General features: G+C 34.6%; 37 protein-coding genes and 2 tRNA genes. 36 read left to right on the top strand and 3 right to left on the bottom strand.

The window, feature by feature from the left end:
* Positions 1-177: 177 nt before the first annotated feature.
* From HMPREF1495_RS08535 to HMPREF1495_RS08465, 16 genes are all read left to right on the top strand, one after another.
* Positions 178-690, top strand: coding sequence for an adenylate kinase (locus HMPREF1495_RS08535; RefSeq protein WP_034213804.1), 513 nt, complete (start codon positions 178-180; stop codon positions 688-690).
* A 125-nt stretch (positions 691-815) separates the two neighbouring features.
* Complete coding sequence (locus tag HMPREF1495_RS08530; protein WP_034213801.1) at positions 816-3,758, top strand: TOTE conflict system archaeo-eukaryotic primase domain-containing protein; 2,943 nt, start codon at positions 816-818, stop codon at positions 3,756-3,758.
* Positions 3,759-4,038: 280 nt separating this feature from the next.
* Complete coding sequence (locus HMPREF1495_RS08525; RefSeq protein ID WP_034213799.1) at positions 4,039-4,254, top strand: hypothetical protein; 216 nt, start codon at positions 4,039-4,041, stop codon at positions 4,252-4,254.
* A gap of 32 nt (positions 4,255-4,286) precedes the next feature.
* A complete protein-coding gene (locus HMPREF1495_RS08520; protein ID WP_034213797.1) occupies positions 4,287-5,339 on the top strand; it encodes a HigA family addiction module antitoxin in 1,053 nt (350 codons plus the stop codon).
* A 203-nt stretch (positions 5,340-5,542) separates the two neighbouring features.
* Positions 5,543-6,886 (top strand): SWIM zinc finger family protein, encoded by a 1,344-nt coding sequence (locus tag HMPREF1495_RS08515; protein WP_034213795.1) that lies wholly within the window; start codon positions 5,543-5,545, stop codon positions 6,884-6,886.
* A 1-nt stretch (position 6,887) separates the two neighbouring features.
* On the top strand, positions 6,888-10,259 hold the full coding sequence (locus HMPREF1495_RS08510; protein WP_034213793.1) for a hypothetical protein: 3,372 nt from the start codon (positions 6,888-6,890) through the stop codon (positions 10,257-10,259).
* 7 nt (positions 10,260-10,266) lie between these two features.
* Positions 10,267-12,126 carry a DNA helicase RecQ gene (gene recQ, locus HMPREF1495_RS08505; protein ID WP_034213790.1) on the top strand — a complete coding sequence of 620 codons (1,860 nt, stop codon included), beginning with the start codon at positions 10,267-10,269 and terminating at the stop codon, positions 12,124-12,126.
* Positions 12,127-12,319: 193 nt separating this feature from the next.
* Positions 12,320-12,946, top strand: a complete 627-nt coding sequence (locus tag HMPREF1495_RS08500; protein WP_034213787.1) for an alpha/beta hydrolase — start codon at positions 12,320-12,322, stop codon at positions 12,944-12,946.
* Positions 12,939-13,367, top strand: coding sequence for an AAA family ATPase (locus tag HMPREF1495_RS14090; protein WP_242832883.1), 429 nt, complete (start codon positions 12,939-12,941; stop codon positions 13,365-13,367). Before HMPREF1495_RS08500 ends, HMPREF1495_RS14090 begins: the two co-directional genes overlap by 8 nt.
* Before the next feature lie 18 nt (positions 13,368-13,385).
* Positions 13,386-14,207, top strand: coding sequence for a hypothetical protein (locus tag HMPREF1495_RS14085; protein WP_242832882.1), 822 nt, complete (start codon positions 13,386-13,388; stop codon positions 14,205-14,207).
* Positions 14,208-14,285: 78 nt separating this feature from the next.
* Positions 14,286-16,106, top strand: coding sequence for a DUF262 domain-containing protein (locus tag HMPREF1495_RS08490; protein ID WP_034213785.1), 1,821 nt, complete (start codon positions 14,286-14,288; stop codon positions 16,104-16,106).
* Between the two features lie 29 nt (positions 16,107-16,135).
* Positions 16,136-17,137 (top strand): helix-turn-helix transcriptional regulator, encoded by a 1,002-nt coding sequence (locus tag HMPREF1495_RS08485; RefSeq protein ID WP_034213784.1) that lies wholly within the window; start codon positions 16,136-16,138, stop codon positions 17,135-17,137.
* Between the two features lie 112 nt (positions 17,138-17,249).
* Positions 17,250-18,134 (top strand): hypothetical protein, encoded by an 885-nt coding sequence (locus tag HMPREF1495_RS08480; protein WP_034213783.1) that lies wholly within the window; start codon positions 17,250-17,252, stop codon positions 18,132-18,134.
* A complete protein-coding gene (locus HMPREF1495_RS08475) occupies positions 18,118-18,330 on the top strand; it encodes a YdbC family protein (RefSeq protein WP_034213782.1) in 213 nt (70 codons plus the stop codon). The genes HMPREF1495_RS08480 and HMPREF1495_RS08475 overlap by 17 nt, the downstream gene beginning before the upstream one ends.
* A gap of 334 nt (positions 18,331-18,664) precedes the next feature.
* Complete coding sequence (locus tag HMPREF1495_RS08470) at positions 18,665-20,086, top strand: AAA family ATPase (RefSeq protein WP_034213780.1); 1,422 nt, start codon at positions 18,665-18,667, stop codon at positions 20,084-20,086.
* Positions 20,049-20,726, top strand: a complete 678-nt coding sequence (locus tag HMPREF1495_RS08465) for a hypothetical protein (protein WP_034213779.1) — start codon at positions 20,049-20,051, stop codon at positions 20,724-20,726. Before HMPREF1495_RS08470 ends, HMPREF1495_RS08465 begins: the two co-directional genes overlap by 38 nt.
* Positions 20,727-20,853: 127 nt before the next feature.
* On the opposite strand, the gene HMPREF1495_RS08460 is transcribed toward HMPREF1495_RS08465, so the two are convergent.
* Together HMPREF1495_RS08460 and HMPREF1495_RS08455 are read right to left on the bottom strand one after the other, a co-directional pair.
* On the bottom strand, positions 20,854-22,365 hold the full coding sequence (locus HMPREF1495_RS08460) for an ABC transporter permease (protein WP_034213776.1): 1,512 nt from the start codon (positions 22,363-22,365) through the stop codon (positions 20,854-20,856).
* Positions 22,362-23,090 (bottom strand): ABC transporter ATP-binding protein, encoded by a 729-nt coding sequence (locus HMPREF1495_RS08455; protein WP_034213772.1) that lies wholly within the window; start codon positions 23,088-23,090, stop codon positions 22,362-22,364. The genes HMPREF1495_RS08460 and HMPREF1495_RS08455 overlap by 4 nt, the downstream gene beginning before the upstream one ends.
* 228 nt (positions 23,091-23,318) lie before the next feature.
* On the opposite strand from HMPREF1495_RS08455, the gene HMPREF1495_RS08450 reads away from it, so the two are divergent.
* Together HMPREF1495_RS08450 and HMPREF1495_RS08445 are read left to right on the top strand one after the other, a co-directional pair.
* Complete coding sequence (locus HMPREF1495_RS08450; RefSeq protein ID WP_034213769.1) at positions 23,319-24,023, top strand: response regulator transcription factor; 705 nt, start codon at positions 23,319-23,321, stop codon at positions 24,021-24,023.
* Positions 24,020-25,240, top strand: a complete 1,221-nt coding sequence (locus HMPREF1495_RS08445) for a sensor histidine kinase (protein WP_034213766.1) — start codon at positions 24,020-24,022, stop codon at positions 25,238-25,240. Before HMPREF1495_RS08450 ends, HMPREF1495_RS08445 begins: the two co-directional genes overlap by 4 nt.
* A gap of 36 nt (positions 25,241-25,276) precedes the next feature.
* Here HMPREF1495_RS08445 and HMPREF1495_RS08440 read toward each other — a convergent pair whose 3' ends face one another.
* Positions 25,277-26,179, bottom strand: a complete 903-nt coding sequence (locus HMPREF1495_RS08440) for a helix-turn-helix domain-containing protein (protein WP_034213764.1) — start codon at positions 26,177-26,179, stop codon at positions 25,277-25,279.
* Positions 26,180-26,308: 129 nt separating this feature from the next.
* Between HMPREF1495_RS08440 and HMPREF1495_RS08435 the strand changes: the two genes are divergently transcribed.
* The 18 genes from HMPREF1495_RS08435 (at position 26,309) to HMPREF1495_RS08350 (ending at position 40,896) form a co-directional block, all read left to right on the top strand.
* Positions 26,309-27,478: an MFS transporter gene (locus tag HMPREF1495_RS08435; RefSeq protein WP_034213761.1), complete on the top strand. Its 1,170-nt coding sequence runs from the start codon at positions 26,309-26,311 to the stop codon at positions 27,476-27,478.
* Between the two features lie 31 nt (positions 27,479-27,509).
* Positions 27,510-27,797, top strand: a complete 288-nt coding sequence (locus HMPREF1495_RS08430) for an HIRAN domain-containing protein (RefSeq protein ID WP_007593891.1) — start codon at positions 27,510-27,512, stop codon at positions 27,795-27,797.
* Positions 27,798-27,931: 134 nt separating this feature from the next.
* Positions 27,932-28,354: a hypothetical protein gene (locus HMPREF1495_RS08425; protein ID WP_034213759.1), complete on the top strand. Its 423-nt coding sequence runs from the start codon at positions 27,932-27,934 to the stop codon at positions 28,352-28,354.
* Positions 28,355-28,419: 65 nt separating this feature from the next.
* The gene (gene recQ / locus HMPREF1495_RS08420; RefSeq protein ID WP_242832880.1) at positions 28,420-30,393 is read left to right on the top strand and encodes a DNA helicase RecQ; all 1,974 of its coding nucleotides are present in this window, start codon (positions 28,420-28,422) and stop codon (positions 30,391-30,393) included.
* 117 nt (positions 30,394-30,510) lie between these two features.
* The gene (locus tag HMPREF1495_RS08415) at positions 30,511-30,783 is read left to right on the top strand and encodes a TIGR04076 family protein (protein ID WP_007593883.1); all 273 of its coding nucleotides are present in this window, start codon (positions 30,511-30,513) and stop codon (positions 30,781-30,783) included.
* 77 nt (positions 30,784-30,860) lie between these two features.
* A tRNA-Arg gene (locus HMPREF1495_RS08410) sits at positions 30,861-30,932 on the top strand.
* Between the two features lie 60 nt (positions 30,933-30,992).
* Positions 30,993-31,076: transfer RNA gene (locus HMPREF1495_RS08405), tRNA-Tyr, on the top strand.
* A gap of 192 nt (positions 31,077-31,268) precedes the next feature.
* The gene (locus tag HMPREF1495_RS08400) at positions 31,269-32,123 is read left to right on the top strand and encodes a TIGR02452 family protein (protein WP_034213757.1); all 855 of its coding nucleotides are present in this window, start codon (positions 31,269-31,271) and stop codon (positions 32,121-32,123) included.
* A gap of 180 nt (positions 32,124-32,303) precedes the next feature.
* A complete protein-coding gene (locus tag HMPREF1495_RS08395; RefSeq protein WP_007593879.1) occupies positions 32,304-32,579 on the top strand; it encodes a metal-sensing transcriptional repressor in 276 nt (91 codons plus the stop codon).
* A gap of 187 nt (positions 32,580-32,766) precedes the next feature.
* Complete coding sequence (locus HMPREF1495_RS08390; protein WP_330368698.1) at positions 32,767-34,632, top strand: heavy metal translocating P-type ATPase; 1,866 nt, start codon at positions 32,767-32,769, stop codon at positions 34,630-34,632.
* Between the two features lie 102 nt (positions 34,633-34,734).
* Positions 34,735-35,349 carry a sugar O-acetyltransferase gene (locus HMPREF1495_RS08385; RefSeq protein ID WP_034213752.1) on the top strand — a complete coding sequence of 205 codons (615 nt, stop codon included), beginning with the start codon at positions 34,735-34,737 and terminating at the stop codon, positions 35,347-35,349.
* A gap of 19 nt (positions 35,350-35,368) precedes the next feature.
* Complete coding sequence (locus HMPREF1495_RS08380) at positions 35,369-36,226, top strand: YitT family protein (RefSeq protein ID WP_034213750.1); 858 nt, start codon at positions 35,369-35,371, stop codon at positions 36,224-36,226.
* 9 nt (positions 36,227-36,235) lie between these two features.
* Positions 36,236-37,081, top strand: coding sequence for a Cof-type HAD-IIB family hydrolase (locus HMPREF1495_RS08375; protein ID WP_034213748.1), 846 nt, complete (start codon positions 36,236-36,238; stop codon positions 37,079-37,081).
* 18 nt (positions 37,082-37,099) lie between these two features.
* Entirely contained in the window at positions 37,100-37,369 is a 270-nt protein-coding gene (locus HMPREF1495_RS08370) for a TIGR04076 family protein (RefSeq protein ID WP_007593869.1), read from the top strand.
* Positions 37,370-37,380: 11 nt separating this feature from the next.
* Entirely contained in the window at positions 37,381-38,376 is a 996-nt protein-coding gene (locus HMPREF1495_RS08365) for a hypothetical protein (RefSeq protein WP_034213746.1), read from the top strand.
* 17 nt (positions 38,377-38,393) lie between these two features.
* Positions 38,394-39,032 (top strand): metal-dependent hydrolase, encoded by a 639-nt coding sequence (locus HMPREF1495_RS08360; protein ID WP_034213744.1) that lies wholly within the window; start codon positions 38,394-38,396, stop codon positions 39,030-39,032.
* A 114-nt stretch (positions 39,033-39,146) separates the two neighbouring features.
* On the top strand, positions 39,147-39,932 hold the full coding sequence (locus HMPREF1495_RS08355; RefSeq protein WP_034213742.1) for an ATP-grasp domain-containing protein: 786 nt from the start codon (positions 39,147-39,149) through the stop codon (positions 39,930-39,932).
* A gap of 25 nt (positions 39,933-39,957) precedes the next feature.
* Positions 39,958-40,896: an ADP-ribosylglycohydrolase family protein gene (locus tag HMPREF1495_RS08350; RefSeq protein ID WP_034213740.1), complete on the top strand. Its 939-nt coding sequence runs from the start codon at positions 39,958-39,960 to the stop codon at positions 40,894-40,896.
* The last annotated feature ends 165 nt before the right edge of the window (positions 40,897-41,061 follow it).

Below are 41,061 nucleotides of genomic sequence, written 5' to 3'. Positions count from 1 at the left end.
TTGCTTGCGTGTTTTTAGAGAAGATACTACACTGTATTTAAAGAAATGTTGGTTCAGGCAATAATATTAAAGTGGATTGTTACAGAATTTATTATGCTCTAAGATAGTGAAAAGTTTAATTTTATAAAATTCTGTATGAAGGAAACAGATAAAAATATGTTTAGAATGGAGAAAATAATGATTGTTTTAATAACAGGTGCATCACATACAGGTAAGACTGTGCTTGCTCAAAAATTACTTGAAAAGTATAAATATCCTTATTTATCGATAGACCATTTGAAGATGGGTTTAATTCGTAGCGGATATACTAAACTTACTGTTAAAGATGATGATATGCTCACAGAGTATCTTTGGCCTATTGTTCGTGAAATGATTAAAACCGCCATAGAAAATAGACAAAATCTTATTGTTGAAGGATGCTATATACCCTTTGATTGGGTTAATGATTTTGAAAAAGAATATCTTGATAATATAAAATACTACTGTCTTGTTATGAGCAAAAAATATATTGAGAACAACTTTGATAATATAAAAAAATATGCAAATACCGTAGAAAGTCGCATAGAAGATGAATGGTGTACTATGGAAAGTGTATTGGAAGAAAATGCTCGATTTTTTAAAAGTGCAAAAAAACATAATGTAAATATCATATTTATTGATGATAGTTATAAAGTAGATATTGATTTGTGAGGAGAGGGGTAAATTTAGTGGTTAAAAAAAATATTATTGAAAGCATCAATATAGATATTATTAATGTATAGTTGATGTATAAGGTGCAGTACAGACTTATTATTAAAAAGTTGAGGTGGTAAGAGATGAGTATTGAAGCGGAAAACCTTGACTCACTTCGTAAACTGGTAAGAGAGTTGCAAGCAGAAAATACTTTGTTAAAGAAAAAATTAAAGAAAGCTAATATAACATATCCGGAAAGTTGTATATTTGAGGAAAAGATAGAAAATACATCTGAGTTTGATCCGGATCAAGGCGGAAGAATTATCAGAAAGTATATTACTGAAGAAATGGCAAATAGGTACTTTGCAATGTTCTGGGGAAGAACAGATGTGTATGCCAAGAGAGGGAAAAAGGGTGGATATTTTCCTCAATGTGATAATCGCTGGAATGATAGACTTTGTCCCAAACAGCAAGGGGAGAAAATACATTGTGAAGATTGTAAGAACACAAGCTGGACTAAACTTACTGCTAAAAAAATAGTGGAGCACTTGTTAGGATATAAAGATGACGGTTCGGATGTTATAGGCGTATATCCATTATTACCGGATGGTACATGCAGGTTTATAGTATTTGACTTTGATAATCATGAAAAGGGTGCAGAAGAAACAGATTTTGCAAATGTGACTAAAGACTGGCATAAAGAGGTGGAAGCTTTGCGTCTTATTTGTGAAAAAAATGGAATCACTCCGCTGGTAGAACGCTCAAGGTCCGGACAAGGAGCACATGTGTGGATTTTTTTTAAAAAGCCTATTCCTGCTTCCTTGGCACGCAACTTCGGTTACCTTTTGTTGGATAGAGGTCAATCTTTAATTAATCTGAAGTCGTTCCAATATTATGACAGAATGTATCCATGTCAGGATAATGCAAACAGTATAGGAAATCTTATTGCTCTGCCATTGCAGGGAGGGGCATTAAAAAATGGAAATAGTGCCTTTATTGATAGTAATTGGAATGCCTATCCCGATCAGTGGGATATCTTATTAAATCATACAATGAAGTTGTCTATAGAAGAAATAGATGCTTTTATGAAAAAATGGAATGCTGAAATCGCTGAAACGACAGGTGCTGTGCCTGATGTTATGGAATGTAGACCTAAACCATGGAAAAAGAAACAAGTATTTAATAAATCTGATGTTGTAGGTAAAATGCATATTGTTCTTGGCGATGGGGTATATGTAGATGCATTGAATCTTATGCCAAGGATACAGAATCAAATAAGAAGCTTGGCTGCATTTGACAACCCTATCTTTTATAAGAATAGGCGCTTAGGATATTCAAATTATTATAATTTTAGTGCTGTTTATATGGGAAAGGATATTGACGGATATATTCGTATTCCCAGAGGACTTAGAGAGCAACTTATAAATAATTGTAAAGAAGCCTGTATTGAGTACGATATTAGTGATCAAAGAGAAATGGGAAGACCTATAAGAGTATTTTTTAATGGAGATTTGCGTACAGAGCAGGATTTGGCGGCGAACAAAATGTTACAGCATGATCATGGAGTGCTTAGTGCAACTACTGCATTTGGAAAAACGGTGGTCTGTAGTTATTTGATATCACAAAGAAAAGTCAGTACATTGATTCTTCTTCATAGCAAAGATTTGATTGAACAGTGGGTAGAAGAATTAAATAGGTTTTTAATTATAAAAGAGAAACTACCAATTTATAAAACAAAGACAGGTAGAGAAAAACGAAGAGATAGTGTCATAGGAGTATTAACAGGTAATAAGAATACACTTACAGGGATTATTGATGTAGTTATGATCGGGTCAATGTATAGTAAGGGGAATTTCAACGATTTTATTAATTCCTATGGGCTGGTCATTATGGACGAATGTCACCATTGTGGTTCTAATACATCGATAGAAGTAATGCAGAGAGTAAATTCAAGATATGTTTATGGAGTTTCAGCAACACCAAAGCGTAGGGATAATCTTGAAAAAATAGTATATATGTTGTTAGGTCCGATAAGACATAGCTATACTGCAAAAGAGCGTGCGAAAGAACAGGGGATTGGACATTATGTATATCCAAGATTTACAAGGGTTATTGATACAAATGAAACTATGAACGATATTAATGCCGCTTATAAATTAATAAGTAGCAATAAAATAAGAAATGAAATGATTGTAAATGATACAAGACAGGCAATTGCCGATGGGAGAACACCACTTATCCTTACAAGATATAAGGAACATGCAAAGAATTTACTTGATATTCTGTCAAGTGCAGCAGACTATGTGTTCTTGCTTTATGGTGATAATAGTGATAGTGAGAACCTTGAAATAAGAAAAAATTTAAAGAAAGTTCCAAATGAAAAATCAATTATTTTAATAGCTACCGGACAGAAGATTGGTGAGGGATTTGATTTTCCGAGATTAGATACATTGATGTTGGCATCACCGGTTTCATTTGGTGGAAGATTGGAGCAGTATGTTGGGAGATTACATAGAGATTATGAAGGTAAGAAGTATGTAGTTGTTTATGATTATATAGATGCTCATTTAAAAGTTTTTGAGAAAATGTATTCAAAACGTCTAAGAACTTATAAGCGTTTAGGATATTCTATAATTTCGAATGTGATATTAGATAAACAAGTTGCAAATGCAATTTATGATTCAGGGAACTATATTGATATATTTGAACGAGATATTATAGAGGCAGAAAAGAGAATAATTATTTCAAGCCCACATATTGTACAGGAGAGGGTTGATAGAATAATTTATATTACAAAACAGCAGGTGGAAGCAGGATGTAAGATAGTTGTGATAACAATTGATCCTGAAAAAATGAGCTTTGGAAGCATTAATGATTATTATGAAATTATTAATCAGATGAAAATATCAGGAATACAGGTTGTTATTAAAGATGAGGTAGATGAACACTTTGCAGTTATAGATGAAGAACTGGTATGGCATGGTGGTATGAATCTTTTAGGAAAGGAAGATGTGTGGGATAATTTGATAAGGATAAAATCTGCTGTTGTAGCGGAGGAACTGTTGGAATTATCGTTTGGAAATTAGTAGTTTCAAACTAACGACATCAATTCGTTGTTTTCGAATATTTGTAGATAATGCCAATGGTATAAACAAATAAAATTTATTATAAGTCGGATGTTGAAAAGCTAATATTTGCAGTAAAGATAAATTGGTGTAGTTGACATGTATGGAAAGTTGCAAAAAGAAAATTAAAAATAAAGATATGTAAAATAAACCTCAGAGGTTAATTTAAAATTTGACAAAAATTTATATTCATGCTAATATATATTTACCTTAAAGGTAAATATATAAGAGAGGCAATGCTTTGGATATTACTTACAAGAATAAGAAAATTGAAAGGGTTTGTACGGATGCCAAAACAGCGGAGAGAACCTATGGTCGAGAAATGGCAGATAAAATACATCAGCGTATAGATGAAATTTGTGCTGTGGACTTGGTTCATCCATACAGATTGGTATTCGAGAAAATTGGTAATGAAATTCAAATAGCAAATATTTTGGAAATTGTTGACTATCATTGATGGTTAATATTTCAAGTCGGGGAGGTAGCGCTATGGTTAGAAGTCGCAGTTATATTGCAACGCCACCAGGAGCGACAATTAAAGAGCAGTTAAACGACAGGGGAATGAGCCAGAAGGAGTTTGCTGCCAGAATGGATATGTCTGAAAAACATATCAGTAAGCTCATTAATGGCGATGTACAGCTTACACCTGAAACAGCAGTCAGATTAGAGATGGTTTTAGGTGTTCCTGCTAAGTTTTGGAATAATTTGGAGTCAATCTATAGAGAGAAGATTATTAAGGCAGAAGCAGAAAATGCAATGGAAGCCGATAAAGAGATGGTAAAAAGAATTCCTTATAGGGAGATGGTAAAATTCGGTTGGATTCCGGATGCAGTAGAATCTAATGAAAAGGTTGTTAATCTTAGGAAATTTTTTGAGGTTGTTGAACTTTCTCTTATCGGAAAGGAGCAGATTACAAGAATTGCATGTAGACGTTTGGCAATTACGGAAAAAAGTGATTTGGCTTTAATGGCGTGGGCTCAAGAAGCAAGGATTAAGGCGCGTAATATTCAAACAGCTTCTATAAATATCAAAGGGTTAACTTCAGTTTTGAATGATATAAGAAATATGACGGTTCTTAGCCCAAAAGAGTTCTGTCCTAAGATAAAAAAATATCTTGCAGACTGTGGTATTGCTTTAGTATTTTTGCCACATCTTGAGGGATCTTTTCTACAGGGAGCTTCTTTTATAGATGGGAATAAGATCGTTCTTGGACTTACTGCAAGAGGAAAGGATGCAGACAAGTTTTGGTTCAGCTTATTCCACGAACTTGCACACATTGTTCTTGGCCATGTGGGTCAGACAAACGGTACATCTGAAGATGATGAGAAAGAGGCTGACAGATGGTCAGGTGATACACTGATTGACTCTAAAGACATTGAAGATTTTAGAAGAAATGGAGATTATTCAGAAAGCCAAGTACTTCAATTTGCAAAGGCACAGGGAATCGCTCCGGGAATAATAGTCGGAAGAATGCAGTTGGAAGGGATGATTAAGTATAGTATGTTAAATAATTTGAAAGAGAAATATGAAATAGTTATTTAAATCTGTTATCAAAAATATAAAGTGTCGGAAAATATGGAGATTTGATAATCCGGTAGTAAAAGTTTTAGTCGATGACATTAATAATATATCTAAATTATAATACGGAGTTACTAAATAAAGTAAAAAACTAAATTTTATGCTAAAATAAAAGGGCGATCCTACATAGGACTGCCCTTTTAGTATACAAATTTCAGGGGGATATAATGAGAGAATTTAAAACGGCATCAACCCTTTTTGACGGAAACTTGAGCTTATCTATAGCACCTGCACTTACCCCAAACGGTATAGAGAATGATCCTTTATTTTTCAATGGAGAAATAATCAATCCGACAATTATTTCAGGAGGACTGCTGGTGCTGGCAGATATTGTGAGTACAAGATACTTTAAATACGTACCGGTGGACCAAAGAGACCCTATCCTTTCTGCACAGGGTGACAGACTGAGGGCAGAATGCTTCTCAGCTTGCAACGGTGTTTATGCAAGAATGGATGTATTCCAAAGTGCTTTGTACGGTGACATACTTTATGGTACTACAAATGTGGACATAGGCAACAATTTACGAAAGTCTCTTCTTAATATAAGACGGGGAGACAGATTGAAGTTTAGGATAGGAGACGAAGGACTTAAGACCTTGCACAGTAAAAATATTGATAATGGAAGTTTGCTTACAGAGATAGTTACTCAAAGGCCTGTAAAGATGCCTGACAGATGGATAAGAGCACTTGGAAATTGTGCCATGCTACATCAAAATATGAAATACAAGTTCCATGTCGAGGGAATGCAGGCAAAGTCATTTATTGCAATGTTACCGCCTGTTACAGGAAAGGAAAAATCCGGATGGCTCACACCCACAAAGACAGGTGTAATGTTAAAATCAAGAGAAGAAAAGAACAGTGTATATATCAGTGGCATTCACAGACTTAGTGCACTTAAAAAAATAATGAGCAATGTAAACTCGATCTTTTTTTACGCACCTGAGAATGGTGAGCTGGGGCAGATGATGATTGAAATATGTATGACAGGCGCAAATATTACGCTTAGTTTGACTGCAAAGAGCTATGAAGGTTATTCAGGTGAGGGGGCATTACTTGATTCGCTCTCAACTCCTAAAATACTTGAATATGCAGACAAAATTGATAATATATTAAACTTTGAATCAAGACTTGATATTGATAAAATATCAAAATCAATCGGAATAGTAAAAAATGATATGAATGATGCAATGGAGCTGCTTGCCGTTTCAGGGAAGCTTGGGTTTGATGTCAGAGATAGAGCATTTTTCCATAGGGAATTGCCGGATGATCCTGATAGAGTTTTAAAGGACAATCCAAGGCTTGTGGGTGCAAAGAAGCTGGTTGAAGATACTGAATATATTGATGATAATATATGGCATGTAAAATCAGGGGATACAATTTACAGAGTTATTTATCCGACAGATGAGAACCTTGAGAATGCAAAATGCACCTGTACATGGTATCTGAAACATCAAAACGGTAGAGGACCATGCAAGCATATTTTGGCGGTAAAACTGAAAAAAGGAGTATAGTATGGCAAGTAAATTAGAAAAAGCTGCAGAAATATATCGTTCTCTCGGCTATGAAGAGACAGATTTTGACGATATTTTAAATCTCGGAATAGGAAGCAAAGAAGAACAAAAAGAGGCAAGAGAAGGATTAAAATCCGGAGACTGGACAGAGATAAAACAATTATCAGATAATACATATGGATTTGTTTCTGTGGTGGATGTAAATCTTGAAAAGCTTGCAATCTTTGCTATAAGAGTGGGTGTGGATGCCAAGCGAGCTGCAAAGATTCTTAGAAGAAGCAGTGAAGTTGCCCTAAAGGCTATTGAGGATAGAGGTGAGACTTTTGCAATGAACTTTATACAAGCCGCCTGCGCTTCAAACAGGAGAATATGGGAGCATTCCATGTCAGTGCTTGGTATGTTGGCATTAAAACTTGTACATGAAATGAATCTTGAAATTCCAGAGTCTGTGGAGTATATGAAGGACTGGGCAGCTGTAGCGGCAATTCTTTTGACATCAAAAAGAAAAGACTACAATTTTGATGAGAAGTTTGTAATTGAAAAGTCGGAAATTTTAAGAAGATTTAATGAGCATATAGAAGTAGGGGTTGCCTTGAATGTGCCTGCAACCGGACCTTTTTCAGAGATACTTATATGGGGTGTACAAAATAATCTCATTACAAAAGATACTGCTATGGAGCAGGTGTTTTACGGACTTAGCATTGCACAAAGGCCGGGAGACAGAAAAGAATATGTAAATGTATTGGAACAAATCGGAATTACAGATGAAGAGATAAAATCAAGAGTAGAAACAATTATTCCACTGCTTGGGCTTGGAGAAACGGCTTTGATGGAGAGATTTGCACCTGTACTTATAGAGAGTGCTACAGACGAATGGCTATATCCTATACTGATTTCCTGCAGTTCTGCAAAAGTGAAAAAAATAAAGAAACTGATTTTAAACACTGTTTTAAAAAGGGAAAAGCCTAAGTCGGTAAAAGAGTATGAAGAATGGCTTCTACTTTATAAGCAGGATGAGGATAAAAGTATAGCAAAGCTTGCGGGAAGTATTGAAAAGGCTTGGGGACTGGAGATAGAAGATGAAGATGTAAAAGAAGAATTGCAAGGACTTTGGAGAGAAACACCTAAACTTTGGGAAGTGCCAAGGTTTGAAATAGGAGAAGTTTCGCCGGAAAATCTGACTGATCTGTTGGCAGTGATTTCCGACAGAAAAGAATATATTGATGATGTGGCTTTCGAGAGATTTATTGCAATGGCAAATAATATTGCACATAAAAATCCTGATGAAGCAAAAATAAGTCTGTCAGGAATTACAATAAATGATTCAAGCGGTATGTGGGCACTTGGAAGATGGGCAAAAAATATTGAGAATAATGTATGTCCGGACAGTAAGACGAATGAATGGAACGGTGAGAAGGAAGTCTTAAAAATCAGGTATAGTGGATTAGTTTATACAAGAAGAGTAGTATTATTTGAGTCGATAGATAAATGGCCATGTATATTAAGTACACCAAGTTATGAGGACCTAAGTATATCTTTACCTGATTTAACAGATAGACTTATCAGGTATAAGAATGAGAATTTTTTATATGTCGCTGAACCGGATTTACAGTTTGCAATTACCAGGCTGGATATTGAACGTATTACAAAAGAAGATAAAAAAAGTTTTTTGGAAAAAACAGATGGCTTAAAATTAAAAATTTTACTTCCTTTGGGAGATTTTTTAAAGGATGAAAAGGGAGAAGATATCTTTGCTGAGGAAATCATAAAAGATTACTTGGATGACTCATATGTTGAACCTAAATTTATACTCGGAAAAAGCGCATATTGGAGAGAGGACGTTGATGTGCCGAAAAGCTTAAAGGCATTTCCTTTTAGACTTTCATGGTGCTATGAAGATATGTATTCTATATTTCCGACCTGGGGAGATTATTCACTTACTGCAATACGAAGAGATACTGAAGTCTATCATAGTCAGGGTATAAATTTAAGGCAGATAGCAAAAAGGAGAAAACCTCTTACAAAAGGTGCAATGATGAACTGGATTGCAACGAGGAGTAACTTAAGTGATGAGAATGCTGCAGATGTTATTACTGCGACTAATGAAGCATGGGAAAGGGGACTTCTCTTACCGGGAGTTGCAGATATTTCATATTTGGATTGGAGCGGCGGTACACCTTCAAACTTGGCAAGTCTGGCTTTTGCAATGGAAAATATGGCAAAAGACGGTATGCTGAGTTTGGTATGGATGGCTGCCTGTGATGTGGTGGAGGTATCGCTTAAAGCACCTAGAATGCTTACAGGAACAGCTGAGATTGTAAAATTTCTAAGAGATTATCTTGATGAAGTTATTTTTGCAGTAGAAAATAAGCTTGCCCCACAAAATGCATTGGAAATGAATGCTGTAAAAAATCTCGCCACAAAATCCGGATCTTCAAAGGCTGTAGAATATGCCAAGGAAATAGTGAATAAGCTAAATTCCCTTGGTATGGACATAAAAGAAGGAAAGTATGAAGAAGTACAGAATCAAAATACGCCGAATGATTTTGATGAAGTATGGATGACATTACCAAAGGCTAAAAAGCTTATCTATGATAATGTTGAGTTTAATATAAATGTATTTGAAGTAAGGAAAGGCGAAAAAGCTTTCAGCTTTGATTTGAAATTACCGGATATACCTGACAGGCTGTTTCAAGTATATATTTACGGATGGTTTTACGGAATTCAAAAAGAGGCTCAGATGTCGGGAACTGTGGCCGACAGCGACGGAAAAATCATAGATGAGAAAGCAAAGAGCGTATGGCTTCATTACGACACTGAAAAGAAAAAGGTTGTAGTAAGCAAATATAGAAACTGGAGAGGTGAAAAAGAAGGACCACTTGAGGGCAGCTCAACACCTTACTCAAAAATATTTTTAAGTATTGCAGTGAGTACTTTGACACAGGACGGAGAGAGTATTTATGGAGCAAAAAGTCTTTTCAGACAACTGGCGGACTCGGGAGATTTATCTGTAGAAAATTTAAGAGAAGTCATGAGAGAACTTTTATTACATGAGGAGATAAGCCCGGCAAAGCTTGTGAGAATAGTTGAAAAAGAAAATAAGCTTTTAAGTATATGCTATGTGATGCTTGTTGAGTGTATCAAATATGCAGGAGAGGTTGTTGTAAAAAATAATAAGCCGCCTGTATGGATAAACAGAGTTTTGGATATCTGTACTTATTATGCCGACTATTTAAGGGAAGCAATGAAGAGAGGATTTATTTCAAAAGAAGATGCCAAATGGCAGGGGCTTTTAGAGATTGCAAACAGTACTGCCAAGTCCACTGCAGTGAAGAAGGCAAAGAGTTTGGCAAAAATACTGGGGATAGGATGATTAAGGAATGAGAATATCTGATAGTGGAATATATAAAACTCCCAAGGAAGCATTGAAGGCTGTATTTGGTTACGACTCATTTAGGCAGGGGCAGGAATCGGTTATAAATGCTGTTTTGGATGGAAGAGATATTCTTGCCGTGATGCCTACAGGAGCGGGAAAGTCACTGTGCTACCAGGTTCCGGCTATGTTGCTTTCAGGAATCACATTGGTCATTTCTCCACTTATCTCCCTTATGCAGGATCAGGTAAAGGCATTGAATGAAGCCGGTGTGGATGCTGCATTTATAAACAGCTCTTTATCTGAAAAGGAGATGCATGATACTTTCAAAAATGCATCGAAAGGTCAATATAAGATTATATATGTGGCACCTGAGAGACTGATGAGTGAAGGTTTTGTTAGGCTTGCAAAAGGTGTTGAGATTTCAATGATAACTGTGGATGAGGCACATTGTATCTCACAGTGGGGACAGGATTTCAGACCAAGCTATATGGATATAGCAGAGTTTGTAAATGTATTGGATAAACGTCCGATTATAAGTGCATTTACAGCAACTGCCACTCAGAATGTTAGAGAAGATATTATTTGCTCTTTGGGGCTTACCAATCCATATTTTCTTGTAACGGGATTTGACAGGGAGAATTTATTCTTTCAGGTAGATAAACCACAAAGTAAAGATCGTTTTATACTTGATTATTTAGACAGACATAAGGGTGAAAGTGGAATTATATACTGTGCAACCAGAAAAAATGTGGACAGTTTATATACACTATTAAAAAAGCGGAACATATCTGTTGCAAAGTATCATGCAGGAATGAGTATTGAAGAGAGAAAGCAAATGCAGGATGATTTTGTATTTGACTATACAAGTATCGTAATAGCAACAAACGCTTTCGGAATGGGAATCGATAAATCAAATGTCAGATTTGTCATTCACTACAATATGCCGTCAAGTATGGAAAACTATTATCAAGAAGCGGGAAGAGCCGGTAGAGACGGACTTAACTCCGAATGTATTTTACTGTTTTCACCTCAGGATATTATAATTAACAGATTTTTATTGGAACATAAAGATTTCAGTGAAATTGATCCGACGGATGCAATGACAATCAGGGAGAGGGATATTAAAAGACTTCAGATAATGGAGGGATATTGCTATACGACTGAATGTCTGCGTAACTATATTTTAAAATATTTTGGAGAAAATCCCCAAAAGCCATGTGATGATTGCGGTAATTGTCTGCGTCAATTTGAAACTCTTGATATGACGGATGAGGCTAAAAATATAATAAATTGTATATATGAGTCTCGTGGAAGGTATGGTAAGAATATAATAATGGATACAGTACTTGGAGCAAAGACTGCAAGGCTGGAAGAAATAGGAGCAAGTAAATATAAATCATATGGGGTTTTGGAATCATCAAATAAAACTCTTTTGCGGCGACTTATTGAAGAGCTTTTACTTGAGGGCTATATTAAAACAGGAGAATATCAGGTTTTAAAACTTGGAGATATAAGTAAATTAAAGTTAAAAGATACTAAGGTCCTGGTAAAGATAACCGATGAAGATAAGGTTACAAACAGGAAGTTAAAGCCTAAGAAGAATATAAAGGGTATGGATTCACTTACTTCTTCAGGATTCAAACTCTTTGATAAATTAAAAGAGCTGAGACTTGAAATTGCCAGAGAAGAGAAGATGCCTCCATATATTGTTTTCAACGATAAGACCTTAATTGATATGTGTGCAAAGATGCCTACTACAAAATCCGATATGTTAAATGTCTCAGGTGTCGGAGAAAATAAATACGGTAAATACGGTGAAAGATTTATTGCTGTAATAAAAGAATATGCGAAGCAGTTAAAATAATATAATAAATAACAGAGTAAAAAAGGCTCCATTCGATAAGTAATCGTTTGGAGCTTTTTATATGTTTAAAGCGTTATTATATATCGGAATATAATTTTAATGTGCAAAATATTGTACATTCTTTATGCTATTTTAAACATGGAAAATAAATCGGATGAAGAAATTTTGGTATGACTAAAGAGGGAGGTTGATTTTGAATAAATATGACAAAGTAATCGGGAAACAGTATGGAATTATACAGGGTGAAAAATATCTTGTTTTTATTAAAACCGGTAGAGGTGGAAGTATAGAAGGTTTTGAAAATAAATATTTGAGCATATGCAGTATTTTATTTAAAAAATATGGTTATACATTTGTTGTTTCCGCCAATCCTAAAGATTCGGTATGTGATTTGGAGGAAGAAATAAAATGTATAGATACGTATATAGGGGATTATAAAGAAATAGTTTTTGTCGGCATTTCAAACGGAGCTTTTATAGGTGCAGCTCAGTGCAGAAAAATTGAAAAAATAAAGAATGCTGTTTTGATTAATGCTCCATTGATGATTAACTTTCATAAAATAAAAGAAGGTGTAGAAAAGTTTAGAGGGGATAATATGTACTTTCTGTATGGTGAAGAGGATCCTTCATTTCGCTATATTGAAATTTTGAATGTTATAAAAAATACCGCCTGTAAATATAAAATAATTAAAGGTGAGGGACATGATTTTTCAAAAGAGTCTTTGATATCTGAATTGAATTATTTTTTTGACGGATTGAAGGCGGAAAACAAAGGTAATAGAAAAAATAAGGTTAGAATAGAGGGAGAAGCAAATGAGTGAATTTGATAAAATTATAGGATATGCCGATATAAAGGATGAATTAATACGTTTTTGTGATGTACTGAAAAACTTTAAAGATTATAAGAGGCTGGGTGTAGAAATACCGAGGGGAATACTTTTGTATGGAGAGCCGGGTATAGGGAAGACTTTGTTAGCTAAGAGCTTTATTAAAGAAAGCAAAATTAAATCATTTATAATAAGGAAAGATAAACACAGTAGAGAGTTTGTTAATCATATCAGAAATATATTTTATAAAGCAAAAAAGGAAGAATGTGCTATAGTATTTCTTGATGATATTGATAAATTTGCAAATGAGGATGAATACCATAAAGATGCTGAGGAGTATGTAGTTGTACAATCATGTATAGATGATTTTAAGGGCTCAAATGTTTTTGTTTTGGCTACAGCAAACAATATATAGTGTTTACCGAATTCATTGATGAGAGCAGGGCGTTTTGATAAGGTTATTCAGATGACATGTCCCGGTGGAGATGATGCCAAGAAGATAATAAAGCATTTTTTAAGTAAAAAACGAGTACTTGGAGATATAGATATAGATGATATATCAAGTTTTCTGGCAGGACATTCCTGTGCAGAATTGGAAATGGTTATAAACGAAGCAGGAATTTATGCGGTATTTGATAAAAGGTCAAAGATAGAGCAAAGAGATATTATAAAGGCATGTATGCGTTTGATATTTGATGCATCGGAGTCGGTAGAAAACATAGATACTAATATTTTAAAAAAGATTGCTGTACATGAATCAGGACATGCTGTTATTTCTGAAATTTTGGAGCCGGGATCTGTAAATCTTGTTTCTATCTGTGGATACTCAAATAATTCAGGGGGTATAACCTCTGTAAGAAAACCTGATGATTATAATTTCAGTGTGCCTGCAAAAGAGAATGAAATCATCAGAAGCCTGGGAGGTAAGGCTGCGACTGAAATGATTTACGGAACATTTGATCTTGGTTGTGACGGTGATTTGCATACAGCCTTTGATTTGGTTACAACATTTGTTGATGATTATGGTGCATATGGATTTAATGCTTTTGAAAGAGGTAATTTATCCCAATATTTATTGGAAAGCAAGGACAGAAAAGTTGCGGAAGAGTTGGATAGATATTATAGAAAGTCAAAACAGATCTTAGCTGAAAACAGAGATTTTTTTGATGACATGGTTAAAGAACTTTTGGAAGAGAAAACACTTACTAAAAAGCAAATTAAGAGTATACGAGACAGTGTAGTGATTAGAGATTGAAAAAAGGTTGTAATGATGTAGAATAAAAATAATTATATATTATAAACTTAATAGAATAAGTTATTATGGGGAGGATTTATGGGATTTCCGATTGATTCTAAAGTGCTTGGACTTAGAGAGGTAATAAAGGTAAATGAAAAGGAAAGATATAGCATACCTATTTACCAGCGTCCATATTCATGGGAAGAGAAAAATATAAAAGATTTTTTGGAATCTATATTTGATGCATTTAAAGAGGTCAATGAAATAAAGTCTGAAACAAATGCAAAACCTGTGTTTTTCGGTACAATACAGCTTGATCTTAATAAAGATGACAATACACTTGATATTGTTGACGGTCAACAAAGACTTACAACATTTATGCTGTTTTTGGACTTGCTTCAAAGAAATGAAAAACATCCTAAAGAGTATATTGATTGCAGCATGGTTATAAAATCGGAGAAGCTTAAAGAAGTATTAAATGATGATAATATTAAAAATACTTCTTCCAAATATTATGAAAACAGGAAACTGCTAAAGAAAGAAGTTGAGCATTTTGAAAAGGAGTTTAAAGATAAAAATGAATTCTATACGGAATTAAAAAACTTTGTTTTGGATAATGTATACTTCGTACAACTGATTACTGAAGAAATGGATTTATCTGAAGTGGTATCGGTTTTTAATACTATAAATACTACCGGACTTGACTTAAATGCAACAGATATTTTTAAAGTAAGATACTATAATTATCTTAGAGGAATCGATAATACAAAAGACTGGTTAAAAGAAATAAATTCCTGTTATCAATCGATAGATGACAGCAATGAGAAACTTGGAAAAGATGGAAGAACGGATCAGACAAAATTTGATATGGGCTGGGTTTTAGATATCTATAAACATATAATTTGTGCTGAATTTGGCTGGGGATTTTCAGAAGTATCCAAAAGCAATCAAAAGTTCTTTGATGAACTTTTTAAAGGAACCGGACTTACAGAACAAAGTGACTTAAGCGTACTGGAGTTTGACACATTCAAGCAGATAGTGGATGGATTTATAGATTATTGGCGTTGGATTGAAAATGTAAGGTATAATGGCGAACATCCTGAAATAGCAAAAGAAATCTTTTCAATTTATTTGGTAGAAAAAACCAGATATAAAAGGTATTGGACCATACCTTTTGTGGTTGCATACTTTAGGGCTAAAGGAAGGGATGACTGGAGCGATTACTATATAGATTCATTGAAAGTAAATATGTATATGTTTAGATTCTTCTTAATCTATACCGTTGTCAATGACAGAGTGATAAATCCTGTTCAAAATAAGGTTTGTGATGAATGCTTTAAGTGGTTTAAGGAATGCAATACTGGCGAGATTATAGGAAAAATTAAAAGTCTTTTGTGGTCACCTGTACGCAGTAAGGATGATAAACCTAAAGAAGATTTTGATAAAATTATCAAATCAGGATTATTTTACAATGCAAGTAGGGTTCACCTTGTTTGTACACTGTCTGCATTACTTGATGAAGTAGCTAATTTGGGGAAATCATTTATTTGCCAAGAAAATGAAATAGTAATAAGTGAGCAAGAAATCTATGAAAAGTTTTTCCACTATGCAATCTATGAAAAGAATAAAAATCCTTATGATATAGAGCATATACAGGCAAGAAATAATTTCAGTGATAATAGTGATGAGTTTAACGGAATAGGAAATCTGGTTGTACTTGACAGTCATATAAACAAGAGTATTCAGGATGATGCTGTAAGTGAAAAAATTACTGAATACAAAAATTCACAATATGCAGCAGTTAGAATAGAATTTATGAAAGAATATGAAAGTTGTAGAGATTGGGATATAGAATGTGTTGGAAAAAGAGCAGACGAGGAAATTGACAAGATAAAGCGATTTATGGATGAAGAGTAGGATTATTTATATTCGGGAGGAAAGCTTAGGTGTATGGTATAAGTAATAAAAAGATGTTAAATATGTTTATACTTGAGATACTTCGCAATTATACTGATGAAAATCATTCTTTAACACAACAAGAGATTATAAAGCTTTTGGAAAAAGATTATGGAACGGTATGTGACAGACGCTCTGTAAAGAATAATGTTTTGTTATTGAAAGAATTCGGTGAGAGCCATGGATTTGAAATATCAATGGAAGACGGATACAGAATGGTTTTTAGAGAGTTTGACGATGCGGAACTTAGGATACTTATTGACAGCATTTTATTTTCAAAAGCATTTTCTTCAAAGCAGGCCAAGGAACTTATTAAAAAGATAAGAGGGCTTTCAAGTAAATACTTCAATGCAAAAGTATCAAATATATGCAATATACCTGAGCTTAACAAGAATATAAACAGACAAAACATCTACTCTATAGATAAGATAAATGATGCAATCTCAGAGGGACATAAGGTCAGTTTTATATATAATGATATAGGAACGGATTTTAAGCTTCATCCAAGGAGAGAAGAGTCTTATATTGTAAATCCGTACAGGATAGTTGCAAATAACGGGAAATTTTATCTGATAGGAAATTATGACAAGTATGATAATGTAGTACATTTTCGTATAGACAAAATGACTGAGGTATGTGAACTTGAAGATAGAGCTAAGCCGATGAAAGATGTGCCTGAGCTTAAGGCCGGGATAAATCTTCCAAAGCATATGGCTGAACATATTTATATGTTTAGCGGAACAAGCACTGCTGTTAAGCTCCTGACAACCAAAGATATGATGTCTGAACTGGTGGATTGGTTTGGGACAGACTTTAGTATTATTAAAAAAGATGAAGACCGGATTAAAGTAAGAGTAAACTGCAATGAAAAGGCAATGAAATTCTGGGCATTGCAATATGGACCTTATGTAGAGGTTTTGGAACCTGAAAGTCTTAGAAATCAAATTAAAGAAAGTATTGCCGATATGTCAAAGAAATACTCAGATAGATAAGGGGAGTTTACGTAAGGCATAAGAAGGTTTATTAGCTGTCATTTTTAACGGACAGATACTCTGATAAACTCCAATCATAACAAAGAAGTACTTTGTGGATTGGAGGAAGAAGATGATAGCACAGATGAGTAGTAAATCAAGGATTTATCACAGACCGGGATGCAGATTTATAAATCGAATTGAAGAAAAGTCATTGATAAGCTTTGATATGAATGATGGAAGGATTAAATATTTAAAGCCATGTAAGTGTTGCTGTAACATCAAGTTTTTATACAATGGATATAGAGAAAATTTAAAGGATGTATTTAGAGATTTACCTATTTGGACAGAGCTTAAGGAAGATTATATAGAGGTGCATACTGATTGGTATAATTGGAGAGTTAGTATAAGCAAGTCAAGTCAGGATATAAGGCTGTACCTTGAAGAGTGGAATGAAGAACTTCAAAAAGATTTGTTAATCAGAGTGGATGAAGTCGGAAAAAGTAAGAATCTGAAAACAGCTATGAGATATATTGCAAAGGAAGAGAGGGTAGCCTTCTATCCTTGTAAGTATAGAAAGTATGCACTCGGAATAGAGTACTTAGCTAATAAAAGAGGAGTACAAATAGAGTTTGACGATACCAATCTTTATATTCTTACCGATATGGCAGCTTGGAAAATATCGTATGTACAATACTTTGACAGGTATAAGTTATTGCATTGTCCGTTTGACGGAAAGCCTCTCACTATGGAAGAAGCAAAGACTGCACATTACCATGTACAAAGGGATGTGGAAAAGAATCAATCACCGTATAATCATTTGGAATATATTGTAAAACATGATGAAGCAAAAAAGTTAATGCAGATTAGTTATAAAAAATTACCGAAAGTAACAAAGCAACAAAAAAAGTATTATCGTCAAGCTGAAAATAGGGAAAAAAGAAACAGTATCAGAAGAGTTTGGAAGCTATTTGCAGAGCTTGAATCAGGAAAGGAGAAATATGGCAGCGGATTTTAAGTATGATATAGTAGAGGAAATAGGTGTTTTATCGGAGAATGCAAAGGGGTGGAGAAAGGAGATAAACCTTATTTCATGGAACGGTGCAGTACCTAAGTATGATATAAGAGAATGGGCACCGGATCATGAGAAGATGGGAAAGGGCGTTACATTAACCAAAGAGGAGCTTGAGAATCTTAAAAAACTTATAGAGTAAAGGCCTAATACACTAATGGGAAGAGCTGAAATTCGGCTCTGCCCATTGGTAACTATTTTATGAATTTTACCACCGACCTTCAAATTTTTTATTAAAAGTTATATTTGCTGTAAGGGACAAAATATGTTTTGACCGGAGAGAGTATCCTGATAATATAGCGCCATAATTTGCATATAGTCAAATATGAAATAGTTGATATTATACTGTTTATCTATTTTATTATCAAAGAAAATTGAAAGAAAACAGTCAAAAGAGTATAAAAAATACCTTAAATAGAATTATATTGAGGATTTTAGCCTAATATGTTATTATATAATTATATGGAGGTGGTTTTATGTGGAAGAGTATTGTTAGATTATCATCTTTAACAATAAAAAATATTAAGAATGTAAAAAGCGGTACAATAATCATGCCACATGAATACAATAGAAGTTTTGATTGTGGAAGTGCGGAAATACTGGGAGTTTATGGACAAAACGGTTCAGGAAAGACTGCAATTGTTGATACATTTTCATTTCTTCAACAAATCATGATTGGTGAGGAATTAGACCAAAGAATAGCTGATTATATTGATACAGATTCAGAAAATGCGGAAGTAAATGCCGAGTTTAAAATATTTAAGGAAAATATTTTATATGAAGTTGGATATTATATAATTTTTTCTAAGGGTGATAATGGAATATGTATTGATAGAGAATACATAAATTGTGCAATAAATCAGGATGGAAGCAGAACAAATAAAAATATTTTCATGGACTATAGGCGAAATGAGACTGAAACTATTTTTAAGCCACAGAAACGACTTGAGGAATTGATTGGAAAGAATAAGGACATTAAAACAGATCTTATTGTAGCAAAAAAAATGGCTGAAAAAAGTAATTGCTCATATATCTTTGGCGAAAACAGCAGAGATATTTTCTTTAATAATGTATCAGACAAATTTAAAATTTATGTGGATGTACTGAGTGCATTGTTTAGATTTGCACTTGGAGATTTATTTGTAATAGACAATTCACACTCAGGTATGATTTCAACCAATGTTCTTTTACCGATGTCTTTTCGTGTTGATAAAGAGAAAATAGGAATGAAGGGAGATTTTGCAGTACCTTTGATGGAGCCTTTTGTGTTGGATAGTGAACGCAAAGAACTCCTTAAAGAGATTGTGGACCAAATCAACACAGTGCTTTATACAATAATTCCCGGAATGCGGATAGATATTAAAAACTATGGTAAACAAGCTTTAGATTCAGGTGAAGAGGGATGGAAAGTTGAACTTATGTCTGTAAGAGGAAATAAGAAACCTATTCCTATCAGAATGGAATCGGATGGTATTATTAAGATCATTTCCATTTTAAATGCCCTTATACAGGCGTTTAGCAATGCTTCAATATGTTTGATTATTGATGAGTTTGATGCCGGAATCTTTGAATACCTCTTAGGTGAGTTATTGGATATTTTTTCAAAGAGTGCCAAGGGACAGTTGATTTTTACATCTCATAATCTTCGTGCTCTTGAGATGCTTGATAAAGAAAGTATTATGTTTTCAACGGTTAATCCTAATAACAGATATATTCATATGAAGAATGTTAAAGATTCAAATAATCTTAGAAGTATGTACATTCGGAGCATAACGCTTGGAGGACAGGAAGAGCCTATTTATGAAGAAACTGACAGTTTAAAGATAGCAAGAGCATTCAGAAAAGCGGGGAAACTTTTGCATGAAGAGAGAAAAAAAGGTTGTGATGGTAATAGTTGAAGGACCTAGCGATGAAAATGCAATAGGATGTGTTTTAAAAGAACATTTTTCGTCTAAAGAAGTTCAATTTGCGGTGGTTCATGGAGATATTACATCCGATTTTGCCACTACAAAAGATAATGTGCTGATTAAAATAGGAGATAAAGTAGAAGAAATCAGAAACAAGTATGGATATCGTCCGGATGACTTTGTCAGTATAATTCATATAACAGATACAGACGGTGCATTTACAAAAGATTGTATAAGGCAAAGTGGTGTGAAAGATATACAATATTATGAGGATCATATTGAGACTGATGATGTTTCTAAAGTAGAGAAGAGGAATAAACATAAGTCGGAAATCCTTTCTAAGTTATACTCAATCGGAAAAGTTAAAGATATTAATTATAGGATTTACTTTAATTCTTGTAATCTCGAGCATGTATTATATGATGAACTGAAAAATTTTACAGATGAAGAAAAACATACTCTTTCAGATGATTTTGCAGAGGAGTATGAGGGGGAAGTTGAGGCATTTATTGAATTTATTTCCAATCCGGATTTTGCAGTTATAGATACTTATAAAAACACTTGGAGATTTATAGAAAAGGATATGAACTCATTGCATAGACATTCCAATATGCACTTAATATTTAAATGATATTTACTTGCAAAGTTTAATGTTATTTGTAGTAAAATTATAATAGAGAAAACAAGAGTATACCGTTAATACAGCATCTCGTAAGACTGCCATATTAACGGTATTTGTTTTATTGTAGCCGCTACTTTTACCTTCCCGTCTTTATATCCACTTTATTAAGATACAACATACCTATACCAAAAGTAATACAGATATAAAATAAACATGATAATATAGTAAGAGGAATATTAAGCTCTCCTTTGATATTTGTGCTTCCCATGGAATAAATCAGCATTGAAAACGGTGTGGCATAAAAAAGCCCTTTTAAATTAAGCAAAAGTCCAAATATATTTCCAAGGAATGCAAGTCCTACAGGTATTGCAAAGGAGCGTATTATTAATGACAACATACATTGGAAGCCTGCAATAGCAATAATACAGATTAAACTTGTAAAAATCCTTAAAAAGAATATCGGAGGAATATTACCGGGGATACCGAGCAGCTTTCCGGAAATAATATATATTATAGCAATCCATAGTATGCAAATCATGGAAAGAGTTGCAGTTGTAAGCCATTTGTCCTTTAAGATTTTAAATCTTGAGTTTGCTGTAAGTACTATATTCCAGTTATTTCCCTGATGCTCCATACGAAACAGGAGGCTTGCCAAAACAGCAATCAAAGGAGACAGGAAAAACATTCCTAAAAACAACGATTCTTGAGTCCAAAGGTCATCCCAGTTAAAGGACAGTACATACTGGTTTCCAAGGAAATTTATAATACCGATGCTTGCTGAAATAACAGGAATTAAAATAAAGGGAATCCATACAGGATTGTATTTAAGCTTTATAAGTTCGGCAGGCAGTATGGTATGTATACTCCTGCTTTTAGCCTTTGAATGAATAAAGGTAAAGTTCCTTGTTTCCGGAGTATTAAATACTTTAAAGCCTATTATAAAGGTAACAAAAAAATATATTAACCCTACAAGAACAGCCGGAATATTTATCTTATTCCATGAAAGCAGTATTTGTCTTGTTGCAGAATCAAAATCCATAGATACGGTACTTAGAGAAAACAGTACAGACCATGGTGTAAGTGAGAACTTGCTTATAAAAGCAAGGAAAACGCCTGCCAGTGTTCCTCCAAATGCGATAGAAAGTGCTGCAAACTGACTCTGAAATCTTAATGAAAGCAGACATTGCAATTGGAAAATAATCATACCGTATATAATTTCGGATAATATTGTAAATACAAGGTAAAAAAGCGGGAAATCACTTTCAGGCAGAATCTTTATAGAAAAATAAAGCAGTAAGATTGTCTGCAATATACAAAATAAAATTATATGCACGAAACCGAACATCAGCTTTGATATATAAAGTTTTGTCCTGCTATAAAGTGTGGGCAGAGTATTCCACATATTGCCTTTATTTTCCATATCAATACATTTGCTGGCAAGTACAGACATCATAATGGAAATCAATAATGTATTGATAAAAGGAATTGAGGCAAAAATCATTTGCCATTCCTGCCCCTGCGGCAGTCTGCCTTGTAATACATAAAGACAGTTTAAAATAATTCCGATAAATAAAAGTAAAGCTGAAATTATAAACTTATTTTTCTTGAATTCTATTAAAAGATACGGATGTAAACCTATTTGCTTCATAGTGATTCCCTTTCTCCGGTAAGTTCAAGGAAAATCTGTTCCAGATTTTCGCCGGTTGATTCAAGTTCGGATAATTTTCCCTGATATAGTATCTGTCCTTGGTGAATGATACCTACATAGTCAGCCATTTGTTCTATCTCATTAAGAAGATGGCTTGATATAAGAACAGTTATATCTCTTTCCTTTGGTAAAGAGGTAATCAGATTTCTGATTTCCATTATGCCTGCAGGATCAAGTCCGTTACTTGGCTCATCCAAAATAAGGAACTTGGGATCTCCAAGTAAAGCCATAGCAATACCAAGTCTTTGCTTCATACCGAGTGAATATGCACCAAGCTTTTTATCCTTTTGTTCATATAAGCGAACTGTTTTTAATGCTTTTTCTATTTCCGATTCATTTACACCCTTTAATTTTGCAATGATTTGCATATTTTCAAGACCGCTTAGATGTGGGTAGCCTCCGGGGTTCTCTATAAGGCTGCCTGTTTTATGCAGTAAAGACAAAAGATTTTTAGCCGATACATCTTCGCCGAACATCTTTATTTCACCGGCATCCTTTTTTATAAGCCCCAGAATCATTTTAAGGGTTGTTGTTTTACCGGCTCCATTAGGTCCAAGAAATCCGTATACACAGGATTTCGGTATGCTCATGGATAAGTTTTTGACACGATAGCTGTTACCGCTCTTTTTAGATAAATTTTTGATTTCAAGTATTGTATTGTTCATATATATTCCTTTCCGATTACTTTAAAAGTTTGCCTTTGTTGCAGTCAGACTTTTAGTATTAATATTCCTAAAATCGGCATATGCAGTTTTTTGCATGTATATAGAATAATGGCCAAAGCTTATATTAAGATTATCTCTACATTATGATTACATTAAGAAATTCATTTTTATATATTGTATGAGCTTATATAAGTTATAATAAGTGAAGAAAACAATATAGGAGTAAATATGGAAAAGAAAGATTGTAAAATCCTTATAATAGATGACGAAAGAGAGCTTGCAGGAGTAGTAGCGGATATTTTAAAAAATGAAGGTTACAGCAATGTAGAATCGGCATTCAGTTTAAAAGAGGCAAATGAAAAAATAAAAAAATGTCAAGTACATTTGATTTTACTGGATGTGATGCTTGGTGACGGAAACGGATTTGATTTTTATGAGAGATTAAAAAATGAAGGAATCTTTCCAAAATTGCCTGTGATTTTTCTCTCCGCAAGGGATGAGGATGAGAGCAGACTGCATGGTCTGGGACTTGGAGCGGATGATTATATTACAAAGCCTTTTCTTCCAAAAGAATTATTGCTTCGTATAGGGGCGGTAATCAGAAGATGTTATACGATAGATGAAAATATATCGGAGGTAATATTGGGAGAAAGCCTGGTGTCTTTAGATGGAGGTACAGTTAGAAAAAACGGAGAGGATATAACGCTTACAGCAAAAGAACTTACGCTGTTTTCTGTTTTATATCGAAATAGAGGAAGGATAGTAACCACAGATATACTTTGCGAGGAACTTTGGCCGGACGGAAGCTATGGACTGGAAAATTCCTTAATAGTTCATATGCGACATCTGCGTGAAAAAATAGAGAAAAATCCGTCAAAGCCGGTATTTTTAAAAACAGTCAGAGGGCTTGGCTATAAATTGGAGAGAGCATGAGAATAATGGGAGAAAGAAGAGTACAATTTATAATTAATATATTACTCTGTGCGATAGTCATACTATTTATTGATTTGATAATTTACAGCATAATAGTACATGAAAGCCAGGATGTGTATAAAACATCTGCCGGAGAAATAATGAATAATATGACCGGTGATAAAGGAAAATTCTCATTAAGTGTGGAAGAAAGTGTAAAACTTCATAGTAATGATGAATTTGCTTTTATAATTGATAAAGAGGGAAAAACTGTATGGAGTGAGAATTTACCGGATGATCTAAAAAATCGACAGTATACTTTGCAGGATGTGGCAAAGTTTTCAAGATATTATCTGGAGGATTATCCGGTACATACCTATGTAGTGGATGATGGAGGGCTGTTAATAATAGGCAAGTTAAACAGCAAAATATGGAAATATACATTGGAATATGATGTAAATAATCTTTTATTATTTGTTAAAATAACACCTTTAGTACTTGTTGTTAATATTATTTTATTAATTTTTATCTCTTTAAAGCTATATAAGGCAAAGCAAAGAAGGAGAGAAGAAGAAAGGGTGGAGTGGATTGCGGGAGTTTCACATGATATACGAACACCACTTGCTATTATACTTGGCAATGCACAAATGATATTAAATGAAAGCCAGGATGACAGAATAAAAAACAAAGCCGAAATTATTGACAAACAGGGAGTGCGTATAAGATCACTGGTTGAAAATCTAAATCTTTCAAGTAAGCTTGATTTTGGAACAGGAAGATTTATAAAAAAGAAGGTTCAAATGAGTGTTTTTATTCGTAAAATCTTAACCAATATTATAAATACACTGGATGAAAATATGGAATCAAAGTTTGAATTTGGTCTGAATATAGAAGAGAGTTTACAGGGAAAAATCTTTTTAATAAATGAGGAGCTTGTGGAAAGAGCTATAATAAATCTTATAAATAACTCTATGAAATATAATGAAGAGGGCTGCTCCATCAGTATAAACCTGAATGAAAATAATAAAAACACTGTTTTAGAAATAAAAGATAACGGGCAGGGAGTAAGCAGAGAGTTTTTGCAAAAAATAAATAAAAAGTCCTATGCCTTTGAAAAAAGCATGGGCAATCACGGACTTGGATTGAAGATAGTAAAAAAAGTGGCGGAATATCATAGATGGAAGATTGAATTTTTAAAAAATGAGGAAGGCGGATTTAGTTGCAGGATGCAGTGGTGATGCATCAAAGCAATATAATGGAGTCGGGCAGCACTATTACAGAGTATTTATTTTGGATAAATACTCTGTGGGTGTGCATCCGTATATCTTTTTAAAACGGCGATTAAAATATGCAGCATCTGAAAAGCCACATTCATAGGCGGCTTCGGATATAGGCTTTTTTATATTAAGTTTCATTTTTTCAACAGCTTTTTGAACTCTGTAATTAATGAGGTATTGTATAGGTGTTGTACATAAAATATCTTTAAACAGACGCAGACAGGTGCTTACACTTATATCTGCACTTTTTGCTATATCTTTAATACCGATAAATGAATCGTAATTATTTTCAATAAAAACAATAGCTTTTTTGATGCGGGATTCATCTTTTTTTGAATTACCGGTATAAATGTTTTCTTCCGATATAAAATCCATATGATCAATTATTAAAGCAAATACCTGACTAAGATCGGCTTTAACATTCAAAGGATAATCTTTATGCTCATAAGCACCCTGCTGCCAGGCATTTTCACAAAGCTTCAGTGTTTTATTCTGCCAGCTGATTTCGGGAGATAATTTTACAAATGGAAAAGAACAATTATTTATAATAGGATCTATATAAGTTTTTCTAATGATATCATCTTTTGAGCATAAAAGATCCGGCGAAAATATAAGGCAGTGCTGATGTCCGGTCGCAGACTTAAGGTTTGCAGAGTGCAATATGCCTCCATTGGCAAAATAACCTTCTCCGGCTTTTAATATAAGTTCGCTGTTTGATATTTTGACATTTACAATGCCCTCAGTAATAATTACCACTTCAAATTCATCATGCCAATGCCATGGAACGGCAACCTTAACCAAATCATCGTCAAAGAAAGCTATCGGAAAATCCTTTGTTCCATAGGTAAGCATTTCCCTACCGTCTTTATCAACCTTATCTACAGAGTACGAAAGTGACATTTTATCTCCTATATAATGACCATATAGTACTATTAAAATAACGATAATAAACGATATAGTACTACATATTTTGATTTATTTTACGATATAATACTAGCATATAAAATGAATATTTGAAATGAGGTAAATATGATTTCTTTACTACTGGCTGTTATATATCTGGTTTTTATCAGTCTCGGACTGCCGGATTCGCTTTTAGGCTCAGGATGGCCGAAAATGCAGGTGGTATTTGGAGTACCGTCTTCATACGCAGGTTATATATCAATGACTATATGCTTTATGACTATTATATCCGCACTTTTAAGCCCGAGAATGATTAAGAGATTTCATACAAAGTGGATTGTAATATCATCAATAGTACTTACTATTTTGGGTTTAACCGGTTTTTCCATTTCACACAGATATGAAATGCTTTTTATTTTTGCGATTCCTTACGGGCTTGGAGCAGGAGCGATTGACGCATCTGTCAATCATTATGTGGCAAGCAATTACTCAGGCTCCGTTATGAATTTTTTACATTGCTTTTATGGAGTAGGGGCAATGATCAGCCCGTACATTATGTCGCTTGCACTTAAATATGCCAAGTGGAATGAAGGATATTTATGGACAGCTTTTGTTCAAACGGCTATTTTGGCAATTGTAATAATTTCATTGCCGCTATGGAAGGGAAATGAATCTGAAGCGGAGGAAGACAGGCAGGATAGTGCCGGAATCAGAGAGAGTATTAAGGTGCCGGGAGTATTGTTGACATTGATTGCTTTTTTTGCCTACTGTTCAGGTGAGGCAACCTGTTTTTTGTGGACTCCCAGCTATTTTGCAGGCACCAAGTCAGGACTGTCGGATGAAAGGATTGCAGCATTCGGAGCACTTATATTTGGCGGCTTGATGTTTGGAAGATTGATTTCAGGTTTTATATCAAATATATTTGGAGACAAAAAGCTTATCAGATTAGGTATTATTTTGGAATTTATCGGGATTTTTATGTTATTTATTCCTACACAAAACTATCTTATTGCGGCTATAGGCTTTGTGATAATAGGAACCGGTATGGGACCTGTATATCCTGCAATTCAGCATATGGCACCCACAAATTTTGGAAAAAGATATAGTGCGGCTGTTATCGGACTTCAAATGGCATTTGCCTATACAGGAAGTACATTTATGCCGATGGTATTCGGAGTGCTGCAACAGCATATAGGTATCGGGATAATGCCTGTGTATTTGATATTTTTTGCAATACTTAATATAGGAATGCTTGAACTGGCATATTTAAGATGCAAAAAAATCCAAACCATATAAAATATATTTCCTTCTTATAAGCCCATATAATATGATGTCATTTTTATCGGACACATTATATGCTAGGATAAAAATAGATTTTTTAAAGCCTAAGATGAAGGTTAAACTTATCAAGGAGACGGATAATGAATATGATAAGGAGGCAATCAAGGTGGAACTGCCGGGGCTTGGCACTATAGGTTATGTGGCAAACAGCCCTTATACCGTAGTCGGTGAGAGTTACAGTGCAGGAAGGCTTTATGATAAGATAGGTGAAAGTGCGAAGGGAAGAATTTTATATGTAATGCCAAAAGGCATCCTGTGTGAACTTATAAACTAGTAAAAGCCATAAAATAACAGTGGACTTTAAGTTTATTTACAAACAAATACCGGGGTTAAAGAAAAATGTACATCTTTTGACAGTGTACATTTTTTTACTTATAATGATGTTAAATTGCCTAATGGAGGTATACCATGAATGTAAAAAGAAACACTTTGCTATTGCTTGCATGCTTTGTGTGGAGTGCGGCAGGCTTTAATATCTTTAGAATAGGATTTATAGAGTATAAGCCATATCATAATATAATAAATTATTTATTGTCGGTAGTTGTGTTTGTTGTATTTCAGATTTTTGTTTTCTCTAAACTGGTAAAAAAGCATACGGAAAGAATCGGCAATTATACTGAAGAAAGGCATCTTTTTATAAAGTTTTTTGATGGAAAATCCTTTGTTATAATGGCATTTATGATGATATTGGGCATTGTTTTGCGTTATGGCGGATTGGCTCCAAAGCGCTTTATCGCAGTTTTCTATGCAGGTTTGGGGGCTTCTCTGCTTTTGGCAGGTCTTAAGTTCGGGTATAATTTTATAAGAGCGGAATTTAATATTTTAAAATAAAAATATGGGTAAATATATAGGCGATGTAGTATATCGTATATAATATGCAACAATAGGTGACTACTATGAAAGATGATTCTAATAAAAATAAACTCGCAGATGATTTATCATGGGAGGGCTTGTTTGAGATGGCAGAAAATTATTATGATGAAAGTATACAGTTTGATGATATAGATTTTTATGAGTATTCAGGTAAAGAGGATGCGGTATATAATTCTCCCAAAGAAGCTCTAAAAGCGGTATTTGGATATGATTCTTTTAGAGCGGGGCAGGAGGAAATAATAAATGCTATTATGGAGGGGAGAGATGCGCTGTCCGTGATGCCGACAGGAGCGGGTAAGTCATTATGCTATCAGGTTCCGGCTATGTTGCTTTCAGGCATTACTCTGGTTATTTCACCTCTTATTTCTCTTATGCAGGATCAGGTAAAGGCGTTAAATGAAGCGGGAGTTTCGGCAGCATTTATAAACAGTTCTCTGTCTGAAAGGGCAATGAATGTTACATTTAAAAAGGCATCTCAGGGGATGTATAAGATTATATATGTGGCACCTGAGAGGCTTATGAGTGAGAACTTTATAAGTCTTGCAAAATTTGTAAAAATTTCAATGGTGACAGTGGATGAGGCACATTGTATTTCGCAATGGGGACAGGATTTTAGACCAAGCTATATGGATATAGTGAAATTTGTAAATCTGTTGGATGAGCGTCCCATTATAAGTGCATTTACGGCGACCGCTACAAAGAATGTGCGTGAAGATATTATTTGCTCTTTAGGGCTTATTAATCCGTATTTTCTTGTAACAGGATTTGACAGGGAGAATTTATTTTTCAAAGTGGAAAAGCCTGTAAATAAAGATAAGTATATATTTGATTATATAGAGAAACATGGCAAAGACAGTGGAATCATTTACTGCGCAACAAGAAAAAATGTTGACAGTCTGTATACAATTTTAAAAGACAGAGGCATATCTGTTGCAAAATATCATGCGGGAATGAGTATTGAAGAAAGAAAGCAAATGCAGGATGATTTTGTATTTGACTATAAAAGTATTGCAATAGCAACAAATGCCTTTGGTATGGGGATTGATAAATCAAATGTAAGATTTGTTATTCATTACAATATGCCGTCAAGCATGGAAAACTATTATCAGGAAGCAGGAAGAGCCGGCAGGGACGGCTTGGATTCCGAATGTATTTTGCTCTTTTCACCACAAGATATAATGATCAACAGATTTTTACTGGAACATAAGGAGCTTAGAGATATTGATCCTATAGATATTGAAACAATTCGGGAAAGAGATATAAAAAGGCTTCTGGTAATGGAGAAATACTGCTATACAACGGAATGCCTGCGCAATTATATTTTAAAATATTTTGGAGAAACTCCCAAAAAGCCATGTGAGGATTGTGGAAATTGCCTACACCAATTTGAGACTGTTGATATGACAAATGAGGCTAAAAAAATAATAAATTGCATATATGAAGCAAGGGGCAGATATGGAAAGAATATCATTATGGATACCGTTCTCGGTGCAAAGACTGCAAGGCTTGAAGAGATAGGAGCAAGCAGGTATAAATCCTTTGGGGTTTTGGATTCATCAAATAAAAATCTGTTAAGGCGTCTTATTGAACAGATGTTGCTGGAAGGATATATTTTGACGGGAGAGTATCAGGTTTTAAAACTTGGCGATATAGGTAATCTTAAAAATCCCGATACTAAGGTTTTGGTTAAAATAACCGATGAGGATAAGGTTAATGAGAGAATTGTAAAGGTCAAGAAGAATGTAAAGGGAATGGAAGCTCTTACTTCCTCGGGCTTTAAGCTGTTTGGTAAGCTAAAGGAGCTTAGGCTTAAGATTGCAAGAGAGGAGAATATGCCTCCTTATATTATTTTTAATGATAAAACATTGATTGATATGTGTGTAAAGCTTCCGACTGTAAAGTCAGAGATGCTGAATGTTTCAGGTGTGGGAGAAAATAAATACTCTAAATATGGAGAAAGATTTCTGGCTGTAATAAAGGAATATGCAAAGGAATAGTATCTTGAAAACATTCAAAGGATACTTTTGGAGCATTATATAAGGTGATGACAGATTGGGATATTAGAGGTATTTATATTTGGATATTTAATATTAGTTTAGTGAACGGAGAAAGTTATGAATAGAGGAAAGCGACCAAAAATTAAAATAACAATTACAGACAGAAGAGGGAAGATGGGCTGTCATAGGGGGCATCATGTGGGAGAGGTTTTTGACTATGATGAGGATAGAGGGAAAATATGCCCTATGGCAATGCACTGTGCCTTTCCATATATTGACATTTTAAGATATGGCGGAAGTCTCCCGGGGCAGCCTGAAGGTCAGGCTGAGTTTTGCTGTTCGGATGCGGATGTTATATTGGTATTTAAAGCGGAGATGGTGGAAGAATAGGTGGGGAATCATAAACAGGCATTTATACTACCGGTAGAATGACAGAAGAATCTTCCCATGTTATTCTTTTACATGACTCTCCTATAGTTCAATGGATAGAATAATCGGCTACGAACCGATTGATTCCGGTTCAAATCCGGATAGGGGAATTATTTTATGATTCACAGTTTTCATTATGAGCTTATGTCATAAAATAAAGAATTATATAAGGGCAGGTGTCCCGAGTGGCGAAGGGGGCGGACTGTAAATCCGTTACAAAAGAAACAACGCCGGTTCGATTCCGGCTCTGCCCATCAGTTTGAAAATGTAATACGATAATATATAGATAAATCCTCTATTGGAATAAAAAAATAATTTTTATTTGGTATGTGTCAGGCATTTTTATTGTACACCTGAAATGATATTGTATGGTAAAGAGATAAGCCGATATTATAATATTAAATTTAAAGAGTCGGTTATTAGAAAAGCATATTATTGGAGGAATTATGAGAACACGCGAAATGGAGATTTTAAATGACACTTTAAAGATCTTTGAAGAAGGCTTTTATATAAAGGAGGGAGAGAAAAAAGATATAAAGCTTTCAAAAAAAGAGTTACATGCATCCAATGTTTTACTTCCAAATCAGGTAAGTAATATTTGTGAGTGTTTGAATAAGAAAAAGTGTAATGAAGAAGAATCTAAGTATTTTTGTATAAATAAGGATTCTTTTTCAGTTGCATTAAGTATCAAAGAGAGGAAGCCTGATGAAAGAGTTTTGGTGCTTAATTTTGCAAATTCTGTGAATCCGGGTGGTGGAGTAAGAAGAGGGGCAAGGGCACAGGAGGAGGATCTTTGCCGTAAAAGCTCATTACTTTTGGCATTGGAGGATGTATCGGCCAAGGAATACTATAGATATAATTCCACACTGGGATCTCTAATGGGTTCAGATGCTATGATAATGAATCCTACAGTGGAAATTATAAAGGACTTGAATGGTGAATTATTGGAGGATTCAGCCATTGTATCGGTGATGACATGTGCCGCACCTGTAATTTCACATGGACTTTTTGGCATCGGACAGGAAGATTTTGAAAAATTATTCTTCAAAAGAATAGTTTCAACTATAAAAGTTGCGGCATATTATGGATATAAATATTTGGTACTTGGTGCATGGGGCTGCGGTGCATTCGGCAATGATGCAAAAATAGTTTCAGATTTATACTATAAAGCGCTGGAAGATATAAAATATAAAGATATAGCACTGAAAAAACTATTTAAAGAAATTCATTTTGCAGTATTGGATCATTCCGCAAATAAATATAATTTTAATGCTTTTGCAGAGTATTTTGGCGGTGTTTAGGCATGGAATCGACGAGAGTTTTTTATTATTTCGGAATACCTTGTTGTATATAACCTACATTGACATAAAAACTTTAACCATTATAATGTCTTATAAGTGAAACAACTAAAATTATATAAAATATGAGGTTTTTATATAGTTATTGAGCATGAACAGTTTGGTAGAATGGATGGAGAAAGTATGAAACAATGCATGGATGTAAATAATCTACATCGCAGATTAAAAAAGATAATAGGACAGGTACAAGCAATAGATAAGATGATTGAGGAAGATGTACCATGTGAGGATGTTCTTTCGCAGATAAATGCGGCAAAGTCAGCACTACATGGTTGCGGTAAGGTGATACTTGAAGGACATATACAACATTGTGTTAGAGACGGTATTGAACATGGTGATGTAGATAAGACAATAGAGAAGTTCACAAAAGCAGTAGAAAGATTTGCAAATATGGGATAATATATTCAAATATAAGCATTCAATAGAGCCAATACTTTAATCAAGATTAGTTGATTAAGGTATTGGCTTTTTAATATACACTTGACAACATATACCCCTATAGGTATAATCTAAACATAAACATATACCCCTATAGGTATACTAAATAATTTATATATTCTGAAAGAAGGCTTATATGAAAGGTTTTATGAAAAAAATTGAAGATTTGATGGAAATCGGTGGGATAAAAAAAGATATAGTATTTCTGATAATATCCGGTATATCGCTTTTTTTAAGCTTGACAGCCTTTGTAAAGTCGCCATTTAATCTTGCATGGATTGCAATCGTACTTTGTGGATTTCCTATAATAATGGAAGCTATAATAGGTCTGACCACAGAATTTGATATAAAAGCGGATGTATTGGTTTCACTTGCACTTATTGCAGCTATATGTATCGGTGAAGTTTTTGCAGCCGGAGAAATAGCCTTTATCATGCAGTTTGGAGCATTGCTTGAGGATTTAACTGTGGAAAAGGCAAGAGCGGGAATTGAAAAGCTTGTAAAGCTGACACCTAAAACTGCAAGGATTATTGAAAACGGTGTTGAAAGAATTATAGAATCTGATAGTGTAAAGACAGGGAATATTATAAGGGTACTACCCGGTGAAAGTATACCTGTTGACGGAATTATTACTTCAGGTCAGACGTCTATAGACCAGTCTATAATGACGGGAGAGTCCTTACCGGTAGATAAAACTGTAGGAGACGAGGTTGCAAGCGGAACAATAAATCAGTTCGGAGTATTTGAAATGAAGGTTACTAAAGTCGGTGAGGACAGTTCTATTCAAAGGATGATTAGACTTGTGCAATCCGCAGATGCAGGCAAGTCAAAGATAGTAGGCATTGCTGACAGATGGGCCACATGGATTGTAATTATAGCACTCAGTGCGGCAGTACTTACATGGATATTTACCGGAGAGATAATCAGAGCGGTTACTATTCTTGTTGTTTTTTGTCCTTGTGCATTGGTACTTGCAACACCTACAGCTATAATGGCGGCAATAGGAAATGCAACGAAACACGGATTTCTTGTAAGAGAGGGCGATGCCTTAGAGAGACTTTCAAAAGTTGATACTATTGCTTTTGATAAAACCGGTACACTTACAACAGGTAAGCTTACGGTTAAGGAATACAAGAGTATATCAAATGATTTTACCGATGAAAATATTTTTTCATTTGCGGCAGCTTGTGAGGCACTTTCTGAACACCCGATAGGAAAGGCAATTGTAAATTCATATAAAGAAATGACCGGAAAAGATATTTTAAAATGTGAAAATTTCCTGATGACAGTCGGTAGGGGAGTATCATCTACAATAGACAATAAATCTGTTCTTGCAGGGAATATAAGACTTTTAAATGATAACAATATTACTGTTGAAAATGAGGAGGAGTTCAGTAAGTATACAAATCAGGGAAGTACAGTTATTTATATAGGAATAGATTCGAAGTTTGCAGGATATATAGTACTTTCAGATACATTAAGAGAAGAGAGTTCTCAAATGATATCAAAACTGTCGGGACTTGGAGTGGCACCGGTTTTACTTACAGGTGATAATGCAAATGCTGCAGGTAATATAGCAAGTGCATTAAAGATATCTGAGCATATTTCAGAGTGTATGCCTGAGGATAAGCTCAAGTTTATTGACAGTAGGGAGAAGGAAGAAAAACTTGTATGTATGATTGGAGACGGTGTAAATGACGCGCCTGCACTTAAAAGAGCAACTGTTGGTATTGCTATGGGCGGTGTGGGAAGCGATATTGCCATAGAAGCTGCGGATATTGCACTTGTAGATGATGATGTTAAGGAGCTTCCACATTTATTGTCACTATCCAAAAAGATGATGAATACTATCAAGTTAAATATGTCATTTTCTATGGGACTGAATTTCATTGCGATTTTCTTGGCAATAACAGGTGTATTAAATCCTATTGTAGGAGCATTGGTACATAATGCAGGCTCTATACTTGTAATAATTAATTCGTCGCTTTTGCTTAAGTGGAAGGGATATATATAAGATTTATTAAGGCAATCCTTTTTGGGACTGCCTTTTTTTATTAATATAGTATATAATATAGTTTCGGCATTAATAAGAATAATTAGTTATATAGGAGATAAGATGAGCGAAAAAGAGAAGATGCTCGCAGGAAAGATATATGATCCGACTGATGAAGAATTGGTAAGGCTGAGAACAAAAGCACATAGACTTTCACAACAGTACAATGCTTTATTTGAGGATGACTGTCTGAGAGATACTGTTATTGATGAACTCATACCGAATAAAGGTAAGGGATTGTATTTACAAGGTCCGATTTATTTTGACTATGGAGTTTTTACAACATTTGGAGAAAACTGCTATGCCAATTTTAATTTTACCGTATTGGATGTATGCCCTGTAAATATAGGTGATAATGTAATGTTCGGACCGAACTGCAGTCTTATGACACCTGTTCATCCGCTTAGATGGCAGGAGAGAAATGTAAAATACAAAGAAGACGGAAGCGCATATGATGATGAGTATGCAAAGCCTATTAATATCGGATCAAACTGCTGGATTGCGGCTAATGTGGTAATAACAGGAGGGGTGACTATAGGAGATGGCAGTGTAATAGCTGCCGGAAGTGTAGTTACAAAGGATATACCGGCAAATTCACTCGCTGCCGGAAATCCCTGCAGAGTGCTTAGAGAGATAACTGAAGAAGACTCTGTAAAATACAAGAGTGAATTATTTTAGAATAAAGGTTTATAAAAGGATGAATAAGGAATTTATAAAAGAATTAACAATTGATATTATCGTGGATATCATAGCAGGTGCTTTTATGGGAATAGGTACATACTGTTTTGCGGCGGCATTCAAATTCCCTATGGTAGGATTTACAGGTTTGGCACTAATTATTTACCAATTGGTAGGACTTCCTGTCGGAATAGGAACAATAATATTAAACATACCTTTTGCAATACTCTCGTACAGAGAAATAGGAAGAAAGTTTTTATTAAAGTCTGTTAAATCGATTATAATAACTTCCATAATGATTGATATAGTTGCAAAAGCACTTCCTGTTTATCAGGGAGATTATATGTTGGCTGCTATATGTACAGGAATAATATCGGCAACAGGATATGCGCTTATCTTTATGAGAGATTCTTCTACAGGCGGTGCTGATTTTATAATGGTTTTGATACATCATTTCTTCCCGCATATTTCACTGGGAAAGATAGCATTGGTTATAGACTCTTTGATTATTGTGCTGGGTGTTGCATTGGTTTCAAGAAATGTAAACAGTTTGATTTATGGACTTATTATAGCTTATCTGGTATCTGTAGTACTTGATAAGGCTATGGACGGCCTTACAGCGGGTAAGCTTATTATGATTATTTGTGACAAGCCGAAGGAAATGGCAAAGGAAATATCGGATCTTATCGACCGCGGCTCAACATATCTTAAAGCTGTGGGAAGCTATACAGATGAAGAAAGAAATGTGGTAATGTGTGCATGCAGAACAAAGGAAGTGCATACAGTAAGACAGGCTGCAAAAAGGCTGGATCCTAATTCATTTGTTATTATTTTAGATTCAAATGAAGTGGCAGGAGAAGGATTCAGACATTTATAAGGATGGAAAATGAATATATTTGAAGAAAAGAAAATAAGGATAAGCGAAGCGGTTCTTGCATTGGATTTGGACGGTACATTGACAAATTCAAAAAAGGAGATTACCGAGAATACTAAAGCCGCTATAGACAAATTTATAAAGGCCGGAGGAACGGTTGTACTTGCATCCGGAAGGCCTACATTTGGAGTAAGTCCGATAGCAAATATACTTGAACTTGAAGAGAAAGGCGGCTATATACTTGCCTATAACGGTGGATATTTTTATGATTGTAAAAATGATAAAGAGCTGTTTATGAAGGAGCTTACACATGAGTATCTGCCTATTTTGGAAGAACAGGCAAAACATTTTGGAGTAAATCTTATGACTTACAATCATGATAAAGCATATGCTCTTGATATAGATGAGCAATATTATATGTTGGAGGTTACAATAAATCACTTTATAAGAGTGAAAGTTGACCCTCTTGCACCACAGATTACATTTCCGGTTATTAAATGTTTGATGACTGCACCGGGTGAGCATCTTGCCAAGGTGGAAAAGGAAATGAAAAAGCTTTGGGAAGGAAAGTTAAATATTGTTCGTTCAGAGCCGTATTTTTTAGAGGTTACAGAGGTAGGCATAGATAAAGCAAATACCCTTTTAAATATGACAAAGAAGATCGGCAAGGACACAAAGAATCTTGTTTGCTGTGGTGACGGATTCAATGATTTATCAATGATACAGGCTGCAAGCATAGGTGTGGCAATGGCGAATGCTCAGGAGAAAGTTAGACAGGCTGCAGACTATATTACAAAGTCCAATGATGAGGACGGTATAGTAGATGTGATTGATAATCTTTTCTATTGGGACAGGTAGATTTCGTGGAGGATTTGAATGAACAGAGGAAAAAGACCGAAAATAAAAATAACTATCACAGATCGTAGGGGAAAGATGGGATGTCACAGAGGACATCATGTCGGAGAAGTATTTGATTATGATGAGGACAGGGGAAAAATTTGTCCTATGGCAATGCACTGTGCCTTCCCATATATAGATATTCTAAGATATGGAGGCAGCTTACCGGGACAGCCTGAGGGATGTGCGGAGTTTTGTTGCTCAGATGCGGATGTTATTTTGGTTTTTAAGGCTGAAATGGAAAAATAGAAGGAGGGAGTATGAATAAAAAGCCTATATTTGAAATTATAGCAGATCGACTGAGGCAAACTGAATTTAAAGATGACGATATAATAACTCTGGGAAAAGATTTTTCGTTACCAAATGATGAAGAAGGTCTTAAGTATATAGACGGTGCGAAGGACGGAATAGGTGTCTATCATATGGGGGCGGCAGAGATTACACAAAAAGACATAGAAGAGATAAATACAGTTATTACATTTGCTAATACAGGTGATTATGATCAGGCGGATTCTGTGCTTGAAAAGCTTTGTGAACGTATAAGAGTAGTGAATTTTATAGATGAACTTCAAGATTGTATACTTGATCGAAAAGATGAAATAGAAGATAAATTTTATGTGTATTCTTTGCATTTGATGACTCAGTCTGCAAATATTGAATGTGTTAAAGTTGGAATGATGATTCAGGAATTGTTTACACAAAGTGATGAAGTAAAGGGTATGGTAAGGACTCTTGGACTTTCGGATGAGTTTACATTGTATTCGGTTTTTATAATGCGAAACTGGGAGAATGGAAATACTGAGATCATGAATATTGCAAAGTCTGTAAACGGATGGGGAAAAGTACATGCAGTTCACTATATTGAGCCAGATACAGAAGAGATAAGACAGTGGCTTTTGACAGATGCAGTGTCAAATGATGTTATGCCGGCTTATTCGGGATGGGATTGCTATAAAAAGTCAGATGTGGAAGCAATACTTAAAAAAGATGGACTTACTTATGAGGAGCTTGAAGGCGTTTTGTCGATTGTGGATGCAATGCTTGATGAGGGACCTGTACTTGGTATTTCAAATGTAGAAAATCCTAAAGAAATTTTATTGGAAGTTTTAAATCATTCGATAAAGCATTTACCGCTAAGTTCAGAGAATTGTGAAGTTATAAGTGATATTTCGGATTGGCAAAAGGAAAATCTTGTAGATGAAAACTGTGAGATAGAGTTACTTGTAAACCAAATACTTGAAGCGGGTAGGAGATAGTATAAGAAAGGTAAAGGATGCTGGGAAAGACACATTTTTCTGTAGGTATGGCGGCAGGGCTTGCACTCTGCAGGCCACAGAGTATAACAATGCTTGTGGCAGGAACAGCTGTAGCAGGATTTGGAGGTATTATCAGTGATATAGATGTAGGTACATCAGGCGCTTACAATAAGGTGGATCGCATTATAGGGTTGGCCGTTGGAACTGTTACCGGAATAGTAATTGCAGATGCAGTTTTCCACGTTGGTATATATGACAGACTGATGGCGGACAGCAATATTGCAAGAATTATTACCGGAATATTAGCGTTTTTGTGTATATGTATTTTTGGAATTAAACAGCCACACAGATCATTTATGCATTCAATATTGGCATTGCTTGGGCTTGGCTTTTTTGTATACATAATTTTTCCTGATGTGGCTCCATATTTTAGTATAGGTTTTATTTCACATATGGTTATCGACGCACTCAATGGAAAGCGTGAGAAGCTTTTTTGGCCTATCGGCAAGGGATTTGCATTAAGAATGTGCTCATCAAACGGATTAGTAAATAAATTACTTTTTCACATATCTAATTTACTTGTATTGATATTAATACTGACTTCAAGGCCTGTACTTTTTATTCTAATTAATATAAGAGGTTTATTACAAAGATAAAATATATGTATCTAATGTCCTGTTTTAGAATTCAGGACATTTTTTATATTGCAAGTATATTGAAGGTTATCTTGTGTGTTTATATAATATAAAATAGTATAAAAAGGTGGGATTATGGGAAAAGTTTATTTAAAGACAAAATTTGACAATGAAATGAAAATAGAAATTCCTCATAGTGTAAATATTGCAAATGCCATGTATGGTTTTAGAGAGCTGGGAGCGGAGATAATTCCCTATCATAAAATTGATGAAATTTATGACAGAGTAAATAGAGAAGATATTGTTCTGGATTATATAGATCAATGCAACAGTATATTCTCAAAATTCGGTATTGAACCAAGTATACCTGATTATCCAAAAGTAATGTATAAATTTCTTGGAAGAAAAGTCTGGAAGGACACAATAAACAGTATTTCAAGAAGTGAAGAAAAATGGTCAGCCGGTTATTTTGTTAAGCCTGTAAGAAGCAAAGCCTTTACAGGAAAAATAATAAGCAGTATATCTGACCTTGTCGGCTGCGGGAACTATTCTGAATATTATGATGTACTTGTAAGTGAGCCTTTGGACATATGTGCGGAATGGAGATGTTTTATAATCTATGATGAGATAGTTGACGTCAGACCATATGGTTTATTATTGGACAGAAGCAGAAAAAGTTATAGATACCATTATGATTTTAAAGTTTTAGATTCTATGATGGAGGCATTTATCAGCTGGGAGGAAAGGCCGATGGCCTGTAGTTTGGACATATGTGTTACAAAAGACGGGCAAACATTGTTGGTAGAGATAAATGATGCCTATTCACTTGGATGCTATGGGCTTGCAAGTGTTTTCTATGCTAAGCTTATTTCTGCAAGATGGAGTCAGCTATTAGGCGTAAAGGATGAGTATCACTTTTAAACAGAATATATGATAGGGGGGATTAATGGATAATATTTGGAAATCAGGGATGTATGGTTTGATAGTTGCAGATGCAATGGGAGTACCTGTGGAGTTTAGTTCAAGAGAAGACAGAAAACTTGATCCTGTAACAGATATGAGAGGATATGGCACATACAATCAGCCTGAGGGTACATGGTCGGATGACAGCAGCATGGCAATAGCAACCCTTGCAAGTATCAGGGATAAGGGTAAAATGGATTATAAGGATATAATGGACAGGTTCCAAGATTGGTGTATGAATGGGGAGTATACACCTTTTGATAATGTGTTTGATATCGGTATTGCAACTTCAAGAGCTATTATAAAATATAGTAACGGAGCCGATCCTCTGCAATCCGGAGGTGAAACGGAGTGGGATAACGGTAACGGTTCACTTATGAGAATTCTACCTGTATGTCTGTACATATTTGAAAAGCAAAAAAATGTGAAATTGCCTGATAATGAAGCTATAGATATTATACATAATTGTTCAGCTCTGACACATGCACATCTAAGAAGTAAAATAGCCTGTGGGATATATTATTTTTTAGTAAAAGCTATTTTAGATAAAGACGGAGAATTAACAGAAAGGCTACAGCAAGGAGTAGATAAGGCATTTGAGTATTACAATAAAAATACTCAGAGTGAGTTGGATAATTATAACAGACTTATTTCGCTTTCAGAATTTAAAGATATATCTGAAGACCGGATAAAAAGTACAGGTTATGTAGTGTATACACTGGAGGCTGCGATATGGTGTTTGATAAATACATCATCTTATGAGGAAGTTATTTTAAAAGCTGTAAATCTGGGTGATGATACTGATACTGTAGCAGCCATAACAGGTGGACTTGCAGGGCTTTATTATGGCTATGGTAATATACCTGAGAAATGGAAATCTAAACTACAAAAAAGAGACCTGATTGACAGTTTGTTAAATTGATGAGTAGATATTGGAATTTAAGGGGATGTGAAAAAACTCGATTGAGTTTTTTCGCATCTCCCTTTTTACATTTATTGTGTATAGTTGACTGAAATCATACGCGAAAAAAGCGCAGTTCCCCTACCCCATAGAAATTCTTTTTTTGAATCTATGCGGCAGTTCTGT

The organism is Lachnoanaerobaculum sp. MSX33 (genome assembly GCF_000512995.1).
GTDB lineage: Bacteria > Bacillota > Clostridia > Lachnospirales > Lachnospiraceae > Lachnoanaerobaculum.
Note: the sequence above shows the minus strand (reverse complement) of the source record. Positions and strands in the feature narration are given on the sequence as shown.

Excerpts from the sequence above, each read along its gene's own strand:
- HMPREF1495_RS08535 (WP_034213804.1), top strand. The coding sequence starts at position 178 with ATGATTGTTTTAATAACAGGTGCATCACATACAGGTAAGACTGTGCTT.
- HMPREF1495_RS08530 (WP_034213801.1), top strand. The coding sequence starts at position 816 with ATGAGTATTGAAGCGGAAAACCTTGACTCACTTCGTAAACTGGTAAGA.
- HMPREF1495_RS08520 (WP_034213797.1), top strand. The coding sequence starts at position 4,287 with ATGGTTAGAAGTCGCAGTTATATTGCAACGCCACCAGGAGCGACAATT.
- HMPREF1495_RS08515 (WP_034213795.1), top strand. The coding sequence starts at position 5,543 with ATGAGAGAATTTAAAACGGCATCAACCCTTTTTGACGGAAACTTGAGC.
- HMPREF1495_RS08510 (WP_034213793.1), top strand. The coding sequence starts at position 6,888 with ATGGCAAGTAAATTAGAAAAAGCTGCAGAAATATATCGTTCTCTCGGC.
- recQ (WP_034213790.1), top strand. The coding sequence starts at position 10,267 with ATGAGAATATCTGATAGTGGAATATATAAAACTCCCAAGGAAGCATTG.
- HMPREF1495_RS14090 (WP_242832883.1), top strand. The coding sequence starts at position 12,939 with ATGAGTGAATTTGATAAAATTATAGGATATGCCGATATAAAGGATGAA.
- HMPREF1495_RS14085 (WP_242832882.1), top strand. The coding sequence starts at position 13,386 with ATGAGAGCAGGGCGTTTTGATAAGGTTATTCAGATGACATGTCCCGGT.
- HMPREF1495_RS08490 (WP_034213785.1), top strand. The coding sequence starts at position 14,286 with ATGGGATTTCCGATTGATTCTAAAGTGCTTGGACTTAGAGAGGTAATA.
- HMPREF1495_RS08480 (WP_034213783.1), top strand. The coding sequence starts at position 17,250 with ATGATAGCACAGATGAGTAGTAAATCAAGGATTTATCACAGACCGGGA.
- HMPREF1495_RS08475 (WP_034213782.1), top strand. The coding sequence starts at position 18,118 with ATGGCAGCGGATTTTAAGTATGATATAGTAGAGGAAATAGGTGTTTTA.
- HMPREF1495_RS08470 (WP_034213780.1), top strand. The coding sequence starts at position 18,665 with ATGTGGAAGAGTATTGTTAGATTATCATCTTTAACAATAAAAAATATT.
- HMPREF1495_RS08465 (WP_034213779.1), top strand. The coding sequence starts at position 20,049 with ATGAAGAGAGAAAAAAAGGTTGTGATGGTAATAGTTGAAGGACCTAGC.
- HMPREF1495_RS08460 (WP_034213776.1), bottom strand. The coding sequence starts at position 22,365 with ATGAAGCAAATAGGTTTACATCCGTATCTTTTAATAGAATTCAAGAAA.
- HMPREF1495_RS08455 (WP_034213772.1), bottom strand. The coding sequence starts at position 23,090 with ATGAACAATACAATACTTGAAATCAAAAATTTATCTAAAAAGAGCGGT.
- HMPREF1495_RS08450 (WP_034213769.1), top strand. The coding sequence starts at position 23,319 with ATGGAAAAGAAAGATTGTAAAATCCTTATAATAGATGACGAAAGAGAG.
- HMPREF1495_RS08445 (WP_034213766.1), top strand. The coding sequence starts at position 24,020 with ATGAGAATAATGGGAGAAAGAAGAGTACAATTTATAATTAATATATTA.
- HMPREF1495_RS08440 (WP_034213764.1), bottom strand. The coding sequence starts at position 26,179 with ATGTCACTTTCGTACTCTGTAGATAAGGTTGATAAAGACGGTAGGGAA.
- HMPREF1495_RS08435 (WP_034213761.1), top strand. The coding sequence starts at position 26,309 with ATGATTTCTTTACTACTGGCTGTTATATATCTGGTTTTTATCAGTCTC.
- HMPREF1495_RS08430 (WP_007593891.1), top strand. The coding sequence starts at position 27,510 with ATGATGTCATTTTTATCGGACACATTATATGCTAGGATAAAAATAGAT.
- HMPREF1495_RS08425 (WP_034213759.1), top strand. The coding sequence starts at position 27,932 with ATGAATGTAAAAAGAAACACTTTGCTATTGCTTGCATGCTTTGTGTGG.
- recQ (WP_242832880.1), top strand. The coding sequence starts at position 28,420 with ATGAAAGATGATTCTAATAAAAATAAACTCGCAGATGATTTATCATGG.
- HMPREF1495_RS08415 (WP_007593883.1), top strand. The coding sequence starts at position 30,511 with ATGAATAGAGGAAAGCGACCAAAAATTAAAATAACAATTACAGACAGA.
- HMPREF1495_RS08400 (WP_034213757.1), top strand. The coding sequence starts at position 31,269 with ATGAGAACACGCGAAATGGAGATTTTAAATGACACTTTAAAGATCTTT.
- HMPREF1495_RS08395 (WP_007593879.1), top strand. The coding sequence starts at position 32,304 with ATGAAACAATGCATGGATGTAAATAATCTACATCGCAGATTAAAAAAG.
- HMPREF1495_RS08390 (WP_330368698.1), top strand. The coding sequence starts at position 32,767 with ATGAAAAAAATTGAAGATTTGATGGAAATCGGTGGGATAAAAAAAGAT.
- HMPREF1495_RS08385 (WP_034213752.1), top strand. The coding sequence starts at position 34,735 with ATGAGCGAAAAAGAGAAGATGCTCGCAGGAAAGATATATGATCCGACT.
- HMPREF1495_RS08380 (WP_034213750.1), top strand. The coding sequence starts at position 35,369 with ATGAATAAGGAATTTATAAAAGAATTAACAATTGATATTATCGTGGAT.
- HMPREF1495_RS08375 (WP_034213748.1), top strand. The coding sequence starts at position 36,236 with ATGAATATATTTGAAGAAAAGAAAATAAGGATAAGCGAAGCGGTTCTT.
- HMPREF1495_RS08370 (WP_007593869.1), top strand. The coding sequence starts at position 37,100 with ATGAACAGAGGAAAAAGACCGAAAATAAAAATAACTATCACAGATCGT.
- HMPREF1495_RS08365 (WP_034213746.1), top strand. The coding sequence starts at position 37,381 with ATGAATAAAAAGCCTATATTTGAAATTATAGCAGATCGACTGAGGCAA.
- HMPREF1495_RS08360 (WP_034213744.1), top strand. The coding sequence starts at position 38,394 with ATGCTGGGAAAGACACATTTTTCTGTAGGTATGGCGGCAGGGCTTGCA.
- HMPREF1495_RS08355 (WP_034213742.1), top strand. The coding sequence starts at position 39,147 with ATGGGAAAAGTTTATTTAAAGACAAAATTTGACAATGAAATGAAAATA.
- HMPREF1495_RS08350 (WP_034213740.1), top strand. The coding sequence starts at position 39,958 with ATGGATAATATTTGGAAATCAGGGATGTATGGTTTGATAGTTGCAGAT.